General features: G+C 64.8%; 49 protein-coding genes, 1 tRNA gene and 1 rRNA gene (1 of these 51 only partly in view). 16 read left to right on the top strand and 35 right to left on the bottom strand.

Annotated elements, in window-relative coordinates:
- The 4 genes from AB4Y43_RS29485 to AB4Y43_RS29470 form a co-directional block, all read right to left on the bottom strand.
- A protein-coding gene (locus AB4Y43_RS29485) for a ribonucleoside-diphosphate reductase subunit alpha (protein ID WP_368729401.1) crosses the window boundary here: on the bottom strand, positions 1–2,898 show its 5' portion. It extends 93 nt beyond the left edge of the window; 2,898 of the gene's 2,991 nt are visible here — the first part of the coding sequence; it begins with the start codon at positions 2,896–2,898; its stop codon lies beyond the left edge, outside the window.
- A gap of 559 nt (positions 2,899–3,457) precedes the next feature.
- Positions 3,458–4,096: a 1,6-anhydro-N-acetylmuramyl-L-alanine amidase AmpD gene (gene ampD / locus AB4Y43_RS29480; RefSeq protein ID WP_342948390.1), complete on the bottom strand. Its 639-nt coding sequence runs from the start codon at positions 4,094–4,096 to the stop codon at positions 3,458–3,460.
- Positions 4,093–4,419, bottom strand: coding sequence for a PP0621 family protein (locus tag AB4Y43_RS29475; RefSeq protein WP_368729400.1), 327 nt, complete (start codon positions 4,417–4,419; stop codon positions 4,093–4,095). Before AB4Y43_RS29475 ends, ampD begins: the two co-directional genes overlap by 4 nt.
- Before the next feature lie 22 nt (positions 4,420–4,441).
- A complete protein-coding gene (locus AB4Y43_RS29470) occupies positions 4,442–5,371 on the bottom strand; it encodes an inner membrane protein YpjD (RefSeq protein WP_368605976.1) in 930 nt (309 codons plus the stop codon).
- Between the two features lie 116 nt (positions 5,372–5,487).
- On the opposite strand from AB4Y43_RS29470, the gene ffh reads away from it, so the two are divergent.
- Both ffh and AB4Y43_RS29460 read left to right on the top strand, forming a co-directional pair.
- Positions 5,488–6,855 carry a signal recognition particle protein gene (ffh, locus tag AB4Y43_RS29465; RefSeq protein ID WP_368729399.1) on the top strand — a complete coding sequence of 456 codons (1,368 nt, stop codon included), beginning with the start codon at positions 5,488–5,490 and terminating at the stop codon, positions 6,853–6,855.
- Positions 6,856–7,002: 147 nt separating this feature from the next.
- Positions 7,003–7,554 carry a hypoxanthine-guanine phosphoribosyltransferase gene (locus AB4Y43_RS29460; protein ID WP_028207817.1) on the top strand — a complete coding sequence of 184 codons (552 nt, stop codon included), beginning with the start codon at positions 7,003–7,005 and terminating at the stop codon, positions 7,552–7,554.
- Between the two features lie 86 nt (positions 7,555–7,640).
- Here the strand turns inward: AB4Y43_RS29460 and AB4Y43_RS29455 are convergent, their stop codons facing one another.
- Both AB4Y43_RS29455 and AB4Y43_RS29450 read right to left on the bottom strand, forming a co-directional pair.
- The gene (locus AB4Y43_RS29455) at positions 7,641–8,240 is read right to left on the bottom strand and encodes a MarC family protein (RefSeq protein ID WP_368729398.1); all 600 of its coding nucleotides are present in this window, start codon (positions 8,238–8,240) and stop codon (positions 7,641–7,643) included.
- Positions 8,241–8,275: 35 nt separating this feature from the next.
- Positions 8,276–10,012: a proline--tRNA ligase gene (locus tag AB4Y43_RS29450; RefSeq protein WP_342948387.1), complete on the bottom strand. Its 1,737-nt coding sequence runs from the start codon at positions 10,010–10,012 to the stop codon at positions 8,276–8,278.
- A 265-nt stretch (positions 10,013–10,277) separates the two neighbouring features.
- Here AB4Y43_RS29450 and AB4Y43_RS29445 point away from each other — a divergent pair, with 265 nt between their 5' ends.
- Together AB4Y43_RS29445 and AB4Y43_RS29440 are read left to right on the top strand one after the other, a co-directional pair.
- Complete coding sequence (locus AB4Y43_RS29445) at positions 10,278–10,967, top strand: RNA pyrophosphohydrolase (RefSeq protein ID WP_069268507.1); 690 nt, start codon at positions 10,278–10,280, stop codon at positions 10,965–10,967.
- 119 nt (positions 10,968–11,086) lie between these two features.
- The gene (locus AB4Y43_RS29440; RefSeq protein WP_368605975.1) at positions 11,087–11,656 is read left to right on the top strand and encodes a CNP1-like family protein; all 570 of its coding nucleotides are present in this window, start codon (positions 11,087–11,089) and stop codon (positions 11,654–11,656) included.
- Positions 11,657–11,759: 103 nt separating this feature from the next.
- Here AB4Y43_RS29440 and proB read toward each other — a convergent pair whose 3' ends face one another.
- From proB to rplU, 4 genes are all read right to left on the bottom strand, one after another.
- A complete protein-coding gene (gene proB / locus AB4Y43_RS29435; RefSeq protein WP_069268505.1) occupies positions 11,760–12,878 on the bottom strand; it encodes a glutamate 5-kinase in 1,119 nt (372 codons plus the stop codon).
- 85 nt (positions 12,879–12,963) lie between these two features.
- Positions 12,964–14,067: an Obg family GTPase CgtA gene (gene cgtA / locus AB4Y43_RS29430; RefSeq protein WP_368729397.1), complete on the bottom strand. Its 1,104-nt coding sequence runs from the start codon at positions 14,065–14,067 to the stop codon at positions 12,964–12,966.
- 192 nt (positions 14,068–14,259) lie between these two features.
- A complete protein-coding gene (gene rpmA / locus AB4Y43_RS29425) occupies positions 14,260–14,523 on the bottom strand; it encodes a 50S ribosomal protein L27 (protein ID WP_042270345.1) in 264 nt (87 codons plus the stop codon).
- A gap of 26 nt (positions 14,524–14,549) precedes the next feature.
- Positions 14,550–14,861: a 50S ribosomal protein L21 gene (rplU, locus tag AB4Y43_RS29420; protein WP_007180329.1), complete on the bottom strand. Its 312-nt coding sequence runs from the start codon at positions 14,859–14,861 to the stop codon at positions 14,550–14,552.
- 292 nt (positions 14,862–15,153) lie between these two features.
- Between rplU and AB4Y43_RS29415 the strand changes: the two genes are divergently transcribed.
- The 9 genes from AB4Y43_RS29415 (at position 15,154) to AB4Y43_RS29375 (ending at position 23,052) form a co-directional block, all read left to right on the top strand.
- Positions 15,154–16,146, top strand: a complete 993-nt coding sequence (locus AB4Y43_RS29415) for a polyprenyl synthetase family protein (protein ID WP_069268503.1) — start codon at positions 15,154–15,156, stop codon at positions 16,144–16,146.
- A 37-nt stretch (positions 16,147–16,183) separates the two neighbouring features.
- A tRNA-Pro gene (locus tag AB4Y43_RS29410) sits at positions 16,184–16,260 on the top strand.
- A 185-nt stretch (positions 16,261–16,445) separates the two neighbouring features.
- Positions 16,446–17,765, top strand: coding sequence for an HlyC/CorC family transporter (locus tag AB4Y43_RS29405; RefSeq protein WP_083245610.1), 1,320 nt, complete (start codon positions 16,446–16,448; stop codon positions 17,763–17,765).
- Positions 17,766–17,849: 84 nt separating this feature from the next.
- Positions 17,850–19,136: a GspE/PulE family protein gene (locus AB4Y43_RS29400; protein WP_368729396.1), complete on the top strand. Its 1,287-nt coding sequence runs from the start codon at positions 17,850–17,852 to the stop codon at positions 19,134–19,136.
- The gene (locus AB4Y43_RS29395; protein ID WP_368605974.1) at positions 19,133–20,353 is read left to right on the top strand and encodes a type II secretion system F family protein; all 1,221 of its coding nucleotides are present in this window, start codon (positions 19,133–19,135) and stop codon (positions 20,351–20,353) included. The genes AB4Y43_RS29400 and AB4Y43_RS29395 overlap by 4 nt, the downstream gene beginning before the upstream one ends.
- Before the next feature lie 28 nt (positions 20,354–20,381).
- Positions 20,382–21,299 (top strand): A24 family peptidase, encoded by a 918-nt coding sequence (locus AB4Y43_RS29390; protein ID WP_368605973.1) that lies wholly within the window; start codon positions 20,382–20,384, stop codon positions 21,297–21,299.
- A 4-nt stretch (positions 21,300–21,303) separates the two neighbouring features.
- Positions 21,304–21,924: a dephospho-CoA kinase gene (coaE, locus tag AB4Y43_RS29385; protein WP_368729395.1), complete on the top strand. Its 621-nt coding sequence runs from the start codon at positions 21,304–21,306 to the stop codon at positions 21,922–21,924.
- Between the two features lie 128 nt (positions 21,925–22,052).
- Positions 22,053–22,808: a cell division protein ZapD gene (gene zapD / locus AB4Y43_RS29380; protein ID WP_028207804.1), complete on the top strand. Its 756-nt coding sequence runs from the start codon at positions 22,053–22,055 to the stop codon at positions 22,806–22,808.
- 49 nt (positions 22,809–22,857) lie between these two features.
- Positions 22,858–23,052 (top strand): DNA gyrase inhibitor YacG, encoded by a 195-nt coding sequence (locus AB4Y43_RS29375; RefSeq protein ID WP_069268498.1) that lies wholly within the window; start codon positions 22,858–22,860, stop codon positions 23,050–23,052.
- A gap of 96 nt (positions 23,053–23,148) precedes the next feature.
- On the opposite strand, the gene AB4Y43_RS29370 is transcribed toward AB4Y43_RS29375, so the two are convergent.
- The 4 genes from AB4Y43_RS29370 to secA form a co-directional block, all read right to left on the bottom strand.
- Positions 23,149–23,580, bottom strand: coding sequence for an NUDIX domain-containing protein (locus tag AB4Y43_RS29370; protein ID WP_368729394.1), 432 nt, complete (start codon positions 23,578–23,580; stop codon positions 23,149–23,151).
- Positions 23,577–24,449, bottom strand: a complete 873-nt coding sequence (locus AB4Y43_RS29365; protein WP_069268496.1) for an ATP-binding protein — start codon at positions 24,447–24,449, stop codon at positions 23,577–23,579. The genes AB4Y43_RS29370 and AB4Y43_RS29365 overlap by 4 nt, the downstream gene beginning before the upstream one ends.
- A 19-nt stretch (positions 24,450–24,468) precedes the next feature.
- Positions 24,469–25,710, bottom strand: coding sequence for a bifunctional glutamate N-acetyltransferase/amino-acid acetyltransferase ArgJ (argJ, locus tag AB4Y43_RS29360; protein WP_368729393.1), 1,242 nt, complete (start codon positions 25,708–25,710; stop codon positions 24,469–24,471).
- 120 nt (positions 25,711–25,830) lie between these two features.
- Positions 25,831–28,635 (bottom strand): preprotein translocase subunit SecA, encoded by a 2,805-nt coding sequence (gene secA / locus AB4Y43_RS29355; RefSeq protein WP_069268494.1) that lies wholly within the window; start codon positions 28,633–28,635, stop codon positions 25,831–25,833.
- 342 nt (positions 28,636–28,977) lie between these two features.
- Between secA and AB4Y43_RS29350 the strand changes: the two genes are divergently transcribed.
- Positions 28,978–29,451 carry a DUF721 domain-containing protein gene (locus AB4Y43_RS29350; RefSeq protein ID WP_069268493.1) on the top strand — a complete coding sequence of 158 codons (474 nt, stop codon included), beginning with the start codon at positions 28,978–28,980 and terminating at the stop codon, positions 29,449–29,451.
- A gap of 98 nt (positions 29,452–29,549) precedes the next feature.
- Here the strand turns inward: AB4Y43_RS29350 and lpxC are convergent, their stop codons facing one another.
- The 18 genes from lpxC to coq7 all read right to left on the bottom strand — a co-directional run bounded on the left by lpxC (position 29,550) and on the right by coq7 (position 50,027).
- Positions 29,550–30,467 carry a UDP-3-O-acyl-N-acetylglucosamine deacetylase gene (lpxC, locus tag AB4Y43_RS29345; protein WP_028207797.1) on the bottom strand — a complete coding sequence of 306 codons (918 nt, stop codon included), beginning with the start codon at positions 30,465–30,467 and terminating at the stop codon, positions 29,550–29,552.
- Positions 30,468–30,726: 259 nt separating this feature from the next.
- Positions 30,727–31,236 carry a peroxiredoxin gene (locus AB4Y43_RS29340; protein WP_028207796.1) on the bottom strand — a complete coding sequence of 170 codons (510 nt, stop codon included), beginning with the start codon at positions 31,234–31,236 and terminating at the stop codon, positions 30,727–30,729.
- A gap of 263 nt (positions 31,237–31,499) precedes the next feature.
- A complete protein-coding gene (gene ftsZ, locus AB4Y43_RS29335) occupies positions 31,500–32,702 on the bottom strand; it encodes a cell division protein FtsZ (RefSeq protein WP_028207795.1) in 1,203 nt (400 codons plus the stop codon).
- Positions 32,703–32,843: 141 nt separating this feature from the next.
- On the bottom strand, positions 32,844–34,076 hold the full coding sequence (ftsA, locus tag AB4Y43_RS29330) for a cell division protein FtsA (protein WP_042270315.1): 1,233 nt from the start codon (positions 34,074–34,076) through the stop codon (positions 32,844–32,846).
- A gap of 27 nt (positions 34,077–34,103) precedes the next feature.
- The gene (locus tag AB4Y43_RS29325) at positions 34,104–34,859 is read right to left on the bottom strand and encodes a cell division protein FtsQ/DivIB (protein ID WP_069268491.1); all 756 of its coding nucleotides are present in this window, start codon (positions 34,857–34,859) and stop codon (positions 34,104–34,106) included.
- Positions 34,860–34,919: 60 nt separating this feature from the next.
- Positions 34,920–35,861, bottom strand: coding sequence for a D-alanine--D-alanine ligase (locus AB4Y43_RS29320; protein WP_069268490.1), 942 nt, complete (start codon positions 35,859–35,861; stop codon positions 34,920–34,922).
- Between the two features lie 5 nt (positions 35,862–35,866).
- Complete coding sequence (gene murC, locus AB4Y43_RS29315) at positions 35,867–37,261, bottom strand: UDP-N-acetylmuramate--L-alanine ligase (RefSeq protein WP_069268489.1); 1,395 nt, start codon at positions 37,259–37,261, stop codon at positions 35,867–35,869.
- Positions 37,258–38,361 carry an undecaprenyldiphospho-muramoylpentapeptide beta-N-acetylglucosaminyltransferase gene (murG, locus tag AB4Y43_RS29310; RefSeq protein ID WP_342948380.1) on the bottom strand — a complete coding sequence of 368 codons (1,104 nt, stop codon included), beginning with the start codon at positions 38,359–38,361 and terminating at the stop codon, positions 37,258–37,260. Before murG ends, murC begins: the two co-directional genes overlap by 4 nt.
- Positions 38,358–39,623: a putative lipid II flippase FtsW gene (gene ftsW, locus AB4Y43_RS29305; RefSeq protein WP_069268487.1), complete on the bottom strand. Its 1,266-nt coding sequence runs from the start codon at positions 39,621–39,623 to the stop codon at positions 38,358–38,360. Before ftsW ends, murG begins: the two co-directional genes overlap by 4 nt.
- Positions 39,620–41,137 (bottom strand): UDP-N-acetylmuramoyl-L-alanine--D-glutamate ligase, encoded by a 1,518-nt coding sequence (gene murD / locus AB4Y43_RS29300; protein WP_342948379.1) that lies wholly within the window; start codon positions 41,135–41,137, stop codon positions 39,620–39,622. The genes ftsW and murD overlap by 4 nt, the downstream gene beginning before the upstream one ends.
- Before the next feature lie 28 nt (positions 41,138–41,165).
- Positions 41,166–42,335, bottom strand: coding sequence for a phospho-N-acetylmuramoyl-pentapeptide-transferase (gene mraY / locus AB4Y43_RS29295; protein WP_069268485.1), 1,170 nt, complete (start codon positions 42,333–42,335; stop codon positions 41,166–41,168).
- A 20-nt stretch (positions 42,336–42,355) separates the two neighbouring features.
- A complete protein-coding gene (gene murF, locus AB4Y43_RS29290; protein ID WP_342948378.1) occupies positions 42,356–43,780 on the bottom strand; it encodes a UDP-N-acetylmuramoyl-tripeptide--D-alanyl-D-alanine ligase in 1,425 nt (474 codons plus the stop codon).
- Positions 43,777–45,327: a UDP-N-acetylmuramoyl-L-alanyl-D-glutamate--2,6-diaminopimelate ligase gene (locus tag AB4Y43_RS29285; RefSeq protein WP_368729392.1), complete on the bottom strand. Its 1,551-nt coding sequence runs from the start codon at positions 45,325–45,327 to the stop codon at positions 43,777–43,779. Before AB4Y43_RS29285 ends, murF begins: the two co-directional genes overlap by 4 nt.
- The gene (locus tag AB4Y43_RS29280) at positions 45,324–47,216 is read right to left on the bottom strand and encodes a penicillin-binding protein 2 (protein ID WP_069268482.1); all 1,893 of its coding nucleotides are present in this window, start codon (positions 47,214–47,216) and stop codon (positions 45,324–45,326) included. Before AB4Y43_RS29280 ends, AB4Y43_RS29285 begins: the two co-directional genes overlap by 4 nt.
- Complete coding sequence (gene ftsL / locus AB4Y43_RS29275) at positions 47,213–47,569, bottom strand: cell division protein FtsL (protein WP_028207784.1); 357 nt, start codon at positions 47,567–47,569, stop codon at positions 47,213–47,215. The genes AB4Y43_RS29280 and ftsL overlap by 4 nt, the downstream gene beginning before the upstream one ends.
- Complete coding sequence (gene rsmH, locus AB4Y43_RS29270; RefSeq protein ID WP_069268481.1) at positions 47,566–48,519, bottom strand: 16S rRNA (cytosine(1402)-N(4))-methyltransferase RsmH; 954 nt, start codon at positions 48,517–48,519, stop codon at positions 47,566–47,568. Before rsmH ends, ftsL begins: the two co-directional genes overlap by 4 nt.
- Before the next feature lie 17 nt (positions 48,520–48,536).
- A complete protein-coding gene (mraZ, locus tag AB4Y43_RS29265; protein WP_028207782.1) occupies positions 48,537–48,965 on the bottom strand; it encodes a division/cell wall cluster transcriptional repressor MraZ in 429 nt (142 codons plus the stop codon).
- Between the two features lie 399 nt (positions 48,966–49,364).
- On the bottom strand, positions 49,365–50,027 hold the full coding sequence (gene coq7, locus AB4Y43_RS29260) for a 2-polyprenyl-3-methyl-6-methoxy-1,4-benzoquinone monooxygenase (protein ID WP_069268480.1): 663 nt from the start codon (positions 50,025–50,027) through the stop codon (positions 49,365–49,367).
- A 308-nt stretch (positions 50,028–50,335) separates the two neighbouring features.
- Here coq7 and AB4Y43_RS29255 point away from each other — a divergent pair, with 308 nt between their 5' ends.
- The gene (locus AB4Y43_RS29255; protein ID WP_069268479.1) at positions 50,336–51,520 is read left to right on the top strand and encodes a porin; all 1,185 of its coding nucleotides are present in this window, start codon (positions 50,336–50,338) and stop codon (positions 51,518–51,520) included.
- Between the two features lie 163 nt (positions 51,521–51,683).
- On the opposite strand, the gene AB4Y43_RS29250 is transcribed toward AB4Y43_RS29255, so the two are convergent.
- Complete coding sequence (locus AB4Y43_RS29250) at positions 51,684–53,357, bottom strand: long-chain fatty acid--CoA ligase (RefSeq protein ID WP_069268478.1); 1,674 nt, start codon at positions 53,355–53,357, stop codon at positions 51,684–51,686.
- Positions 53,358–53,505: 148 nt separating this feature from the next.
- Entirely contained in the window at positions 53,506–55,584 is a 2,079-nt protein-coding gene (locus AB4Y43_RS29245; protein ID WP_368729391.1) for a molybdopterin-dependent oxidoreductase, read from the bottom strand.
- A 179-nt stretch (positions 55,585–55,763) separates the two neighbouring features.
- Between AB4Y43_RS29245 and AB4Y43_RS29240 the strand changes: the two genes are divergently transcribed.
- Positions 55,764–56,957, top strand: a complete 1,194-nt coding sequence (locus AB4Y43_RS29240; RefSeq protein ID WP_069268476.1) for a M20 aminoacylase family protein — start codon at positions 55,764–55,766, stop codon at positions 56,955–56,957.
- A gap of 129 nt (positions 56,958–57,086) precedes the next feature.
- On the opposite strand, the gene rrf is transcribed toward AB4Y43_RS29240, so the two are convergent.
- Positions 57,087–57,200 (bottom strand): 5S ribosomal RNA (gene rrf, locus AB4Y43_RS29235).
- Positions 57,201–57,204 lie beyond the last annotated feature (4 nt).

Genomic DNA, 57,204 nt, shown 5'->3' with positions numbered 1-57,204 from the left:
TTGCGGTGCGGCCTGCATCGTGGTCGAGCCTGCTGCACCGCCGAATGCGCCGCCCGTTGCACCGCCGAACGCGCCGCCTGCATTGCCGCCGCCTTCGCCGCCCGTCGGCACGGCGTTGAGCGCGCCGTGCGCAACCGTCGACTTCTCGACGTGCGTCGCCCCCATCGTGCGCAGGTAGTACGTGGTCTTCAGACCGCGCACCCATGCGAGCTTGTAGATCTCGTCGAGCTTCTTGCCCGATGCGCCCGCCATGAAGATGTTCAGCGACTGCGCCTGATCGATCCACTTCTGACGACGCGATGCGGCTTCGACGAGCCACGTCGGGTCGACTTCGAACGCCGTTGCATACACAGCGCGTAGATCGGCCGGCACGCGGTCGATGCGCGAGAGCATGCCGTCGAAGTACTTCAGGTCGGCGACCATGACTTCGTCCCACAGGCCGCGCGCCTTCAGGTCGCGCACCAGGTAGTCGTTCACCACCGTGAATTCGCCCGAGAGGTTCGACTTCACATAGAGGTTCTGGAACGTCGGCTCGATGCAAGGCGACACGCCGATGATGTTCGAGATGGTCGCGGTCGGGGCGATCGCGATGCAGTTCGAATTGCGCATGCCGTGCGTCGCGATGCGCTCGCGCAGCGACGTCCAGTCCATCGATTCGCTCGAGTCGACTTCGACGTAGCCGCCGCGTGCTTCGGCGAGCAGCTTGAGCGTGTCCTGCGGGAGGATGCCGCGATCCCACAGCGAGCCGCGGTAGGTCGAGTAGCGGCCGCGCTCGGCTGCCAGCTCCGTCGACGCCCAGTACGCGTAGTAGCAGACGGCTTCCATCGAGCGGTCGGCGAACTCCACGGCTTCCTGCGAAGCAAACGGCGTGCGCAGAACGTGCAGGCAGTCCTGGAAGCCCATGATGCCCATGCCCACCGGACGGTGCTTCAGGTTCGAGTTGCGCGCCTTCGACACCGCGTAGTAGTTGATGTCGATGACGTTATCGAGCATGCGCATCGCCACTCTGATGGTGCGCTTGAGCTTGTCGTGGTCGAGCGCGAACGTGCCGTCGGCCTGTTCCACCATGTGCGCGACGAGGTTCACCGAGCCCAGGTTACACACGGCGATTTCGCTGTCGCTGGTGTTCAGCGTGATTTCCGTACACAGGTTCGACGAGTGGACGACGCCCACGTGCTGCTGCGGCGAACGGATGTTGCACGGATCCTTGAACGTGATCCACGGGTGACCCGTTTCGAACAGCATGCCGAGCATCTTGCGCCACAGTTGCGCGGCCGGCAGCTTCTTGAACAGCTTGATCTCGCCGCGCGCGACCTTTTCTTCGTAAGCCGTGTAAGCCTGTTCGAACTCGGCGCCGAACTTGTCGTGCAGATCCGGGCAGGTCGAGGGCGAGAAGAGCGTCCAGTCGCCGCCTTCCATCACGCGCTTCATGAACAGGTCGGGAATCCAGTTCGCCGTGTTCATGTCGTGGGTGCGGCGGCGGTCGTCACCCGTGTTCTTGCGCAGCTCGAGGAATTCTTCGATGTCGAGGTGCCACGATTCCAGGTAGGCGCACACCGCGCCCTTGCGCTTGCCGCCCTGGTTCACGGCGACAGCCGTGTCGTTCACGACCTTCAGGAACGGCACGACGCCTTGCGACTTGCCGTTGGTGCCCTTGATGTGCGAGCCGAGCGCGCGCACGCGCGTCCAGTCGTTGCCCAGACCGCCGGCGAACTTCGAGAGCAGCGCGTTGTCCTTGAGCGCTTCGTAGATGCCGTCGAGGTCGTCGGCAACCGTCGTGAGGTAGCACGACGAGAGCTGCGAGCGATGCGTGCCCGAGTTGAACAGCGTGGGCGTGGACGACATGAAGTCGAACGACGAGAGCACGTTGTAGAACTCGATCGCGCGCGCTTCGCGGTCGATCTCGTTGAGCGAGAGGCCCATCGCGACGCGCATGAAGAATGCCTGGGGCATTTCGATGCGCGTGCCGCCGACGTGCAGGAAGTAGCGGTCGTACAGCGTCTGCAGACCGAGGTAGCCGAACTGCAGGTCGCGGCTCGCGTCGAGCGCGTTGCCGAGACGCTTGAGGTCGAACTGCTGGAGCTTGTCGTCGAGCAGGCCCGCTTCCACGCCGCGCTTGATGAACTGCGGGAAGTAGTCGGCGTAACGCACGGCCATTTCGGCTTGCGTCACTTCCTCTTCGAGAATTTCGCGACGGATCGTGTGCAGCAGGATGCGCGAGGTCACCTGGCTATACGCCGGGTCCTTTTCGATCATCGTGCGCGCAGCGAGGATGGCCGAGTCGTAGACCTGGCTCATCGGCACGCCGTCGTACAGATTCTTGACCGTCTCCGCGACGATCGGGTCGGCGTTGACCGCGTCGCCGAGACCGTCGCACGACGAGTCGATCAGCGCGCGCAGCGCCTGCATGTCGAGCGGGCGCGTCACGCCGTTGTCCGTGACGTTGATGCCGGGCGCTGCGCTCGCTGCCGTTTCCGGCGCGTTGGCGCGCTCCTGGTTGCGCTTCTCGCGATACAGCACGTAGGCGCGCGCGACGTTGTGCTCGCCGCCGCGCATCAGCGCGAGTTCGACCTGATCCTGGATGTCTTCGATGTGGAACGTGCCGCCGTTCGGACGGCTGCGCACGAGTGCGCGCACGACGTTCTGCGTGAGCTGTTCGACGAGCTCGCGAATGCGCGCAGACGCCGCGCCCTGGCCGCCGTTCACGGCGAGGAAGGCCTTCGTCATCGCGATCGCGACTTTCGAAGGTTCGAACGACACCACGCTACCGTTGCGGCGAATCACCTTGTGGTCGGCGAACTGCTGCGCGCTCGTCTGGCCGTCTTGCGGTTGGCCACCCAGCGTGTGCGCGGCGGGCGCGCCTTCATACCGGGTCGAGACGTTATCGGTCGTTTGCATGTGCAAAGCTCCTGGGTCCTGGAAAGGTGCGAAGAGAGTTCGCGGATTAAGACGGACGCCGACGTCGTGCCCCCGTGTGCACGCTCGATCGGGCAGAGAAAAAAGTCCAGCCTGGCGAGGCTGCCGGATGCGACAAGGCAGATGAATCACGGACTGCTTCGGTCTTCATCGTGGATGTCGCGATCATTGGCTGTACCTTCTCTCTCGATTACAGCCGGTGCGCCGGTTCTCTCGGCCGGCGGCACCGTACAAAGTTTCTGTTTTTTCTATGCCGGTAACGCGCGCGGCGCCTTGCGAGTGAAGCGGGGCGCCGCGGTACAACACAACATATGGTGTGAAGCCTTGTTTCGGGTACCAAGTATAGTGGAAGAAACAGTACGATCAAATGGCTTTTTTTGCTGGTCCTATCTTGACAAGACCACAAGCCAAGCGGCGCGGGGCCTGGCGGCGAACGCCCCTTCGAGTGGTCTGCGAGGCGCGCGCGAAGACCCTGCGTTTGCGCGCAAAAGGTGCTTATTTCTTGTGCAGCTTGAGAGGGTTCAGCAGGCGATCGAACGTGTCACGACGCCGCGTCCTGCGCGCCGTGCCCCTGGATATAGGGGAAGCTGGCATCGGCGAGCTGCGTATCGTGTTTGAGGCGCGCCCAGTCGAAGTGCGGGCCGGGATCGGTCTTGCGCCCGGGCGCGATGTCCGAATGGCCCGCCAGCGCCTCGATCGGATAGTGCGCGACGAGCGCCTTCACGAGCGCCGCGAGCGTCGCGTATTGCGGCGCCTCGAAGGCCGTCGTGTCGCTGCCTTCCAGTTCGATGCCGATGGCGAAATCGTTACAGCGCTCGCGCCCGAAGAAGCTCGACGCGCCCGCGTGCCACGCGCGCTCGTCACACGAGACGAACTGCTCGAGCGTGCCATCGCGATGAATGACGAAGTGCGCCGAGACGCGCACGCCGCGCAGGTTGGCGTCGAAGTACGGATGCGCGTCGCAGTCGAGGCGGTTGAGGAAGAGATCGGCGATCTCGGGGCCGCCGAAGACGTTGGGCGGCAGGCTGATGTTGTGGACGACGATGAGCGTCGGCACGGCGCCTGGCGGGCGGGCCTCGAAGTTGGGCGAAGGCAGTTGGCGCGCGCCGGGCACCCAGCCCTGCGCATCGACTGCGTACGCGCGCGATCCTGGCAGTCCTGGCGATCCAGCAGCGCTCATCGTGCGGGGCGATCCTGGGCCGTGGTGCGCGCGTCCCAGGCACGCGCGTGCTCGGAACTGCAGAACGAGCGCGCGCCGGCATTCACCGATTCACTGCGCGGCGCATGCACGCCACACTCGGCGCAGCGCACCATCGGCTCGGGCAGCGCAGCCTTGCCGCTCGTGCTCGCGCCGCCAGTGGCGCTTTGCGCGGCGCCCTGCCCCGGCTGCGCGCCCTGTCCCGGTTGCGCACCGGCGCGCGTTTGCGTCTGCGCACGGCGCAGCGCCTTGACGAACCACTGTCCGACCACGAACAGCAGGACGAGGAGAAGAATCTGTCTCATCGGAACACGCGACTCACACGACTCAAACCACAGGGCGGTGCAGCAGCACCTCGAAGACGAAACGGCTGCCCACATAAGCGAGCAGCAAGGCGATGAACGATGCGATCACCCAGCGCAGCGCAGCGCGGCCGCGCCAGCCGGAAATCTTGCGCGCGGTGAGCAGCGCGCCGAACATCAGCCACGAAAGAATCGCGAAGACGGTCTTGTGATCGAGCGAAAGCGGCCGGTCGATCAACTGCTCGCTGAACACGATGCCCGAGACGAGCGTGGCCGTGAGCAGCACGAAGCCCGCGCCGATCAGGCGGAACAGCAGCTTTTCCATCGTGAGTAGCGGCGGCAGCGTCTCGATCCAGTTCGAGAGCCAGCCGCCGCCGCGATTGCCCGCGTTGCGCTGGAAGCCGGCGCCCTTGAGCGCATGCAGCCGGCGCTCGACGGCGAGCATCAGCACCGCATGCAGCGCGGCGATCGCGAAGAGCCCGTAGGCGATGTTCGCGATGACGAAGTGCAGCTTGAACATCGGCGCGGCCGCGTAGGGCAGCACGCGCACGCCGCCGAACACGAGCGGCAGGATCGACGCGACGGCCGCCAACGGCAGCAGCAACAGACGCAGGCCGTCGAGCGAAAAGAAAAAGCTCTCGATCCAGTAGATGCCCGCGCCGAGCCAGAACATGGCCGACAACGCGAAGGCGAAGCCGAACACCATTTCGTTGGCGGGGAAGATCGTCATGTGCAGGAGCACGCCGTGCGCGGCGAGCGCGGCGAACAGCAGCGCGCGCGAAAGCGGGCCGAAGGTCCGCGCGCGCAGGGCGTCGCCGCCCGCGCCGAGCGTCACCGGAACGGGAGGCACGCTGCCGAGCAGCGGCGCGGTGCCCGCGCGGCGCAGCGCGCGCCAGTCGGCGGCGCACAATCCGCCGTACAGGAGCACGGTGAGGGCATACAGTACAATATCCATGTTCGAAGTTTACTATAGGCCCCCTGGCCGCGCGCTCACCTAACGAATCGGCGACGAAACGCGGCGCATTCCCGTTTTGCGCGCGCGGGCCGGGCCGCACTGCTCACCGCCTCCCCATGCTCGACAATCTCACTCAACGGATGGCGCGCGTCGTCAAGACGCTGCGCGGCGAAGCCCGGCTGACCGAAGCCAATACGCAGGAAATGCTGCGCGAGGTGCGTCTCGCCCTGCTCGAAGCGGACGTGGCGCTGCCCGTCGTGCGCGAATTCATCGCCAAGGTGAAGGAGAAGGCGCTCGGCGAAGAAGTGATCTCCAGCCTCTCGCCGGGCCAGGCGCTCGTCGGCGTGGTGCAGCGCGAGCTGACCGCCGTGATCGGCGGCGACTACGAAGGCCGTGCCGCCGAACTCGATCTCGCCGTCACGCCGCCTGCCGTCATCCTCATGGCGGGTCTGCAGGGCGCCGGTAAGACCACCACCACCGGCAAGCTCGCCAAGCTCCTGCGCGAGAAGTACAAGAAGAAGGTCCTCACCGTTTCGTGCGACGTCTACCGCCCTGCCGCTATCGCGCAGTTGAAGACGGTGACGGAACAGGTCGGCGCCGACTTCTTCCCCTCGCAGCCGGACCAGAAGCCCGTCGAGATCGCCGCCGCCGCGGTCGACTGGGCCAAGCGCCACTATCACGACGTGCTGCTCGTCGACACGGCCGGCCGCCTCGGTATCGACGAGGCGATGATGAACGAGATCACCGCGCTGCACGCCTCGCTCAAGCCCGCCGAAACACTCTTCGTGGTCGATGCCATGCTCGGTCAGGACGCGGTCAACACCGCGAAGGCGTTCAACGACGCCCTGCCGCTCACCGGCGTCGTGCTCACCAAGCTCGACGGCGACTCGCGCGGCGGCGCAGCGCTCTCCGTGCGCCACATCACGGGCAAGCCGATCAAGTTCGTCGGCGTCGCGGAAAAGCTCGATGGCCTCGAGGTGTTCCACCCGGACCGCATGGCGAACCGTATTCTCGGCATGGGCGACATTCTCGCGCTCGTCGAGGAAGCGCAGCGCGGCGTGGACGTCCAGGCCGCGCAAAAGCTCGCCGACAAGGTCAAGAAAGGCGGCGACTTCGACCTCAACGACTTCCGCGCGCAGCTCTCGCAGATGAAGAGCATGGGCGGCCTGTCTTCGCTCATGGACAAGCTGCCCGCGCAGTTCCAGCAGGCCGCCTCGGGCACCGACATGGGCCAGGCCGAGAAGCAGATGCGCCGCATGGAAGGCATCATCAACTCGATGACGCCCGCCGAACGCGCCAAGCCCGAGCTCATCAAGGCCACGCGCAAGCGCCGCATTGCGGCGGGCGCGGGCGTGCAGGTTCAGGAAGTGAACCGCATGCTCAACCAGTACGAGCAGATGCGCACCATGATGAAGAAGCTCAAGGGCGGCAATCTGCAAAAGATGATGCGCGGCATGAAGGGCATGATGCCCGGCATGCGCTGATCCTGCGGGCCGCGCGGCGCACATCGCGCGCACGGCGGCCCCATTCGACGCGGCGCGCGACGGACCGAATGCGCGGGTTTATGCTGTAGCGCGCGCCGCCGTTATTTTCCACACTTCAATAGCTACAGCTACCTTCCCGCCAGAGTCATGAATCGCGAAGAAGCCCTGCACATTTTCCGCCACTCCGAAGAGATCGTTTCGGAGGGCGACGTCAATGCGTCGATCGGCCGGATGGCCGAAGCCATCCGCGCCGAAATCAGCGAGGACTTCCCGCTCGTGCTGTCGGTGATGGGCGGCGCCGCCGTGTTCACCGGCATGCTGCTGCCGCACCTCGACTTCCCGCTCGAGTTCGACTACATCCACCTCACGCGCTACCGCAACGCGATCAAGGGCAGCGCCGAGATGCAGTGGCGCGTGGCGCCGCGCGAGTCGGTGAAGGACCGTGTGGTGCTCGTGCTCGACGACATCCTCGACGAAGGCGAGACCATGGCCGCGATTCGCGACCGCATCATGGACATGGGCGCGAAACGTTTCCTTTCGGCCGTGCTGTGCGAGAAGACGCTCACGAAGGCCAAGCCGCTGCATCCCGACTACTGCGGCTTTTCGGTGCCGGACCGCTACGTGTTCGGCTGCGGCATGGACGCCAAGGGTTACTGGCGCAATCTGCCGACTATCCGTGCGCTGACCGAAGGCGCGTGAAGCGCGCATCGACTGTCTGACGCACCATGAAAAAAGCAGCCCGCGGGCTGCTTTTTTGTTGCCTGCGACGCGCGCTGCACGCGGCGTCAGAGGTGATGCACGAAGGTCGCGATGCCCGCGAGGATCATCTCCACCGATATCGCCACGAGCACGAGGCCCATCAGCCGCTCGAAGGCCGTCACTACGCGCTCGCCGAGCCACTGCTGGATGCGCTCCGCCATCACCAGCACGACCGCGCAGATCACCATCGTCACGACGAGCGCGGTCATCCATTCGTAGAGTTTGCCCGGCGCCTGAGAGGTGAGCAGCATGACCGTGGCAAGCGCCGAAGGCCCGGCCAGCGCAGGAATGGCGAGCGGCACGATGAGCGGCTCGCCGCCCTTGTCGCCGCCACCGAACGGGCCGCCCGGATGCGGAAAGATCATCCGCAGCGCGATGAGGAACAGCACGATACCGCCGCCGATGCGCAGCGAGGTATCGGTGAGCCCCATCATGCGCAGGAAGCTGTTGCCGGCGACCATGAAGATCAGCAGGATCACGAACGCAATCGCGACCTCGCGCAGGATCACGATGGCGCGGCGCTGCTTGGCAACGCCGCGCAAGCAACTGATGAAGAGCGGAATATTCCCGAGCGGGTCGGTGATGAGGAGCAGCAGGACCGTAGCGGACAAAAAACTGTACTCCACGCTCGCAGCGCTCCTTTAACCGGGATGGATCGTCGTTAAACCGCGAGTGCCGCGCGGATCTTCTGCGCCACCGTCTGCGCGGCCTCATCGGCCGCGAGCAGCGTCGCTTCGGTATCGCGGCGCCCCTGGTACTCGATCTTGCCGTCCTTCAGGCCCCGCTCGCCGATCACGAGACGATGCGGCACGCCGATCAGCTCCCAGTCGGCGAACATCACGCCCGGGCGCTCGCCGCGGTCGTCGAGAATCACGTCGACGCCCGCTTCGAGCAATTCGTTGTAGACGCGCTCGGCGTGCTCGCGCACGAGCTCGCTGCGGTCCATGCCCATCGGGCACACGACGACCTGGAACGGCGCGATCGACTCAGGCCAGATGATGCCCTTCTCGTCGAAGTTCTGCTCGATGGCTGCACCGAGGATACGCGTGACGCCAATGCCGTAGCAGCCCATCTGCATCGGCGCGGGCTTGCCGTTCTCGGCGAGGAACGTGGCGTTCATCGCTTCCGAGTACTTCGTGCCGAGCTGGAACACGTGGCCCACTTCGATGCCGCGGCAGATGTCGATCACACCCTTGCCGTCCGGCGAGGGGTCGCCCTTCTTCACGTTGCGGATGTCGGCAACGACCGGCTCCGGCAGATCGCGGCCCCAGTTCACGCCCGTGGTGTGGAAATCGACTTCGTTCGTGCCCACGACGAAATCGCTCATGTTCGCGACCGTGCGATCGGCGATCACCTTGACCGGCTTCTTCGTGCCCAGCGGACCGAGGTAGCCAGGCGGCGTGCCGAACCACTCGACGATTTCCGCTTCGGTCGCGAAGCGGAAGCCGCTCAGACCTTCGAGCTTGCCGACCTTGATCTCGTTCAGATCGTGGTCGCCGCGCAGCATCAGCAGCCAGATCGTGGGCTCGGCGCCTTCGTTGTCCGTCGCGAGGATGATCGACTTGATCGTGCTTTCGAGCGGGATGCCGAGAAGTTCAGCCACAGCCTCGCATTTCGCCGCGCCCGGCGTGGGCGTCTTCGTGAGCGCTTGCGTGGGGGCGCCGCGCTGCGCGATGAGCGGCAACGCTTCGGCGGCTTCGACGTTGGCCGCGAAGTCCGAGGTCGGGCAGTAGGCGATGTCGTCCTCGCCCGTTTCCGCGATCACGTGGAATTCGTGCGAGCCGCTGCCGCCGATCGAGCCGTTGTCGGCCGCGACTGCGCGGAACTGCAGGCCGAGACGCGTGAAGATGCGCACGTAGGCGTCGTACATTTTCTGGTACGAGAGCTTGAGACCTTCGACGTCCTTATCGAACGAATACGCGTCCTTCATGATGAATTCGCGCCCGCGCATCACGCCGAAACGGGGACGGATTTCGTCGCGGAACTTCGTCTGCACCTGGTAGAAGTTCACCGGCAGTTGGCGATAGCTCTTGATCTGGCCGCGCGCGATGTCGGTGACGACCTCTTCGTGCGTCGGGCCCATCACGAAGTCGCTCTGCTTGCGGTCCTTGAAGCGCAGCAGTTCCGGCCCGTATTGTTCCCAGCGACCCGACTCCTGCCACAGCTCGGCCGGCTGCACGGCCGGCATGAGCAGCTCGATGGCGCCGGCGCGGTTCATTTCTTCGCGCACGATCTGCTCGACCTTGCGAATCGAACGCAGGCCGATCGGCAGATAGTTGTAAATGCCGCCAGCGATGCGACGGATCATGCCCGCGCGAACCATCAGCTTGTGGCTGACGATTTCCGCGTCAGCGGGCGCTTCCTTCAGGGTGCCGATAAAGAAACGGGAGGCTTTCATTCAAATTATCCAAAAGCGGCGGCCCGGTGCAGACCGCCCGAAGAAGTGACCAACGGAGGAGTTCACGAACCCACCATTATGACAACGTGCCGCATGCCGCGCCGATGACGCGGGCCAGATGCCAGACCGATCGCGCCCCGAGACCGTTTTGCGCGGCCGCGGCCATTCGCTCAACTTTCCGGACGGCGGGTCACGGACGGCGGGTGCGTGAGGGCCGTTATCTGTTTATAATCAAAGCAATTTTAAAGGATTCGAAGGTGGTTGTATGCTGGATCGTGAGGGGTTTCGCCCGAACGTCGGCATCATCCTCTTGAACGCGCGAAACGAGGTGTTTTGGGGCAAGCGGGTTCGCGAACATTCCTGGCAGTTTCCGCAAGGGGGCATCAAGTATGGTGAAACCCCCATGCAGGCAATGTTTCGGGAGTTGCACGAAGAAACCGGTTTGCATCCGGAGCACGTCAAGATCGTCGGTCGCACACGCGACTGGTTGCGTTATGAGGTGCCGGACAAGTTCATCAAGCGCGAAGTGCGCGGCCATTATCGCGGCCAGAAACAGATCTGGTTTCTGCTGCGGATGGTCGGGCGCGACTGCGATATCTGCCTGCGGGCAACGGAGCATCCTGAGTTCGACGCGTGGCGCTGGAATGAATACTGGGTGCCGCTCGAAGCGGTCATCGAGTTCAAGCGTGACGTCTATCAACTCGCGCTGACCGAACTCTCGCGCTTCCTGCGCCGGCCCGCGCCGCGTCAGGAGCGTCTGGGCGTGCAGGCTCACGAGGTGCGCTACCCGCGCATCGTGACGTCGGCGCACGCAGACGCGGTGCACGCCGAGCCGTATGAGGCCATGCCGGAAGGCGTAGCCGCACGGACAGCGCGTACGCCGATCGAAAGCGATTGCGAGTCGGCGCAGAGTATCATCGAGCCTGCGCAGGACGAGCAGGATCAAGGGGCTTGAGCCAACGCAAAGAACGCCCGAACCGGCGGGGTCCGGCGCATCACGCGCCGGGCCCCGCCGGTTCGCATTCGCGGCGCAGTTCGTTCGTAACTGACGCCCGTGCTTCGAGGAAAACCAATTTGAAACGATTTGCTCTTGCTGCGGCATGCGCCGCAGGCGGTGTGCTGCTTCTGTCGGGACTGGCCGCGTGCTCCAGTTCCGGTCCCACGAACAAGGACGACAGCGCGTTCGTCTACCTTCTGGACCGCAAGGGCGAATGGCAGGAGAACAAGCTCGAAGGCCTGCCGCCGCTGCCGCAGGCCGGCGCGACGCTGCTGCCGTTCGATGTCTCGAACAACTCGCCGCTCAAGTTCGCCATCGACCCCGCATCGCTCACGGTCGGCACGGATGGCGTCGTGCGCTACACCATCGTCATCTCGAGCCCGAGCGGCGCGCGTAACGTGAACTACGAAGGGATTCGTTGCGACACCTACGAGTGGCGCCTCTACGCGAGCCTCGACGCCGATCACAACGGCTGGGACCAGACCGTCGCGAACAACTGGTCGCGCATCGAGAACGGCACGCTCAATGCGTACCAGTCGAGGCTCTATCAGGACTACTTCTGCGCCAACAAGATGCCGATCGCGAAGGCGTCGACCCTGATCGAGAACCTGCGCTACGGCCGCACGCAGTCGACGCTGGTGCGTTAAGCCGCGCCCCGACATGCTGTGATGGGCATGAAAAAGCCGCTGCGGCCTTTGGCCACAGCGGCTTTTTGACTTTTGGCGCTGCGCGGCTGCGCGGGAACGCCCGTCAAACCAGCACGAGATTGTCGCGGTGAATCAGTTCCGGCTCGAGCATATAGCCCAGGATCCCCTCGATCTCGCCGCTCGGATGACGCTGGATCAGCTTGGTTTCCGCGCTGCTGTAGTTGGTGAGTCCGCGCGCCACTTCCACGCCCGCGCCGTTCAGGCAAGCGATCACCTCACCTCGCGCGAACGCACCCTGCACGCCCGTCACGCCGATGGGCAGCAGGCTCTTGCCGTCCGCCGTGAGCTTCTGCACCGCGCCGTCGTCGATCACGACGTGGCCGCGCACCTGCAGATGGTCGGCCATCCACTGCTTGCGCGCCGCCATGCGCGCCGTACGCGCGATGAGCTGCGTGCCGATCGCCTCGCCCGCAGCCAGACGCACGAGCACTTGCGCTTCGCGCCCGCTTGCGATTACCGTATTCGCGCCGCTATGCGCGGCGCGCTTGGCCGCGAGGATCTTGGTGAGCATGCCGCCGCGGCCGATGCTCGACCCCGCGCCGCCCGCCATTGCCTCGAGTTCCGGCTTGCCTGCATCGGCTTCCTGCACGAGCGTCGCACCCGGGTCCTTGCGCGGATCGGCCGTATAGAGGCCGCTCTGGTCGGTGAGGATGATGAGCGCGTCGCCTTCGATCAGGTTCGCGACGAGCGCGCCGAGCGTGTCGTTGTCGCCGAACTTGATTTCGTCGGTGACCACGGTGTCGTTCTCGTTGATGATCGGCACGACGCCCAGGCGCAGCAGCGTGAGCAACGTCGAGCGCGCATTGAGATAGCGTTCGCGGTCAGCCAGGTCGGCATGCGTGAGCAGGATCTGCGCAGTGCGGATATCGTGCTCGGCAAAGCGGCTCTCGTAGACCTGCGCGAGCCCCATCTGCCCGACTGCCGCGGCAGCCTGAAGCTCGTCGATTTCGCGCGGCCGCTTCGTCCAGCCGAGCCGTTGCATGCCTTCCGCGATCGCGCCCGAACTCACGAGCACGACTTCCTTACCCTGCGCACGCAGCGCCGCAATCTGCTCGGCCCAGCGGCCGATTGCCGCATGATCGAGCCCGCGGCCGTCGTTGGTGACGAGGCTCGAACCGACTTTCACTACCAGACGCCGCGAATCGGCGATGACGGAACGCATGCTGCGCGGTCTCCCAAATGACTGATGACGCGTGAAGTTTCCTTGGCGCGACCGGCGCGGCTCGCGCACCGGCCGGTGCGGCGAATTACTCCTGCGGCTGCCGCGCGTTCCCGCCCTGCCCCTCGCGGAAGCGCACGTCCGAGGCGAGGTCTTCGGCTTCGGCCGCACGGCGCGCGTCCGAGTGCGAGGAGACATAGTCGTACACCGCGTAACACAGATTTTCGCAGCCCTGCCCCGTGAGCGCGGAAATCTCGAACACGGGACCGTCCCACTCGAAGCGCTTCACGAAGTCGGCAATACGCTCGGCGCGCTCCTCCTCCGGCACCATGTCGAGCTTGTTCAGCACGAGCCAGCGCGGCTTGTCGTAGAGCGTCTCATCGTACTTGCGCAGCTCGCCGACGATCGCTTTTGCCTCCGCAACCGGATCGACGCTTTCATCGAACGGCGCGAGGTCGACCAGATGCAGCAGCAGGTTCGTGCGCTGCAGATGTCGCAGGAACTGGTGGCCGAGGCCCGCGCCTTCGGCGGCGCCTTCGATCAGGCCCGGAATATCGGCGATCACGAAGCTCTTGCTCGGCCCCACGCGCACCACGCCCAGATTCGGCGCAAGCGTCGTGAACGGGTAGTCGGCGATCTTGGGCTTCGCATTCGACACCGAGGCGATGAACGTGGACTTGCCCGCGTTCGGCATGCCGAGCAGGCCGACGTCGGCCAGCACCTTCAGTTCCAGCTTGAGCATGCGGCGCTCGCCGGGCTTGCCGTCGGTCTTCTGACGCGGCGCGCGGTTCGTGGACGACTTGAAATGCAGGTTGCCGAGGCCGCCCGCGCCGCCCTTCGCGACCATCACCTGCTGCTCGTGCTCGGTCAGGTCGGCGATCAGCTCGCCCGTGTCCTGGTCGGTGATGACCGTGCCCACCGGCATACGCAGCGTGATGTCGTCGCCGCCCTTGCCGTAGCAGTCGGAGCCGCGGCCGTTCTCGCCGTTGCGCGCCTGGTGCTTCTTCGTGTAGCGGTAGTCGATGAGAGTGTTGATGTTGCGGTCGCCGACAGCGTAGACGCTGCCGCCGCGCCCGCCGTCACCGCCGTCCGGCCCGCCGAACGGGACGAACTTCTCGCGTCGCATCGACGCGCTGCCATCGCCCCCATCGCCGGCGATGACTTCGATCTTCGCTTCGTCAATGAACTTCATGAGTTACTCCGTCCCGTGGATATCGATATTTTGCCCGCCATGGCCAAAAGTGGCCAACAACGCACCGCAAGTCAAACGCAAGCCCGTTACGACCCCGAAAGACTGCGGATAAATAAAAAGGCCCCGCAAACTTCGCGGGGCCTTCCTTGCGTCGCGTGCAGCCCGCTCGCGAGCGGTCTAAAGCTTGAAAGCTCAGGCCGCTGCCGGGACGACGTTGACCGTGTGCTTGTTGGCTGCGCCCTTGGTCGTGAACGAGACATGGCCGTCGACCAGCGCGTAGAGCGTGTGGTCCTTGCCGATGCCGACGTTGTTGCCCGGGTGCATGCGCGTACCGCGCTGGCGAACGATGATGCCGCCGGCGAGGATGGCCTGGCCGCCGTACACCTTCACACCAAGTCGTTTCGACTCTGAGTCGCGGCCGTTACGTGACGACCCGCCTGCCTTTTTGTGTGCCATTTGTTTGCTCCTTTACCTGCGTGCGCTTACGCGTTGATCGCGTCGATGCGCAGTTCGGTGTAGTTCTGGCGGTGGCCGCCATGCTTCTGGTAGTGCTTCCGGCGACGCATCTTGAAGATGGTCACTTTGGCATGCCGACCTTGCGACACAACGGTGGCCTTGACGGAAGCCCCACTCACCAGCGGCGTACCGAACTTAATCGATTCGCCTTCGCCCACTGCGAGAACCTGGTCGAGCGTGATTTCTGCGTCAATGTCAGCCGGTATCTGTTCTACTTTAAGTTTTTCGCCAACGGCAACCTTGTACTGCTTGCCGCCGGTTTTTATGACCGCGTACATTGAGAACCTCACTCTTCAATAATTTCGGGACACACTGCGCGCCCGAAACCTTAGATTATACATAGAGTTAGCTGCGTGGTCAAAAGGTGTGCAAGTCCATTGCGCGGGTGCGCGCGAGGGATCTGGCGCCCGTCGGACGGGCGCCAGGGCTATCCGTACGGCATAGCGCCAGCATCCATGCGGCCGTCGGGCCCGCGAGAAAATAGAGGGAGCCATCGGCAGGACGGTAGCGGAGCGTCCGGCATGCAGTCGATTCGCCTTATAATCCGCGGCACTACCCCTATTTGCCATCATGTCGTCCACCGCCACCCCATCCCCCAGCGCAGCCACCCTGCTTGCCCCCATCGCCAGTGACATGGAGCAGGTGAATCGTGTCATCCGGCAGAGCCTGGCGTCCGAGGTGATGCTGATCAACCAGATCTCCGAGTACATCATCGGCGCGGGCGGCAAGCGGCTGCGTCCGGCGCTCCTGCTGATGGTGGCCGGCGCGCTCGGCGACCACGGCACGGAGCGCCATGTGCTCGCAGCGGTCGTCGAGTTCATTCACACGGCCACGCTCCTGCACGACGACGTCGTCGACGAATCGGACCTGCGGCGCGGCCGCCAGACGGCCAACGCGCTGTTCGGCAACGCCGCCAGCGTGCTGGTGGGCGATTACCTGTATTCGCGCTCGTTCGAGATGATGGTGGGCGTCGGCAAGATGCGCGTGATGGAAATCCTGTCCGCCGCTACGACGATCATCTCCGAGGGTGAAGTCCTGCAGCTGCTGAACATGCACGACGCCGACGTGGACACCGACCGCTACATGCAGGTGATCCGCTACAAGACCGCCAAGCTTTTCGAAGCCGCCGCGCAGCTCGGCGCGGTGCTTTCGGGAGCGGATGCGCGCACCGAGGAAGCGGCCGCCGAATACGGGCGGCGCATCGGCACGGCATTCCAGATCATGGACGACTGGCTCGACTACACGGGCACGCCTGAATCGATGGGCAAGAACGCGGGCGACGACCTGCGCGAAGGCAAGCCCACTCTGCCGCTCATCTGGCTGATCGAGCACGGCACGGCCGCGGAAGCCGCGCTTGCTCGCGAAGCGATCGAGCAAGGCGGCACGACGCGCTTCGACGAAATCTTCGCGGCAATCACGCGCTCGGGCGCGCTCGAGCACACGCTGCAATGCGCGCGCACCGAGGCCCAGGCCGCCGCCGACGCGATTTCAGCGTTCCCCCCTTCCATTTACAAAGATAGCCTGCTAGAATTATGTTCTTACTCGACGACGCGCCAGTCTTGAAACAGACGAAGCGAGTTGTGGAGTCCAGCAGTTAATTCGGGGTGTAGCTTAGCCTGGTAGAGCGCTACGTTCGGGACGTAGAGGCCGGAGGTTCGAATCCTCTCACCCCGACCAGAATTCGAGAAAAACCGCGCATGCATTGCGCGGTTTTTTTTCGCCTGTATCTCCCGCACTTCCATCCTGTCCGGCAACTCGCGGCGCGTAACCGGCAACCGCCTTGTCCGTTCGGCCAACCGCCCTGGAACTGCGGTACCCCTCTGTTATAGTTTCCCCATCCGCCCCCCTCATTGTCTCGACGCGTGGACCACCTTCCCTTATGGGCGCAGATTTGCGCCGTCTTCGTCCTGCTCATCTGCTCCAGCTTCTTCTCCATCTCCGAAACGGCGATGATGGCGCTCAATCGCCATCGGCTCAAATACCTCGCCAATCACGGCACGCTCGGCGCGAAGACCACCCAGAAGCTGCTCGCGCGCACCGACCTGCTGCTTTCGGTGATCCTGATCGGCAACAATCTCTTCAACACCATCATCCCGGTCCTCACGACCTCGATCGCGCTCCATACGTTCGGCCGCAATAACCTCGTGCTCTCGATCGCGACGGGCATCGTCGCGTTCCTCATCATCGTGTTCGCGGAAATCACGCCGAAGATTGTGGGTGCAACGTTTCCGGAAAAAATCGCGCTGCCCGCGAGCCTCCTGATCGCGCCGCTCATGCGTGTGACGAAGCCACTCATCTGGTTCGTCAACATGTTTGCGAACACCATCCTGCGCATCCTGCACATCAATACGCACAAGGCGCATGACCAGCGGCTTTCCACCGAGGAGTTGCGCACCATCGTGCTCGAGTCGGGCAGCTTCATGCCGACCAAGCACCGCAGCATCCTGCTCAACCTGTTCGACCTGGAGAACATCACCGTCGACGACGTGATGATTCCGCGCCGGCGCATCGAGGCGCTCGACTACGACGCCCCGCTCGAAGACATCCTGCATCAGCTCGAGACCTGCTATCACAACAAGCTGATTGTCTATCAAGGCGACATCGACCGGGTGCTCGGCGTGCTGCATGTGCGCAAGACGTTGGCCGCGCTGCACAACCAGGAATTCGAGCGCGAGACGCTGCGCGAACTGCTCGCCGAGCCGTACTTCGTGCCCACGGGCACGCCCGGATTCCAGCAACTTCAGTACTTCCAGGAAAGCCGCCATCGCATCGCGCTCGTCGTGAACGAGTACGGTGAGATGGAAGGACTCGTGACACCCGAAGACATCATCGAGGAGCTGATCGGCGAATTCACCACCTCGATGCCGCGCAGCGGCACCGGACGCGGCGGCTGGAACGACGAAGGCGAATGTATCGTGCCGGGCAGCATGCCTTTGCGCGAACTCAATCGCTGGCTTCATATCAAGCTGCCCACGGATGGGCCCAAGACGCTCAACGGCCTGATCCTCGAAGTGCTCGAAGAGATTCCCGAAGGCGACGTGTGCCTGCAGATCGGCGACGTGAAGCTCGAAGTGCTACGCAGCGACGACCAGGCCGTACGCACGGTCAAGCTCTTCAAACCCGGCGCCAAGCCGCGCCAGGGCACGCTGCAAAAGGCGAAGAAGCTGCTGCCGGGACGTTAGCCGTTCGGCCGGGTGGCGGCGCAGTGCGCCTCGCGCCATGATGAAGGCGTCATCTGTTCGAGGCGGCTTCGCGCCGGCATGTCGATGCTTTCTACTCCTTATCGTGCGCGCCCTTTCGCCGCCGCGGTTGCCGAAGGCGGTACGGGTGGTGGCTCGACGGCGCGCACATCTGCGCCTGTCTCTGTACCGCAGCTAGACGACGCACCCGCCGTTCGGCTGCTCTCCGAAACGCTGCGCGAAGCCGCGCGGCGCAACGCCTCCGATCTGCACATCGAGCCGATGGAACACGGCTGGCGCGTGCGTCTGCGCATCGACGGCGTACTGCACGAAATGGCGCGGCCGCCCGCGCATCTGCGCGATGCGTTCGTCACGCGCATCAAGGTGCTCGCCCGCATGGACATCGCCGAACGGCGCATTCCGCAGGACGGCAGGCTGCGGCTCGCACTCTCGGGGGCGTCGCAAGCCGCCGAGGACTATCGCGTGAATTCGCTGCCCACACTTCATGGCGAAAAGCTCGTCTTGCGCAGGCTCGAAGCGCTTCCCGCCGAACTGTCGCTAGCCGAACTCGGGCTCGATGAAGCGCAACAGCACGCCGTAGCCGACGCGATCGGCGCGCCGCATGGTCTTGTCCTCGTCACGGGCCCTACCGGCAGCGGCAAGACGCTCTCGCTCTACTGTTTCCTGCAAAGGCTCAACGGCACGGCACACAATCTCTGCTCGGTGGAAGATCCCGCCGAAATCCAGCTTGCGGGCATCAATCAGGTCAACGTGCGCGAGAAGGCCGGGCTCACCTTTGCGGTGGCACTGCGTGCGCTGCTGCGCCAGGATCCCGACGTCATCATGATCGGCGAGATTCGCGACGAAGAAACCGCCAGCGTGGCCGTCAAGGCCGCGCAGACCGGCCACCTCGTCCTCTCGACCGTGCACACGAACGACGCCAGCGCGGCTTGCGCACGGCTCGTCGACATCGGCGTAGAGCCGTACAACCTGGCAGGCTCGCTGCGGCTCGTCACGGCGCAACGCCTCGTGCGGCGGCTATGTCAGCAATGCCGCGTGCGCGGCGAGCCTTCGCCGGCGGCGCTCGTCGCGGCAGGCCTGACCACGCACGGCGGTAACATGATGCAGCCTTATGTCGCGCGCGGCTGCGAGGCTTGCCACGGCATCGGCTATCGCGGCCGCGTGGGAATCCACGAGGTCTTGCCGATCTCGGAAACCATACGCGACCTGATCGTCACAAGGCGCGGCGCGCACGAAATCGCTCGGGAAGCACGCAGAAGCGGTGTCGCAACCTTGCGCGACGCGGCGCTCGCGCGCGTGCGCGACGGCACCACGAGCCTCGCCGAAGCGCTTGTCGCAACGGATGCGCCATGAGCGCTGCGCACGCCCCTCAAGGCCCATCCGAGTGGCGCTTCGCGTGGCGCGGTCTCGATGCATCGGGCGCGACGAGGCGTGGCACACTGATCGCGCTCGACGCCGCGGCGGTGCGCGACGCACTCAAGCGCGAGCGCATCACTGTGCTCGCCATCGAGCGCAGGTCGAGCGCGGGCGCGCCTAAAGCACGCCACGCGGACGTCACGTGCTTTACACGCCAGCTAGCGAGCCTCCTGCGCGCCGGCCTGCCACTTGCGAACGCGCTCGAACTGCTCGCGCTCTCGCCCGGGCCGAACGGCATGCCGCGCATTGCCGCGGCGCTCGCGCGCGACATCGCCGGCGGACTGCGCTTCGCCGACTCACTCGCGCAACATCCGGCGCGTTTCAACGCGCTGTATTGCCAGCTCGTTGCCGTCGGCGAAGCCTCGGGAGCGCTCGCCGCCGTACTTGCCCGCCTCGCCGACGACCGCGAGCGTGCCGCTGCCCAGCGCGCCAAAGTGCGCGCCGCGCTCACCTACCCCGTCGCGGTGCTGCTGCTTGCGCTTGTCATTACCGCGGCGTTGCTGGTCTGGGTCGTACCCACGTTCAAGCAGATCTTCGACGGCTTCGGCGCCGCACTGCCCGCGCCCACGCAAATCGTGCTGATGCTGTCGGCGGGCGCCGCGCGCTGGAGCGTGCCGGCCGCCGTAGCTGCAGCCACCGGCGCGCTCGCCATGCAAGCGGCCTTGCGCCGCTCGGAAACCGCGCGCATCGCTTTCGGACGCACGCTGCTGAAGCTCCCGCTTTGCGGCACGCTGCTCACAACGCTGTGCGCCGCCCGCTGGAGCCGCGCGCTCGGCACGCTCCTCGCCGCCGGCACGCCACTCGCCGACGCCTTCGATTCGCTCGCGCACGCAAGCGGCAACGCATTCTTCGATCGCGCGAGCGCAGGTATCAGCGAGCGCCTGCGGCACGGCGAGCGGCTCGCCGCAGCCATGCGCGCGGCGGGATGCTTTCCGGCCGATGTGGTTCAGCCCGTTGCGGTTGCGGAAGAATCGGGCGCGCTCGACGCGATGTTGCTCGATGTGGCCTCGCTCGCCGACCGTCAGGTCGACGAAAAGATCGCGCTCGTATCGAGCCTGTGCGAGCCGCTCGTGATCGTCGTGCTTGGTGCGCTGGTCGGCGGCCTCGTCGTCGCGATGTATCTTCCCATCATTCAACTGGGCAACGTGGTGTAGCATCGCTGCCAGATTCCGGTTCCGTCTCATGCCCGCCCAACTCCTGTCCGCGCCCGATACCGCAACGCCGCTCGCAGCCGCTCTCGCCGGTCTGCCATTCGGCGTGCTCATGGTCTTCGCCATTGCGTTCGGGCTCGTCATCGGCAGCTTTCTCAACGTCGTCGTGCACCGGCTGCCGATCATGCTGGAGCGCGCGTGGCGCGCCGATGTGGCCGAAGCGACCGGCACGCCCGGTCCGCTCTTCGAAGAAGACGGGTTGCCCGCGCGCTACAACCTCTGGCTCCCACGCAGCGCGTGCCCGCACTGCGGCCACGTCTTGCGCGCCTGGGAGAACATCCCTGTGCTCAGTTGGCTCGCGCTGCGCGGGCGCTGCTCGCACTGTCATGCGCGCGTGAGCGTGCGCTACCCGCTCATCGAAATCGCGAGCGGGGCCTGCGCGGTCGGCGCATTGCTCGCCTTCGGGCCCACCGGCAAGGCGCTCGCCGCCTTCGCGCTGTGCGCCACGCTCATCGCCGCAAGCGCTATCGACCTCGAACACCAGATGCTGCACGACGAGATCACGCAGCCGCTGCTGTGGGCCGGGTTGCTGGTCAATTTTGCCGGCACCTTCGTCACGCTGCGCGAAGCGGTGATCGGAGCGGTTGCGGGTTATCTGGCGCTCTGGTGCGTCTATTGGGTCTTCAGGCTGTTGCGTGGCGTGGAAGGCATGGGCCACGGCGACTTCAAACTGCTCGCCGCGCTCGGCGCATGGCTCGGCTGGAGCGCGCTGCCGCAGATCGTCGTGATCGCCGCAGTGGCCGGCGCGCTCGTCGGCATCATCGCTACGTTGACGGGACGCATGCGTTTCGAAGAACCGTTGCCGTTCGGCCCGTATCTGGCCGCTGGCGCGCTCGTCACATTGTTTGCAGGCACACCGCTGTATGGCGTATTTGCGTGGGGGAACTGATCAAATGTTCGCGGTCGGATTGACGGGTGGCATCGGTAGCGGCAAGTCCACGGTTGCTGATGGCTTTGCCGCGCGCGGCGTAACGATCGTCGACACCGATCTCATCGCGCATCGCATTACCGCGCCGCACGGCGTCGCGATGGCGCAGATCGCTGCGGAATTCGGCCCTGAATTCGTCGCGCCCGACGGCTCGATGGACCGCGCGCGCATGCGCGCGCTCGTGTTCGGCGACGAGTCCGCGCGCAAGCGGCTCGAGGCCATCACGCACCCGCTGATCCGCTCCGAGACCGAACGCGAAACGCGAGAGGCCAGCGGGCCTTACGTCATCGTGGTCGTGCCCCTGCTCGTAGAGTCGGGCACCTGGAAGACGCGTGTCGATCGCGTGCTCGCCGTCGATTGCAGCGTGGAAACGCAGATCGAGCGCGTCATGCGCCGTAACGGCTTCGCACGTGAGCAAGTGCTCGCGATCATCGCGCGGCAGGCCACGCGCGAGGCACGCCTCGCGGCCGCCGACAACGTGGTGGTAAACGACAACGGCGCGACGCTCGAATCGCTCGATCAAGACGTCGACGCATTGCATCAGACGTATCTCAGGCTCGCGGCCGAAAAGGCCGGCAAGACGTAAAACGCGCCATCGGCGCGCGATTAGCGGGTCACATCGGCATAGCGCCGGGCCGGCGCGATTGCGACCGTGGTCCCACGGCATTAGAATGTCCTGCAATCCGTCACCTACCACGCCCGAGGCGAGCGCGCTTGATTCTTTACGAGTATCCCTTCAACGAGCGAATCCGAACGCTGCTGCGCCTCGAAGACCTGTTCGAGCGCTTCACGTTTTTCCTGACCCAGGAGGATCCGAGGGAACATCACGTCGCGCTCACGACGCTCTTCGAAATCGCCGAAGTCGCAGGCCGCGCCGATCTGAAGTCGGATCTCATGAAGGAACTCGAGCGGCAGCGCCAAACGCTCGCGCCGTTTCGCGGCAATCCCGGCATCGAGCAGAATGCGCTCGAAACCGTGCTGGGCGAAATCGAGCAAACGCTCGCCGGCCTCACGCAGATGCAAGGCAAGACGGGCCAGCATCTGATGGACAACGAGTGGCTCACGAGCATCCGCAGCCGCGCGATCATTCCCGGTGGCACCTGCAAGTTCGATTTGCCGTCGTATTACGCCTGGCAACAGTTGCATCCCGATCAACGCCGTCAGGACATCGCGAAGTGGGTCACGCCGCTGCTGCCGTTGCGCGACGCCGCCGCCATCGTGCTGCGTCTCGCGCGCGAGTCGGGCCAGGCGTCGAAGGTGATGGCGATGCAGGGCAGCTATCAGCAGATGCTGTCGGGCCGTGCGTATCAGCTCATGCAGGTACGCGTGGCACCGGAATTGCGCATGATTCCCGAAGCGAGCGCCAACAAGTACATGCTGTGGGTGCGCTTCACCGTGCAGGACGGCGATCTGCGTCCGCGAGCCGTCGATCAGGACGTGCCGTTCCAGCTCACGCTGTGCAGCCTGTGAAAGCAAACGCGTCGCCAGGCCAGACTCAACGCAAACCAAGTTCTATCGCATGACCACTGTCGTCAAATGTCCGAGCTGCGGCAAGGAAGTCCGCTGGGTGCCGGAGAACCGCTTCCGGCCGTTCTGCTCCGAGCGTTGCAAGCAAATGGATCTCGGTGCATGGGCAGCCGAAAAGTACCGTATTGGCGGCGCCGACGATGAAACGCCGCCGGAAGACGCGCCGCCCACGGATACGCGCCAATAACGATTAAAGCGCCGCGACGCGCTTGCGCCAGGCGAAAAAAAGGCCGCTGTGCGTGATGCACAGCGGCCTTTTGCATCGTGGCGGCCTCGTAGGCCGTTATTCCGCCGCAAGCCACTCCAGCACAGGAATCGTCGCAGGCAAGAGCGGCTCGACGCTCGCCGGCAGCGACTGCCAGACGAACGCCTGACCTTCGCGACCGTGCGGCTCGCCGGTCCACTCGGTCACCTTGCAGAAGTAGAGCCGTACGTAGGCGTGCGGGTAGTCGTGTTCGAGCGTGTGCCACAGGTGGCACGCCTTCACGTCGACGCCCAGTTCCTCGTGCAACTCGCGCGCGAGCGCCGCTTCGACGCTCTCGCCCGCTTCCAGCTTGCCGCCCGGAAACTCCCAGTAGCCTGCATAAGGCTTGCCTTCGGGGCGCTGGGCGAGCAGGTAGCGGCCATCGGGCTGCACCAGCACGCCCACCGCGACTTCCGTCACGGGGCGCGTCGTTGCGGAAGCGTCGTTTGCGCTGTTGGCCTCGGCGCTCATGCCTCTTGCGCCTTCTTGCCCGACCAGTCGCGTGCGAATTGCCACGCCACGCGGCCCGAACGCGAGCCGCGCTCCAGCGCCCAGACGAGTGCGTCGCCGCGCGCCGATTCGACTTCGGCGTCGTCGCAGCCGAAATGGCGCAGCCAGTGGGCGACGATCGTCAGATAGTCGTCCTGCTTGAACGGATAGAAGCTCACCCAAAGCCCGAAGCGCTCGGACAGCGAGATCTTTTCTTCCACCACTTCGCCCGGATGAATCTCGCCGTCGGGCATGTGCTTGTACGTCTCGTTGTCGCTCATGTACTCGGGCAGCAGATGGCGCCGGTTCGAGGTCGCGTAGATCAGCACGTTGTCCGATTGCGCGGCCACCGAGCCGTCCAGCGCCACCTTCAGCGCCTTGTAGCCCGATTCGCCTTCCTCGAACGAGAGATCGTCGCAGAACACGATGAAGCGCTCGGGGCGCGTCGAGATGAGATCGACGATATCGCCGAGATCATGCAGATCGTCCTTGTCGACTTCGATCAGGCGCAGGCCCTGTTGCGCGTACGCGTTCAGGCAGGCCTTGATCAGCGACGACTTGCCGGTGCCGCGCGCGCCGGTGAGCAGCACGTTGTTCGCGGGCTTCTTCTGCACGAACTGGCGCGTGTTGCGGTCGATGAGATCTTTCTGCCGGTCGATGTTCTGCAGGTCGTCGAGCGAGATCAGCGAGATCGCGGGCACCGGCTGCAGGAAGCCGCGCCCCTGGCGCTTGCGCCAGCGAAACGCGACGGCCGCGTTCCAGTCGACATCGGGTGCCGACGGCGGCAACACGGCTTCGAGGCGGCCGAGCAGCGCTTCGGCGCGGGTCAGAAACTGTTCGAGCTTGTCCATGTGGTGAGCGCGCTTGAAATCAGGAGCGGTAATCCGCGTTGATGCTCACGTAGTCGTGCGAGAGGTCGCAGGTCCAGATCGTGGCCTGCGCGTCGCCGCGGCCGAGCAGCACGCGGATCAGGATCTCGCTCTTCTTCATGACGCGCTGACCGTCTTCTTCGCGGTAGTCCGGGTTGCGACCGCCCGCTTTCGCCACGAGCACGTCGTCGAGATACAGGTCGATCTTGTCGACGTCGAGGTCCGTCACGCCGGCATAGCCGATCGCAGCGAGGATACGGCCGAGGTTGGGGTCCGATGCGTAGAACGCCGTCTTCACGAGCGGCGAATGGCCGATCGCGTAAGCGATCTGGCGGCACTCGGCCACGTCCTTGCCGCCTTCCACCTGCACGGTCATGAACTTGGTTGCGCCTTCGCCGTCGCGCACGATGAGCTGCGAGAGTTCCTGGGCGACGGCCGTCACGGCGTCGCACAGCGCGGCGTAAGCGGGCGTGTCCGTCGACGTGATCGCGGGCAGGCTCGACTTGCCCGAGGCGATCATGATGAACGAGTCGTTGGTCGAGGTATCGCCGTCGATGGTGACGCAGTTGAACGAGCGGTCGGCCACGTACTTCACGAGTTCGTCGAGCACGGGCTGCGCAACGTTCGCGTCGAAAGCGAGGAAGCCGAGCATGGTCGCCATGTTCGGCTTGATCATGCCCGCGCCCTTGCTGATGCCCGTGAACGTGATGGTGTGGCCGTCGACCGTGACCTGGCGCGACACGGCCTTCGGCAGCGTGTCGGTCGTCATGATGGCCTGCGCGGCGTCGTACCAGTTCGCGGCCCGGCGATTCGCCAGCGCGGCGGGAAGGCCCGCCTTCAAACGGTCGATCGGCAGCGGCTCGAGGATCACGCCGGTCGAGAACGGCAGCACCTGCGAGGACTCGAGGCCGGCCAGGCGCGCGAGTTCATCGCAGGTCTCGCGGGCGTGCTTCATGCCCGGCTCGCCGGTGCCCGCGTTCGCGTTGCCGGTGTTCACCACCAGCGCACGAATGCCCTTGCCGCCCGCGCGCACCTTCGCGAGATGTTCGCGGCACACCGTCACCGGCGCGGCACAGAAGCGATTCAGCGTGAACACGCCGGCCACGCTCGCGCCTTCGTCGACGGAGATCACCAGGACGTCCTTGCGATTGGGCTTGCGGATGTTGGCTTCCGCCCAGCCGAGCGTCACGCCCGCGACCGGATGAAGTTGTGCGGGATCAATCGAGGGGAAATTGACAGCCATGGTGGCGACCTGTCGAAATGGCGATGCCGGCCAGGGCGCTGGAGCCTGGCCGGCATCGGGAATCAAAACGCAAGGCCCGCCATGGGAAGCGGGCCACCGAAATCTACGTTCAAGCCTGCGTCACGCGATCTTGCCGTGACACTGCTTGTACTTCTTGCCGCTGCCGCACGGGCACGGATCGTTGCGGCCCACCTTCGGCATTTCGCTGCCCACCGGCGGCGTATGGCTCATGGCCGCGCCCACCATTGCAGCGGCGGCGTCGGCAGCCACCGGTGCGGCAGCCGCCGGAGCCGGCGCCGCGTCGGCTTCGGCGAATTCGGCATGGCGGAACTCGACGTTCTCGACATGATGGCCCTGCTCTTCGATCTGCTCGGCCGCCTGTTCGAGCTGCTCCGGCGACTGGATCTGCACGTTCATCACGATACGCGTGACTTCGAGCTTCACGGCTTCGAGCATCGCGGCGAACAGTTCGAACGCCTCGCGCTTGTACTCCTGCTTCGGGTTCTTCTGCGCATAGCCGCGCAGATGGATGCCCTGACGCAGGTGGTCGAGCGCCGCGAGGTGTTCGCGCCAGCTGCGGTCGAGCGTTTGCAGCATGACCGAGCGCTCGAACGCGCTGAACGATTCGCGGCCCACGAGCGCCACCTTCTGCTCGTAAGCTTCGTCGCCCGCGGCGAGCACGGCCTCGAGAATTTCATCGGCATCGATCGACGACGACTCGTTGATCATCTCCTGGATCGCGAGGTCGAGCTGCCATTCGTTGCGCAGCACTTCTTCGAGCTCGGGCACGTCCCACTGCTCTTCGATACTGCCGTGCGGCACGAACTGGCGCACGATGTCGGTGATCACGCCATGACGCATCGCGCCGATCGTTTCGGTGATGTCATGCGCTTCGAGCAGTTCGTTGCGCTGCTGGTAGATCACCTTGCGCTGATCGTTCGAGACGTCGTCGTATTCGAGCAACTGCTTGCGGATGTCGAAGTTGCGCGCTTCGACCTTGCGCTGCGCCGACTCGATCGAACGCGTGACGATACCCGCCTCGATCGCCTCGCCTTCCGGCATTTTCAGGCGGTCCATGATCGCGCGCACGCGGTCGCCCGCGAAAATGCGCAGCAGCGGGTCTTCGAGCGAGAGATAGAAACGCGACGAGCCCGGGTCGCCCTGACGGCCCGCACGACCGCGCAGCTGGTTGTCGATCCGGCGCGACTCGTGACGCTCGGTGCCGATGATGTGCAGACCGCCCGCGGCCTTTACCCGATCGTGCAGCGTTTGCCACTCGTCGTGCAGTTGCTGGATGCGGCGCGCCTTTTCGTCGGCGGGAATCGCTTCGTCGGCTTCGATAAACGCTGCCTGCTTCTCCGCATTGCCGCCCAGCACGATGTCGGTACCGCGGCCTGCCATGTTGGTGGCGATGGTGACGCGCTGCGGACGGCCCGCTTCAGCGACGATCGCGGCTTCACGCGCGTGCTGCTTCGCGTTGAGCACTTCGTGCGGCAGACCGGCCTTCGTGAGCAGGTTCGAAAGCAGCTCCGAGTTTTCGATCGACGTCGTGCCGACCAACACCGGCTGACCACGCTCGTAGCATTCGCGGATATCGCGAATCACGGCGTCGTAGCGTTCATTCGCCGTCTTGTAGATCTGATCCTGCTTGTCGATCCGCTTGGGTGTCCGGTTCGTCGGGACCACCACCGTTTCGAGGCCGTAGATCTCGTTGAATTCGTACGCTTCGGTGTCGGCCGTACCCGTCATGCCCGAGAGCTTCGCGTACATGCGGAAGTAGTTCTGGAACGTGATCGAAGCGAGCGTCTGGTTCTCGCTCTGGATCTTCACGTGTTCCTTCGCTTCCACGGCCTGGTGCAGGCCGTCCGACCAGCGGCGGCCGGCCATCAGACGGCCGGTGAATTCGTCGACGATGATGACTTCGCCGTTCTGCACCACGTAGTGCTGGTCCTTGTGGAACAGCGTGTGGGCACGCAGCGCGGCGTACACATGGTGCATCAGCGTGATGTTCTGCGGCGCATAGAGGCTTTCGCCCTGGCCGATCAGGCCCCACTCGGAGAGCATGCGCTCGGCCTTCTCGTGGCCCGATTCCGTGAGGAACACCTGGCGCGCCTTTTCGTCGAGCGTGTAGTCGCCCGGCTTTTCCACGCCCGTGCCGTCGGCCTTCTCTTCGCCGATCTGCTGCTCGAGCAGCGGCGGCAGCGCGTTCATGCGCACGTAGAGTTCGGTGTGGTCTTCGGCCTGGCCCGAGATGATGAGCGGCGTACGCGCTTCGTCGATCAGGATCGAGTCCACCTCGTCGACCACCGCGAAGTTCAGCGTACGCTGCACGCGCGCCTCGGTCTCGTAGACCATGTTGTCGCGCAGGTAGTCGAAGCCGAACTCGTTGTTCGTGCCGTAGGTGATGTCCGCGGCGTACGCTTCCTGCTTCGTCGCGTGGTCCATCTGCGACAGGTTGATGCCGACGGACAAACCGAGGAAGTTGTAGAGGCGTGCCATCCATTCGGCGTCGCGCTGCGCGAGGTAGTCGTTCACCGTCACGACGTGCACACCGCGGCCCGACAGCGCATTCAGGTAGACGGGCAGCGTGGCGACGAGCGTCTTCCCTTCGCCGGTGCGCATTTCAGCGATCTTGCCGTAATGCAGCACCATGCCGCCGATCAGCTGCACGTCGAAGTGGCGCATTTTCAGCACGCGCTTGCTCGCCTCGCGGCAAACGGCGAACGCCTCGGGCAGCAGTTCGTCGAGCGATGTACCTTTGGCCACGCGCTCGCGGAACTCGGCCGTTTTCGCGCGCAGCTGCTCGTCGGTGTACTGCTCGATCTTCGGTTCGAGCGCGTTGATCGCCGCGACCGTCTTCTGATATTGCTTGATCAGGCGCTGATTGCGGCTGCCAAAGATTTTCTGTAAGAAACCGGTGGTCATCGGATCGGTGTCTGCGTCGCGGCTTCGGCCGGGATTCCTGAGGGTGGGTTCAGCGGGTTGTGCAGGGTGTGCACTACGCATCCGGACCGGCGGGACCTCGGCGGCTTTAGCCCAAAATGGTGGATTCGAATCGGGCATTTTAGCACGCGCCCTCACCCGCCTGTGTCAGCGCGAAGACGGCTCTGGCGCGCGCGGTGCCCGCACGGACGGCCTTCCCGCCGGGCGGCGAAGGGCCGCGATGCGGCCCTGGCCGAATGGCCTGAAGGCGCTTGAATGAGCGGTGCGCAGGCTACAATGACGAGATCGCAGTGCCGCCTGCGCGCTCGCCCATCCTTACGCCACATGAGCCGTTTCTCGCCGTTTTCAAGGTCCAGGGGACCACGCGCCCCCCAGCCGCTCGCCGAAGTGCTGAGCCGCACGGACGCGTTCGCGCCGCTGCGCGCCGGCGTGGAGCAGATCGCGGCGATCCAGCGCGACCTGAATGCGCTGCTGCCCGACTATCTCGCGGCGAGCGTCGAGCCCGGCTTCATCAAGGACGGCACGCTGGCCCTCTTCACTGCGCACAACGCGCTCGCCGCGCGGTTGCGGCATCTGGAGCCGCGGCTCGTGGCCGATCTGCAGGCGCGCGGCTGGGCGTTGAACAGCGTGCGCATCCGCGTACGTCCTCAGGCCGTGAAAGATCCGGCACCGCCCAAGCAGGCGCGCATGACGCCGGTTGGCGCGGCAGCGCTTCAGGCGCTGAGCGAAACGCTCGAGGCCTCGCCGCTGCAGGCAGCCCTCGCGAAGATGGCGGCGCGCCACATGAAAAAGCGCTGATCCGGTGCGCCCAGGGCTCGCGACCGCGCTCACGAAGCCGCGCAAAAAGAAAAAGGGCAGCATATCGCTGCCCTTTTTACTGCCTATACGCTCGAAACTCAGGCGAATGCGGTCTGTGCCTCGTAGCCGAAGCCGCGCGGCGCCTTCTGCGGATCGTCGAACGTGACGATCTCGTAGGCGTCCTCATTCGCGAGCAGCTCGCGCAGCAGCGCGTTATTGAGGCCGTGGCCCGACTTGTATGCGTCGTACGCTGCCAGCAGCGGATGGCCGACCACGTACAGATCGCCGATCGCGTCGAGCATCTTGTGCTTCACGAACTCGTCGTCGTAGCGCAGGCCGTCGTTGTTCAGAATGCGGTACTCGTCCAGCACGATGGCGTTGTCCATGCTGCCGCCGCGCGCGAGGCCGAGCTCGCGCATCATCTCGACTTCGTGCGCGAAGCCGAACGTGCGGGCGCGCGCGATTTCACGCACGTACGAGGTATTCGCGAAGTCCACTTCGAGCGCCTGGCCCGTCTTGTCGACAGCCGGATGGCGGAAGTCGATCGTGAACTTGAGCTTGAAGCCGAAGTAAGGCTCGAGACGTGCGAACTTGTCGCCGTCGCGGATCTCCACGGGCTTCTTGACCTTGATGAACTTCTTCGGAGCGTTCTGCTCCTCGATACCCGCCGACTGAATCAGGAACACGAACGAAGCCGCGCTGCCGTCCATGATCGGAATTTCCTCGGCGGTCACATCCACGTAGAGGTTGTCGATGCCAAGGCCTGCGCAGGCGGACATGAGGTGCTCGATCGTCGAGACACGTGCGCCGTCTTTCTGCAGCACCGAGGCGAGGCGGGTATCGCCAATCGCCATCGCCGATGCGGGGATGTCCACCGGCGTCGGCAAATCCACGCGCGAAAACACGATGCCCGTGTTCGGCGCCGCCGGACGGAGCGTCAGGTCGACCTTGCGCCCCGAATGCAGGCCGATGCCGACTGTCTTCACGATTGATTTGATGGTTCGCTGCTTCAACATGGTCTTCTTGCTCATTGAAAATCCCAATCGGGACTTTTTAATTCATAGCACGAATTATACTCCAGTTGCGCCGAGTCCGTCGTTTTCACCGGCGTGACAAACTGTTTCCCCGTGTTACCCAATGGGGATGGAGCGCGGGCCGATGCCCGGAACGGAGGCGTTCCCGGGGTAATCGGCCCGCTGGGCTCACGTAATGGCCCGTCACATTTACGCCGCAGGTGCACGTTGCTTCGGGGCAACGCCGCGCCCGCGAACGCGCTCATGCGCGGGTCAACGTGGCGAGTATGCTCGCAGCATCGCTCACTTCGAACTTGCCGGGTGCTTCGACGTGCAACGTCTTGACCACGCCGTCGTCGACCACCATCGCATAGCGCTGGGAGCGGATTCCCATGCCACGCGCCGACAAATCCTGCTCCAGTCCGAGTGCACGAGTCAACGCTGCGCTGCCGTCGGCCATCATGCGTACCTTGCCCGAGGTACGCTGATCGCGTCCCCACGCGCCCATGACGAACGCGTCGTTGACGGACACGCACCAGACCTCGTCGACGCCCGCCGCGCGCAGCGCGTCGAAGTGTTCGACGTAACCCGGCACGTGCTTCGCGGAGCACGTTGGCGTGAATGCGCCCGGCAATCCGAAGATCACCACGCGCTTGCCCGCCGCTTCCTTTTGCACGTCGAAGCTGTTCGGCCCCAGCGTGCAACCCTCGCGCGCGTCTTCGACGAACTCGAAGAGGGTCGCTTCGGGCAGCGTTTCACCCTGTTTGATCATGACTCGTCCTTCGCAACGATGCGCAAGCGTGTCGCGCTGGCGTCGTGCAATGTTGGGCAACGATGTACTCCAAGGTTACACAGGAACGCCTGGCGACACCGCGCCTTTCCCCCACGCTCAACGCGTGGCGGGCAACCGTCCCTGCCGCGCATCCTCGCGGATGCGGCCTTGCTGGTCCTGCTCGCCTTCATTGCTACGCAGCGCGCTGTCTGTCTGCGGGCGAGGGCAACACGTGCCCTGCCGCAGTCAGATCGGCTCGCGTGTCAGTCCGCCTGCTTGCGCAGGAACGCCGGGATATCGTACGTGTCGACGCCCTTTTCCTGCAGCGCCTGCACGTGCGAAGCCGCGGTGTCGCGCGACGTGCGCCACACTGCCGGCGTGTCGAGCGCGCCGTAGTCGGCCGTGTTGCCGTGGCCGCTGTGCTGCGGTGCGTACGAACCCGCCGGAGCCGGGATCGGCTGGTTGTCCGTGCCCGTGCGCAGCAGTTGCATCGGCGCGGCTTGCTGCTTCTTCGCAGCGCGGCCGAGGCCCGTTGCCACCACCGTCACGCGCAGAGCGTCGCCCATCGCGTCGTCGTACACCGCACCGAAGATCACCGTCGCGTCTTCTGCAGCATAGCTCTTGATGGTGTTCATCACTTCGCGCGTTTCCGACAGACGCAGCGAACGGCTCGACGTGATGTTGACCAGCACGCCGCGCGCGCCCGACAGATCGACGCCTTCGAGCAGCGGGCTCGCCACGGCCTGTTCCGCCGCGAGGCGTGCGCGATCGACGCCGGCGACCGTCGCCGTGCCCATCATCGCCTTGCCCTGCTCGCCCATCACCGTCTTCACGTCTTCGAAGTCGACGTTCACGAGACCGTCGACGTTGATGATTTCGGCGATGCCTGCGACTGCGTTGTTCAGAACGTCGTCCGCGCACTGGAAGCACTTGTCCATCTCGGCGTCATCGCCCATCACGTCGAACAGCTTGTCGTTCAGGACGACGATCAGCGAGTCGACGTGATCCTCCAGTTGCTGCGAGCCGGCTTCCGCCACGCGCATACGCTTGCCGCCTTCGAACTCGAACGGCTTGCTCACCACGCCAACGGTGAGAATGCCCATCTCCTTGGCGATCTGCGCAACGACCGGGGCTGCGCCCGTGCCGGTGCCGCCGCCCATGCCGGCGGTGATGAACACCATGTGCGCGCCGCGCAGTGCGTCGGCGATGCGCTCACGGGCTTCTTCTGCTGCCGCGCGGCCCATCTCCGGCTTCGCACCGGCGCCGAGGCCCGTGTTGCCGAGTTGAATCACGGCCGATGCACGCGAGCGCGAGAGCGCCTGTGCGTCCGTGTTCATCACGATGAAATCGACGCCTTGCACGCCGCGGTTGATCATGTGCTGCACGGCATTGCCGCCCGCACCACCAACGCCTACCACCTTGATGATGGTGCCGTTGGTTTCGGTTTCCAGCATCTGGAATTCCATGTTGCCTCCGTCAAGAAAAAGATTCCGCTCCTCGGCCGTTATCCAGTGGAAGATCGGGCAACCTTCCACTGCGCGCTAGCCGCCGTCACCAGCGCGATTTTCGAAGCTTGTACTTCGCCTTCTGTCCTGCGACTTCTGTCGTCAGAAGTTGCCGAGGAACCAGTCCTTCATGCGTGAAAAGACCTGGCCCATCGACCCCGACTGCACTGCAACCTTGCGCCCGCGCATACGCTGCGAGCGGCCTTCGACGAGCAGGCCCATCGCCGTCGAGTAGCGCGGATTGCGCACCACGTCGGCCAGACCGCCTGCGTATTCCGGCACGCCGATGCGCACCGGCTTCAGGAAAATGTCCTCGCCCAGCTCCACCATGCCCGGCATCATCGCGGCGCCGCCCGTCAGCACGACGCCCGAGCTCAACAGTTCCTCGTAGCCCGACTCGCGCACCACCTGCTGCACGAGCGAAAAAAGCTCTTCCACGCGCGGCTCGATCACGGCGGCAAGCGCCTGGCGCGACAGCGTGCGCGGACCGCGCTCGCCCAGCCCCGGCACTTCGATCATCTCGTCCGGATCGGCGAGCGCCTGCTTCGCGATGCCGTAGCTCACCTTGATATCTTCCGCGTCGGGCGTGGGCGTGCGCAGCGCCATGGCGATGTCGCTCGTCACCTGGTCGCCCGCGATCGGAATCACCGCGGTATGGCGAATCGCGCCTTCGCTGAAGATCGCGATGTCGGTCGTGCCGCCGCCGACGTCGACGAGCACCACGCCCAGTTCCTTCTCGTCCTCGGTCAGCACCGCCAGCGACGAAGCGAGCGGCTGCAGGATGAGGTCGTTCACTTCGAGACCGCAGCGGCGCACGCACTTCACGATGTTCTGCGCCGCGCTCACCGCGCCCGTCACGATATGCACCTTCACTTCCAGACGGATGCCGCTCATGCCGATCGGCTCGCGCACATCTTCCTGGCCGTCGATGATGAATTCCTGCGTGAGGATATGCAGCACCTGCTGGTCGGTCGGGATGTTGATCGCCTTCGCCGTTTCGATCACGCGCGCGACGTCCGCCTGCGTGACTTCCTTCTCCTTGATGGCAACCATGCCGCTCGAGTTGAAGCTGCGAATATGGCTGCCCGCAATGCCGGTGAATACGTTAGTGATCTTGCAGTCGGCCATGAGTTCCGCTTCTTCGAGCGCTCGCTGGATAGACTGCACAGTGGCCTCGATGTTCACCACCACGCCCTTCTTGAGACCTTTCGATTCGCTCTGGCCGAGACCGATCACTTCGTAGTGGCCTTCGCCCTTCAATTCGGCGACGACGGCCACCACCTTCGACGTCCCGATGTCGAGGCTGACCAGCAGATCCTTATAGTCTTTACTCATATCGTGCTCGTTGCGTGTGATGTCCTGTTACTTCTTGCCCGGAGCGGGCGTGTCACTGATGAAGCGCATACCGGCCGCCCTTATCGCAAACCCGTTCGGATAACGCAAGTCCGCGTATTCGATTGCTTTGCCCCAACGTTGCGTCACCGCCGACCATGCCGCGATGAGGCGGTGCGAACGCTCGCTCAGTGTGTCGGCGTTGCGCTCGCGGCCCAGCTCCACCTGCATGCCGTTCGAGAGCTTCACCGTCCATGCGTAACGCGGCGAGAGCGTCACTTCGTCGGGCGTGAGCCCGAGCGGCGCGAACCACTTCTCCAGGTCGCGGTAGCGCGCAACCACCTCGGGCGCGGTGCCGTCGGGGCCGTCGAACGCGGGCAACTCTTCGTCGAGTTCGCCCTGGTTCGCCGTGAACAGCTCGCCGTCCGTGCTCACGAGCTGATCGCTGCCCCACGTGCCCAGCGGTTTGTACTCTTCGAGCGTGACAGCCAATGCGTTGGGCCACACGCGGCGCACGCTCGCATGACGCACCCACGGCATCTGCTCGAACGCGGCGCGCGCCGTATCGAGATCGACCGTGAAGAAGTTGCCCTTCAGCCGGCCGACCACGCTCGCACGCACGGTGGGCGAATTGATGTGCTCGGTATCGCCCTCGATGCGGATCTCTCGCAGCGCGAAGTTCGGACGCTGCACGAGCCAGTAACAGCCCGCCGCCAGCAGCGCGAGCGCGAGCAGCGCGTGCAACGCGTTGGCGGCAAGGTTGAGCTGGCGTACGTTATTCCACATTTCGAGATTGTCGGTTCACTACCGGTTCGGCAATTCGTCGGTCAGAGATTAATCAGGGGTTCAATCTTTTAGCGTCTGTGCCAGCACGCGCACCACCAGATCGCGATACTCGATGCCTACCGAGCGCGCGGCCTTCGGCGGCAGCGAGTGATCGGTCATGCCCGGCGCCGTGTTCACTTCGAGAAAGTACGCGTTGCCTGCGCCGTCCATCATGAAATCGGCGCGGCCCCAGTCGGTGCAGCCGAGCACGTCGAATGCGCGGCGCGCGAGCTTCTTCAGTTCCGCCTCTTTCTCCGGCGCGACGCCGCAGGGAATCAGATACTGCGTCGTGTCGAGGATGTACTTCGCGTCGTAGTCGTAGAACTCACCCGCCGGCACGATCTTGATGATCGGCAGATCGAGGTCGCCCGCGATGCACGCGGTGTACTCGCCGCCGCCTTCGATGCTCTTTTCCACCAGCACGATCTTGTCGAACTTCGCGGCTTCTTCGAGCGCCGGCACGAGTTGGCTTTCCGCCTTCACCTTGATCACGGCCACGCTCGAGCCTTCGCTCGCGGGCTTCACGAAGAGCGGCAGGCCGAGCTTCGCGACGATCTGCGGCGCGCGCGCCGCGTAGTCGTCGCCGCGCAACACCACTTCGAACGGCGGCGTGGGAATGCCGAGCTGCTGCCACACGAGCTTGCTGCGGAACTTGTCGAGCCCCAGCGCGGAGCCGAGCACGCCCGTGCCCGTATAGCGAATGCCGTAAAAGTCGAGCGCGCCCTGGATCTGGCCGTTCTCGCCGTAGCCGCCGTGCAGTGCGTTGAACGCGCGCACGAAACCTTCGTCCTTGAGCGCGGAAAGCGGGCGCTCGGACGGGTCGAACGGATGCGCGTCGATGCCGGCGCTCTGCAGCGCCTGCAGCACCAGCGTGCCCGACTTGAGCGATACCTCGCGCTCAGCGGACACGCCGCCGTACAGCACCGCGACCTTGCCAAATTGTTTCGGATCGATACTGCTCATGTCACTCACGCCTTCTGTTCCTGTTGGGCGATTCGACCCGGCACGCCGCCGATCGAACCCGCGCCCATCGTAATCACCACATCGCCGTCGCGCACGACAGCTGCTAGCGCCTCCGGCACTTCATCCACGGTCTCGACGAACACCGGCTCGACCTTGCCCGCCACGCGAATCGCGCGTGCGAGCGCGCGGCCATCGGCTGCGACGATCGGCGCTTCGCCGGCCGCATAGACATCGGTCAGCACGAGCGCATCGACGGTCGACAGCACGCGCACGAAGTCTTCGAAACAGTCGCGCGTACGCGTATAGCGGTGCGGCTGGAACGCCAGCACGAGACGGCGCTCGGGAAACGCGCCGCGCGCCGCTGCGATCGTCGCGGCCATTTCCACCGGGTGATGGCCATAGTCGTCGATCAACGTCCAGGCGCCGCCGCCGTTGACGGGAATTTCGCCATAGCGCTGAAAACGACGGCCTACGCCGTTGAATTCCGCGAGCGCGCGTTGAATATCGGCGTCCTTCACTTCGAGTTCGGTCGCGATCGCAATCGCGGCGAGCGCGTTCTGCACGTTGTGCGTGCCCGGCAGATTCAGCACGATGTCGAGCGACGGCGCGTCTTCGCGCATCACCGTGAAGTACATCTTGCCTTCTCGGGCAATCACGTTGACCGCGCGCACCTGCGCGTCGGACGCGAAGCCGTAACGGATGATCGGCTTCGAGACGAACGGCAGAATCTCCTTCACGTTCGGGTCGTCCACGCACAGCACCGCAATGCCATAGAACGGCAGGCGATGCGTGAACTCGATGAACGCCTGCTTCAGGCGCGCGAAGTCGTGCCCGTAGGTGTCCATGTGATCGGCGTCGATGTTCGTAATGACTTCGATCACCGGGAACAGATTCAGGAACGATGCGTCCGATTCGTCGGCTTCCGCCACGATGAAGTCGCCCGTGCCGAGGCGCGCGTTCGCGCCCGCACTGATCAGGCGCCCGCCGATCACGAAGGTCGGGTCGAGCCCGCCCGCGGCCAGCACGCTCGCCACGAGCGAGGTCGTGGTGGTCTTGCCGTGCGTGCCTGCAATTGCGATGCCCTGCTTCAGACGCATCAGTTCCGCGAGCATCACGGCGCGCGGCACGATGGGAATGCGGCGATGGCGTGCCGCGAGCACTTCGGGGTTGTCGCTGCGCACCGCGGTCGAAACGACCACGGCATTCGCGCCTTCGATGTTTTCTTCGGCATGGCCGATCGCGATGCGCGCGCCGAGCGCGGCGAGTCGATCGGTGACCCCGTTCTTCGCGAGGTCCGAGCCGCTTACCTGATAGCCGAGGTTGACGAGCACTTCGGCGATGCCGCTCATGCCCGCGCCGCCGATGCCAACGAAATGGATATGTTTGACGATGTGTTTCATTGCTTTCCTCCCGCACTTACGCCCGCCACAGCCGCGCAGATGCGCGCGACCTGATCGGCGGCGTCGGGTTTCGCGAGCGCGCGAGCGCGCCCGGCCATTTCCGCCAGCGATGTTCTGGTCTGATGCCGCAACCAGTCGGCGAGTCCTTCCGCCGTCAGGTCGCGTTGTTGCACCACGAGCGCTGCGTCCTTGTCGGCAAGGAACGCGGCGTTGGTGGTCTGGTGGTCGTCCACGGCGTAGGGAAACGGCACAAAGCATGCCGCCACGCCCACGGCCGCGATTTCGGCCACCGTCATTGCGCCCGAACGGCAGACCACGAGATCCGCGTTGCGGTAGGCGCTCGCCATGTCGTCGATGAACGGCACGAGCTGTACCGTGTCATTCAGTTCGAGTCCGGCGTCGAGATAGTTTTGACGCAAGGCGTCGATGTGCTTCGCGCCCGCCTGATGCACGATATGCGGACGCTCTTGCGGCGCGAGCAGCGACAGCGCGCGCGGCACCACTTCGTTGAGCGCCGTCGCGCCGAGACTGCCGCCCACTACGAGCACGCGCAGCGGACCGCTGCGCGCGGCGTAGCGCGCCGCCGGCGCGTCGACGTGTTCGAGCGCCTCGCGGATCGGGTTGCCGGTCCACTCGGCATTCGGCAAGGCGCCCGGAAACGCCACGAGCACGCGCCTGGCCAGTTTCGCGAGCACCTTGTTCGCGAGACCCGCAATCGAATTCTGTTCATGCAGCACGAGCGGACGGCCCGAAAGCGCGCTCATCACGCCCGCCGGGAACGTGATGTAGCCGCCCATGCCGAGCACGACGTCGGGCTTCACGCGGCGCAGCGCCGCGAGGCTCTGCGTGCAGGCGCGCAGCAGGTTCAGCGGCAGCATCAGCTTGGTCTTGATACCCTTGCCGCGCACGCCGCCAAAGCGCACGTATTCCATCGTGATGCCGTGCTTCGGAACAAGCGTCGCTTCCATGCCTGCGGGATTGCCGAGCCACACCACGCGCCAGCCCCACTGCTCCATGCGATGTGCGACGGCAAGGCCCGGGAACACGTGTCCCCCGGTGCCGCCGGCCATCACCATGAGCGTGCGCGTTGCTGCGGTCATACCTTGCCTCCGCGCATCAAGACCCGGTTCTCGTAATCCACGCGCAACAGCAGCGCGACCGCGATGCAGTTCAGCAAGATGCCCGAGCCGCCATAGCTCACGAGCGGCAGCGTGAGACCCTTGGTCGGCAACAGCCCCAGGTTCACGCCCATGTTGATGAAGGCCTGCGCGCCGAACCACACGCCAAGCCCCTTGGCGACGAGACCGGCGAACGTGCGGTCGAGCGCGAGCGCCTGGCGGCCGATCTCGAACGAGCGGCGCACGATCCAGTAGAACAGCAGGATCACGACGAGGACGCCGACGAAACCGAGTTCCTCGCCGATGACGGCGAGAATGAAGTCGGTGTGCGCTTCCGGCAGATAGTTGAGCTTCTCGACGCTGCCGCCAAGACCCACGCCGAACCATTCGCCGCGACCGAACGCGATGAGCGAGTGCGTGAGCTGGTACGCCTTGCCCTGCGCGTAGCGGTCGTCCCACGGATCGAGGTACGCGAAGATCCGCTCGCGGCGCCACGGCGACGCCCACACGAGCAGCGTGAAGGTGCCCACTGCCGTGGCCACGAGGCCGCCGAACAGCTTGCCGTTCACGCCGCCGAGGAACAGCACGCCCATGGCGATCGCGGCGATCACCATGAATGCGCCCATGTCAGGCTCGAGCAGCAGCAGCGCGCCGACCACGCCCACGGCGAATGCCATCGGCAGGAAGCCTTTCGCGAAGCTATGCATGTATTCCTGCTTGCGCACCGTGTAGTTCGCAGCGTAGATCGTCACGGCGAGCTTCATGATTTCCGACGGCTGCATGTTCGTGACGCCGAGCGGAATCCAGCGACGCGCGCCGTTCACGCCCTTGCCGATGTGCGGAATCAGCACGACCACGAGCATGGCGAGCGAGATGAGAAAGAGCTTGGGCGCGTAACGCTCCCACGTCGAAACGGGAATACGGAACGCAACGAGCGCCGCAACGGTAGCGATCACGAGCGAAACGAGGTGGCGCACGAGGAACGCCCAGTCGCGGTACGAGGCGTACTTGGGCGAATCGGGCATGGCGATCGAGGCGGAGTACACCATCACCACGCCGAGGCCCAGAAGCGCGATGACGGCCCACAGCAGCGAGTGGTCGTAGTCGAGCATGCGCGAGCGTCCGGGACGCACGCCGTTGACGACGCTCGCAAGACCGCCCGAGCGCGCGCCGCCGCTCGACGAGCCGCCGGCCTGGCCGTTTTCGCGCGAGAGGCGCGCACCGAATCGCTCGGACCAGCTCATATCATCGTCCCCCGTTCTGCAGCGATTGCTTCTACGGTGTCGTGGAACACGGCTGCGCGATGGGCGTAGTTGCGGAACATGTCGAGGCTCGCGCAAGCGGGCGAAAGCAGCACGACGTCACCGGGTTGCGCGAGCGCCGTGGCCGCGCGCGTGGCTTCTTCGAGCGTGGCGTGGTCGCTCATCGCGATGCCGGTTTCTTCGAGCGCCGCGCGGATCTTCGACGCGTCGCGGCCGATCAGCATCACGGCGCGGCACCAGCGCGCAACCGGCGCGACGAGCGGATCGAAGTCCTGGCCCTTGCCGTCGCCGCCGGCGATCAGCACCGTGCGCTGCGCGAGGCCGTCGAGCGCCGCCACCGTCGCGCCGACGTTCGTGCCCTTGCTGTCGTCCACGTAGTCGATGCCGTCGATCGATGCGATCAGCTCCACGCGATGCGGCTCGCCGCGATACTCGCGCAGGCCGTGCAGAAGCGGCGCGGGCGCGAGATCGATCGCGCGCGTGAGCGCGAACGCCGCGAGCGCGTTGGCCGCGTTATGCAGACCGCGAATGCGCAGGGCGTCGGCGGGCATGAGGCGCTTCATGCCGAGGTTCACGGGCGCCGCTTCCTGCTGCTTGCGACGACGCGGGGAGACAGGCACGTCGGCCGCGTCGAGGTCGTGGGCCTGCACGAGCCACTGCATGCCGTTCTCTCGCAACAGACCCAGGTCGCCGTCGTTCTCGGGTTCATTCAGGCCGAAGGTCACGACCTTCGCGTCGCCGCTCGCCTTCACGCTCGCGAGCGACATGACGCGGGCGTCGTCGCGGTTGAGCACGCGTGTCGTGCGCGGCCCGAAGATGCGGCCCTTCGCGGCCGCGTAAGCGTCGAGCCCGCCGTGCCAGTCGAGATGGTCCTGCGTGATGTTGAGGACCGCGGCGGCGTCCGGCTCGAACGTGTGCGCCGTCTCCAGCTGGAAGCTCGACAGTTCGAGCACCCAGACGTCGGGCAGCGCGGTGTTGTCGATGGCTTCGGCGAGCTTGTCGAGCATGGCCGGGCTGATGTTGCCCGCCACCGCCACGCGCTTGCCCGCGCGCTCGCAGAGCATGCCTGTCAAGCTCGTCGTGGTGGTCTTGCCGTTCGTGCCGGTGATGGCGAGCACCTTCGGTGCGTAGCCGCTCTCGCCCAGATGGCGCAGCGCCTGCGCGAAGAGTTCGAGTTCCCCCCACACTTCGATGCCGCGCTCGCGCGCCGCCGCGATCAGCGGCACGAGATCTTCGGCGAGCGGCGAGAGGCCCGGGCTGATTGCGACGAGCTCCACGCCGTCGAGCAGCGCCGTCGTGAACGGACCGCCGACGAAATCGGCGTCGATGCCGCGCGCGGCGAGTTCGGGAAGATTGGGCGGCGCTTCGCGCGTGTCGGCAATGCGCAGGCGGCAACCATGCCGCGCGCACCAACGCGCCATCGCGAGACCCGATTCCCCGAGTCCCAGCACGAGCACCATCGGCTTTTGCCGATCCCGAAACTTCTCGCCGAACATCGCTTGCTTCCCTTGCTTACTTAGAGGCTCAACGCAGCTTGAGCGTGGACAGACCGATCAGACACAGCATCAGCGTGATGACCCAGAAACGCACGACAACCTGCGTTTCCTTCCAGCCAGACAGCTCGAAATGGTGATGCAGCGGCGCCATCTTGAAGATGCGGCGCCCTTCGCCGTAACGCTTCTTCGTGTACTTGAACCAGGTGACCTGCAGCATCACCGAGAGCGTCTCCGCAACGAAAATGCCGCCCATGATGAAGAGCACGATTTCCTGACGCACGATCACCGCAATGGTTCCCAGCGCGCCGCCGAGCGCGAGCGCGCCCACGTCGCCCATAAACACCTGGGCTGGATACGTGTTGAACCAGAGGAACGCGAGCCCTGCCCCGCCCATCGCCGAACAGAAGATGAGCAGTTCGCCAGCGCCGGCAATGTGCGGAAAGAGCAGATACTTCGAGTAGACCGAGCTGCCCATCACGTAGGCGAACACGCCGAGCGACGCGCCAACGAGCACGACCGGCATGATCACGAGACCGTCGAGGCCGTCGGTGAGGTTCACGGCGTTGCTCGCGCCGACGATCACGAAGTACGTGAGCGCGATGAAGCCCCACACGCCGAGCGGATAGCTGATCGACTTGAGGAACGGCAGCAGCAAGTCGGCGCGCGCGGGCAGGCCCATCGACAGGCCGCTACGCACCCACGCCGTGAAGAGATCGAACACGCGTACGTTGCTCGCTTCGGACACACTGAACGCGAGATACACCGCCGCGAAGAGACCGATCACCGATTGCCAGAAGTACTTCTCGCGCGAAGACATGCCGCGCGGGTCCTTGTAGACGACCTTGCGATAGTCGTCGACCCAGCCGATCGCGCCGAAGCCGAACGTGACGAGCATCACGATCCAGATGAAGCGGTTCGTAAGATCGCCCCACAGCAAGGTGGAAACCGCGATGCCCAGCAGAATGAGCACGCCGCCCATGGTGGGCGTGCCGGACTTCACGAGGTGAGTTTGCGGGCCGTCCGTGCGCACGGCCTGGCCGACCTTCATTGCGGTGAGCTTGCGGATCACCCACGGGCCGAGGAAAAGCCCGATCGCCATCGCGGTGATGGTGGCCATCACCGCACGGAACGTCAGATAACTGAACACGCGCAAGAAGCTTGCGTCATTCTGCAGCCATTGCGCCAGCGCCAGTAGCATGCCTTGTATTCCTTCGTATTTCAGTGCGCACCGGACTTCGCGTCCGGCGCAGGGTTTTGCGGATTCGTGAGTGCCGCTACTACGCGCTCCATCTGCATGAAGCGCGAGCCTTTCACGAGAATCGTTGCGCCCGCGCCGTAACCGGCACCAGCCAGTGCGCGCACGAGTTCGCTCACGTCGGCGGCATGCAGCGCCTGCGCGCCGAACGCCGTCGCGCTGTCACGCGCTGCGTCGCCGAGCGTGTAGAGCGCGTCGATGCCGCGTTCCTTCGCGTAAGCGCCCACCTCGCGGTGAAAGGCGGGACCGTCGTCGCCGACTTCGCCCATGTCTCCGAGCACGAGCACACGCGGCGACGTGCGCGAAGCCAGCACGTCGATCGCCGCGCGCACCGAGTCGGGATTCGCGTTGTAGGTGTCGTCGATCACCGTCGCGCCCGTCAGCTCGCCAAGCGCCGCGCGCTTCACCTGCAAGCGGCCCTTCACCGGCTCGAACGCCTCGAGCCCGCGGCCGATCGCTTCGAGCGAGACGCCCGACGCAATCGCCGCCGCCGTGGCCGCGAGCGCGTTGTGCGCGTTGTGTGCGCCCAGCACCTTCAACTCCACTTCGAGATGGCCTTCCGGCGTCGCGATCGCGAGACGGCTGCCCGCGAGCTTGTCGACGAGCTTGCCGGTGACTGCCGCTTCAACCGCACGCGTATCCGTATGCAGCGCGAAGTCGAGGATGCGCGAACCCGTCGCCGCCACGCGCCAGATGCTCGCGTAGGCATCGTCGGCGGGAAACACCGCGACGCCCGTGGGCTTGAGCGTGTGAATCACGCTCGCATGCTCGAGCGCGACGGCTTCCACCGTCGCCATGAATTCCTGATGTTCGCGCTGCGCGTTGTTCACCACCGCGACCGTCGGCTCGGCGAATTTCGCCAGCAACTCGGTCTCGCCCGGGTGATTCATGCCGAGTTCGACCACCGCCAGCCGATGAGCGCCGCTCAAACGCAGCAACGTTAACGGCACGCCGATGTCGTTATTGAGGTTTCCGGTGGTCGCGAGACGCAAATTTTCTCCAACGGCCGCCGCGAAGATCGACGCGATCATTTCCTTGACCGTCGTTTTGCCGTTACTGCCCGTCACGGCGACGAGCGGCATCGAAAAGCGGCGGCGCCAGCCGAGCGCGAGCGCGCCGAGCGCCTTGCGCGTGTCGTCCACGCGCAGCGCGGGGATGCGCCAGTCGCCGGGGCTGCGCGAAACGAGCGCCGCGCTCACCTGGCGGTTCGCGACCTCGCCGAGAAAGTCGTGCGCGTCGAAGCGGTCGCCCTTGAGCGCGACGAAGAGATCGCCGGGGCCCGTGGTGCGGCTGTCGGTCGAAATGCGCTCGAACGTGGCGTTCTCGTCGCCGAGTACGCTCGCGCCGGGAATCAGCGCCGCGGCTTCCCGCAGGGAAAGCATCGTCATTCACCACCTCCGCGCCCGTGCGTGGCACGGGCGGCGAGTGCAAGCCGCGCGTGGTCCTGATCGGAGAACGCGCGCTTCTTGCCCATGATTTCCTGGGTCGCCTCGTGGCCTTTGCCGGCCAGCACGACGACGTCTTCGCGCGCCGCGCCGCGCACCGCCTGCAGGATCGCACTCGCGCGATCCTCGATGCGGCGCGCCTTCGCGGCGTCGCGCATGCCTTGCGCGATCTGCTCGATGATCGCGGCCGGCGACTCGCTGCGCGGGTTGTCGCTCGTCACGACGACCTGGTCGGCGAGGCGTTCCGCGATCGCGCCCATGAGCGGGCGCTTGGTCGCGTCGCGATCGCCGCCGCAGCCGAACATGCAGACGAGCTGGCCGCCGCGTGCGGCCGCCATCGGGCGCAGCGCTTCGAGCGTTTTTTCGAGCGCGTCCGGCGTATGCGCGTAATCGATCACGATGAGCGGCTCGTCGTGATCGGCGCGGCCGCCAAGACGCTCCATGCGGCCGTTCACCGGCTGCAGCTTCGAGATCTCGTTGAGCGCCGCGACGAGCGGCACGTTCGCCGCAAGCAGCGCGCCGAGCACGCCGAGCAGATTGCTTACGTTGAAGAGGCCGAGAACATGCGCCTCGACTTGCGCCTCGCCCCAATCCGACGTTTCCAGATGAAACGCCGTGCCGGTGGCGGTCGCGCGCACGTCGTTCGCGCGCAGCCACGCGTCGGCGACGGGTGCGTCGGCGGCGGGCGTCGCCACGCCATACGCAATCGTGCGAGCTTTGCCGCGCGTCGCGGCGATCAGGCGGCGGCCCGCTGCGTCGTCGGTGTTGATGATCGCGGCGCGCAGGCCCGGCCATGCAAACAGACGCGCCTTCGCGGCCTCGTAGGCCTCGAACGTGTGGTGATAGTCGAGATGGTCTTGCGTGAGATTCGTGAAGACGCCGATGTCGAACGACGTGCCGTTCACGCGGCCCTGATGCAGCGCGTGCGAGGAGACTTCCATCGCGATCGCCTGTGCGCCAGCACCGCGCAATTGCGCGAGGCTGCGCTGCAGCTGCGGCGCGTCGGGCGTGGTGAAGCCCGTATGCACGAGCTGGCCCGGAAAGCCCGTGCCCAGCGTGCCGACGATCGCGCACTTCTGGCCGATGGCCGTCAACGCCGAGGCGATCCACTGGCTGCACGACGTCTTGCCGTTTGTTCCCGTCACGCCGACCACGAGCATGGCATCGCTCGGGTCGCCATACCAGCCGCTGCCGATTTCGCCCGCGAGCACGTCGAGCTGCGGTACAGCCAGCGCAATCGACGCGTCGAGCTTCTCGCCCGCATACCCTTCCGGCTGATACAGCACGGCTGCAGCGCCCCGCTCGATCGCGTTGGCGATGTGCGGGCGGCTGTCCGCGCCCTCGACGGCGTAGGCGAGAAACACATCGCCCGGCTTGAGCGAGCGCGTGTCGGCGTGCAGGCCCGCTTCTGGCGCGACGTGCGCGCGCAGCCATGCGAGCGCGTCCGCGATCTGCCGGTGCGCGGGATGCTGGTTGCGCGTGGCGCTCATCGGACGACTCCGGGTCGATTTTTCGCGTTGTCCGCGACGGTCATGTGATGCGCGGCTGCGGCGCTTTTCGCGGTAGGCGTGTTCGCCGCGTGCTTCACGGGCGCAGCGGGCGCGTTCGCGACGGCCGGGGCCGAGGCGGCGGCGCTGTTGTCCTCGACGACGAGCTGCTTCACCGGCATATCCGGCGGAACGTTGAGCGAGCGCAGCGTATCGCCGACGATGCCCGAGAACACCGGACCCGACACGGCACCGCCGAAGTGGCTGCCGGCCGTCGGTTCGTCGACCGTGACGGCCACGACGATGCGCGGATTCGGCATCGGCGCCATGCCGACGAACGACGCGCGGTATTTCGAATGATCGTAGCCGTGCGGGCCGTGCTTGTACGCCGTACCGGACTTGCCGCCCACGCGGTAGCCGGGCACGGCGGCGTCGGGCGAAGTGCCGTCCTTCGACACCACACTCTCCAGCATCGTGCGCACTTCACGCGCCGTGGTCGGCGCGAAGACCTGGGTGCCCTGCACCGGCTGCGTGTCGCCGGGGTGGCGGAAGATCGTGACCGGCAGAATCTGGCCGTCGTGCGCGATCGCCGTGTACGCGCGCGCGAGCTGGAACAGCGAAACGGAGAGGCCGTAGCCGTAGGACATCGTCGCCTGCTCGATGCGGCGCCAGCTTTTCCACGGACGCAAACGGCCCGCCGCCGCGCCGGGGAACCCGACCTTCGGCGCCTGACCGAGACCGATGCTGGTGTACATGTCCCACATTTCTTCGGGCTTGAGCGTCATCGCGATCTTGGTCGCGCCGATGTTGCTCGACTTCTGGATCACGCCGCCCACCGTCAGCACGCCAAAACCGGCGTCGTCGGTGATGGTCGCACCGTCGAGGGTGAAGTGGCCCGCGCCCGTATCCACCAGTGTACTCGGCGAGACGCGGTGCAGATCCAGCGCAAGCGACACCGTGAAGGGCTTCATGATCGAACCCGGCTCGAACACGTCGGTGAGGATGCGGTTGCGAAGCTGCTCGCCCGTGAGATGCGAGCGGTCGTTCGGGTTGTAGGTCGGATAGTTCACGAGCGCGAGCACTTCGCCCGTGCGCACGTCCACCACCACCGCAGCGCCGGCCTTGGCCCTGAACTTCTCGACGGCAGCCTTCAGGTTCGAATAGGCGATGTACTGAATCTTGCTGTCGATCGACAGTTCGACGTCCTTGCCATCGTGGGGCACGACCGTCTCGTCGACGTCCTCGACGATGTGGCCCATGCGGTCCTTGATGACGTGGCGAATGCCCGGCACGCCCGCGAGCACCTTCTGGTCCGACAGCTCGACGCCTTCCTGGCCCTCGTCCTCGACGTTGGTGAAGCCGATCAAGTGCGCGGTGACGTCGCCTTCCGGATAGAAGCGCTTGTATTCGTTGCGCTGGTAAATACCCGGAATGTCGAGCGCCGTCACTTTCTGCGCGACGTCGAGCGGCACCTGGCGCTTCACATAGACGAAGGTCTTGTCTTCGTGGAGCTTCGCACGCAACTCTTTCGTGTTCATGCCGAGCAGAGCGCCGAGCTGGTTGAGCTTGTCGGCGCCGAGATCGTCGGGCACGGCTTCGGGAATCGCCCAGATCGCGCGCACGGGCAGGCTCGTGGCGAGCACGAGGCCGTTACGGTCGAGAATCTTGCCGCGCGTGGCCGGTAACTCGATCGTGCGCTGGTAGCGGCTTTCGCCCTGCTTCTGATAGAACGCGTTGCCTGGCCCCTGAATCCAGAATGCGCGCGCGGCAAGCGCGACGAACGCCATGAAGAGCAGGAATACGACGAGCTTCGAGCGCCACATCGGCAGGCGCACGGAGAGAATGGGGTTGGCGCTGAAGGCAACGCTCTTGCGGCGATTGTCCTTTTTCATCGCGTGCCTCCGCGGCGGGCAGGCGTAGGCGCGGCGCCCTGCGGGGGCGCCGAGGTCGGCACGGGTGCGTCGACGGCGGTTGCGCTGCCGGGCGCGAGCGTCAGATATTGCGTGCGTCCGGTCGTGACGGGCTGCATCTTGAGCGAGTCGGTGGCGATCTGTTCGATGCGCGACGTTCTTGACAGCGCGCTCTGCTGATATTGAAGCTGTGCGTAGTCCTGCTGAAGCTGATGCTCCTGCGACTGCGCACGTTGCAACTGGATGAAGATCTGGCGCTGCTGATTGGTGGCGTTCACGACGGAAAGCGCGCACCCCATGACGACGATCAGCAGGAAGATGTTCAGACGATTCATGGCGTGACGCGCTCCGCGGTGCGCATCACGGCCGAGCGGGCGCGCGGATTCGCGGCGACTTCTTCGTCGCTCGCGAATACGCGGCCGAGCAGCTTGAGCGGCGGGCTCGGCAGGTCGACGGCGCGGATCGGCAAGCGGCGATCCACCGCCGGCGCGCTTGCGTGCGCCTGCATGAACCGCTTGACGATCCGGTCTTCGAGCGAATGAAAGCTGATGACCACCAGCCGCCCCCCCTGTTCCAGCAACGACAGTGCTGCTTCTAGAACGACCTGCAGCTCCGCAAGCTCTTGATTGACGTGAATCCGTATAGCTTGAAAGGTGCGGGTTGCCGGGTCCTTACCCTTCTCACGGGTTTTGACGACGTTAGCCACGATTTGGGCAAGCTCGCCCGTGCTGTCGAGAGGCCCGAGACGGTCGGACTCTGCCCGGCGAGCAACAAGCGCCTTTGCAATCTGAAAAGCAAACCGTTCTTCCCCATAATCCCGAATTACCTCCGTCAGTTCCTGCAACGTGGCCCGAGCGAGCCAGTCAGCGGCGGACTCGCCGCGCGTCGGGTCCATCCGCATGTCGAGCGGGCCATCCGCGCGGAAACTGAAACCGCGCTGCGGATCGTCGAACTGCGGCGACGACACGCCAAGGTCCAGCAATATTCCCGACACACGCCCTACCCCGCGCGACGCGAGCTCGTCGCGCAGCGAAGCAAAACTCTCATGCACGATCGAGAACCGCGCGTCGTTCACGGTTTGCGCCGTCGCGATCGCCAGCGGGTCCTTGTCGAACGCGATCAGGCGCCCGGCCTCGCCGAGACGCCCGAGGATCGCGCGACTGTGCCCGCCGCGACCGAACGTGCCGTCCACATAGACGCCGTCCGCGCGCGTGACCAGCGCGTTCACCGCTTCGTCTAGCAGCACCGTGCGATGCTGCAGTCCCTGTCCCATCGCAGATGCCATAGCGTTTAGAACCGCGATCAGAACGTGAAATTTTTCAAGGCGTCGGGCATGCCCTGCGCCATCGCCGCCTGTTCCTTGGCGGCGTAGGTCTGCGCATCCCACAACTCAAAATGACTACCCATGCCGAGCAGCATGACTTCCTTTTCCATTCCTGCCGCCAGACGCAATTCAGGTGAGACGAGCACGCGGCCAGCACTATCGACATCGACGTCGGACGCATTGCCCAGAAAAATACGGCGCCACCAGTGCGCGTCCATCGGCAACGCGGCGACCTTCGAGCGGAACACTTCCCATTCGGGGCGCGGAAATAGCAACAGGCAGCCGTCCGGGTGCTTGGTGATCGTCACCCGTCCTTCTGCCTGTTGTTGCAGCGCTTCCCGATAGCGAGACGGAATCGACATCCGTCCTTTCGCATCGAGTGTTAGCGCCGACGCCCCCTGGAACAATTTGCTCCCCCTTATGCGGCGCTTTTGGCCGCCCGCCTAAATCCCGGAAAATCTACCTGAATACGCGGCTGAAATCACACAAAAATACACTTTCTCACACTGTCTCCCACTTTAGAGGAACGCCCAACGAGGGTCAAGGGAGACCGGACGTTTTTTGACGAAATTTATCCGCTAGAACAAGGACTTAGCGGCACTTGTTGAAGTCGCGACAAAAGCCAAAAACCGTTATGAATGAATGAGCTAACGCAGGTTCTGAAGGTGATACGTGAAAAGCGCGGCGATAAACGGCCTACGGAGGGATCGAGCGGGGGGCTTGCGGGGATTAAAACCGGGGGCTGAAAGCTCTGAAAGATTAATCCGAGTATGGGCCGACAGCGATTGCCGGCCCATACGCATTAATCAGATGTAGTAGGCGGTTCGCGTCATCACTTTCGATGCTACACGCATTAGCGAACGCACCGGCAAAGGCAATTCGACTCCGCCCAGATCGGCGGCCGATTTTGCGTGCGAGATTTCGTCGGCGCGCATTTGCTCGACGACCGCGCGCGACTCGAGATCGGCGGGCGGCAAGCTGTCGAGGTGGCTGTCGAGATGATGCTCGACCTGGCGCTCGGTTTCGGCCATGAAGCCGAGGCTCACCTTGTCACCCAGGCGGCCGGCGGCGAAGCCGATCGCGAGCGCGCCTGCGTACCAGAGCGGATTAAGGAGGCTCGGACGCGAGTCGAGTGCCTGTAGCCGGCGCGAGGTCCACGCGAGGTGGTCCTCTTCCTCGCGCGCGGCTTGCTCGAAGGCCGCCCTGAGCGAGGGCGAGCGCGCCGAGATTTTCTGCGCCTGATACAGCGCCTGCGCGCACACTTCGCCGACGTGATTGACGCGCATGAGGCCGGCGGCGTGCGTGCGCTCGGCAGGCGTGAGTTCGCTGCCGGCTGGTACGGCATCGCCCTCGGGCGTCACTTCGATGGTCACGGGGGAAGGCTGCGGCATCGGACGCGTCATGCGCGACACGCCGGTGAGAGAGCGCAGGCCCCGGTCGAATTCGGTAATCAAGTCATCTAGCGTCATCCAGCCTCCCTTTCGTTTCGTTGGCGAGCCGGATTGGTCGCTCGCCCGGACTGCCCTTTCACCACTACACAAACTCACGGACATCCGTCAATCCGGGGCAGCGCCGATAGATAGCTGCATATTCTAGACCATGTTGTGTAAACGAAACAGGTACTTAGCGAGGCCCAGGCTTTTCCTTTGTGACTGTTAACCCTTTTGTTACATTACGTGCAACTTCTCGCGAAGTTAGAAGGACAGGACCCTACGCAAGATAAAAAACTGGTCCCGTTAAAAGACGCAAAAGATTCGCAAACACTGGAGATCATTCAATGAAGAAGTCGCTTCTCGCGCTGGCTGCGCTGGGCGCGTTCGCGGGCGTTGCTCACGCTCAGAGCAGCGTCACGCTGTACGGTATCATCGACGAAGGTTTCAACATCAACACGAATTCGGGTGGCAAGCACCTGTACAACCTGTCGAGCGGCGTGATGCAAGGCAGCCGTTTCGGCCTGCGCGGCGCTGAAGACCTCGGCGGCGGCCTGAAGGCAGTCTTCGTGTTGGAAAATGGTTTTGACGTGAACACCGGCAAGCTCGGTCAAGGCGGCCTGATGTTCGGTCGTCAGGCTTATGTCGGCCTCTCGAGCGCACAGTTCGGCACGGTCACGCTGGGTCGCCAGTACGACTCCGTCGTCGACTACGTCGGCCCGCTCGAAGCAGGCGACCAGTGGGGCGGCTACATCGCTGCTCACCCGCAGGATCTGGACAACTTCAACAACGCCTACCGTACGAACAACACGGTCAAGTTCACCAGCGCCAACTACGCTGGCCTGACGTTCGGCGGCACGTACAGCTTCGGTGGCCAGGCAGGCAACTTCTCGGCGAACCAGATCTGGTCGTTGGGCGCTGGCTACAACAACGGTCCCCTCGTCCTCGGCGTGGGCTACCTGAACGCACGTACGCCGAACGCTACCGGCGGCCTGTTCAACAACGGCGGCTCGGCTGGTGCTTCGGCAGCGCTGACGGCTGCTGGCAATCCGGTGTACGGCGGCTTCGCATCGGCCAACACGTACCAGGTCATCGGCGCAGGCGGCGCATACACGTTCGGCGCAGCAACGCTCGGCCTGACGTACTCGAACGTCAGCTTCCGCAACCTCGGCCAGACGTCGACCTCGCTGTTCCAACGCGGCACGAATGCCAACTTCAACAACGTCGAAGCGAACATCAAGTACCAGTTCACGCCGGCCCTGCTGGCAGGCTTCGCGTTCGACTTCACGGACGGCAGCAGCGTCACGCGTGCGAACGGCACGAGCGAAAGCGGCGCGAAGTACTTCCAGTACGCACTGGGCACGGACTACTTCCTGTCGAAGCGCACGGACGTCTACCTGATCGGCGTGTACCAGCACGCTACGGGCTCCGACTCGACGGGCAACACCGCTGTCGCGTCGATCAACGGCCTGACGCCGTCGAGCACGAACAACGTGTTCACAGCTCGCGTCGGTATCCGTCACAAGTTCTAAGAAGAACAGTCGCTGTAATCTCGAAGGCGCCTCCGGGCGCCTTTTTTCTTTGGTGCTTCGTGTCGTTTCGCGACAGTGCGCACGACAAAAAAGCGGCCCGCCCTCGACGGGCAGGCCGCTCTTCGCTTTTGACTCGCTGGCCTTTCGCTTCGCTCTTGCGTTTTCAGGCGCGACCGTCGCGCAGCTCGCGGCGCAGGATCTTGCCGACGTTGCTCTTGGGCAGATCGTTGCGGAACTCGATGATCTTCGGCCGCTTGTAGCCGGTGAGCTGCGTCTTGCAGTACTCGAACACGTCCTTGTCGGTGAGCGCCGGGTCCTTCTTGACGATATAGAGCTTCACCGCCTCGCCCGAATTCTGGTCCGGCACGCCCACCGCCGCCACTTCGAACACGCCCGGCAGCTTGGCCACGACATCCTCGACTTCGTTCGGATACACATTGAAGCCCGAGACCAGAATCATGTCCTTCTTGCGGTCGACGAGCTTGATGTAGCCGCGCGCGTTGATGAGACCGATGTCGCCCGACTTGAAGTATCCGTCCGGCGTCATGACCTTCGCCGTTTCTTCGGGCCGCTGCCAGTAGCCCGCCATCACCTGCGGCCCACGGATGCAGATCTCGCCCGCCTCGCCGATCGGCAGTTCGTTGCCGGCGTCGTCGCGAATCGAGATTTCAGTGGAAGGCAGCGGCAAGCCGATCGTGCCGGTGTATTCCGTCGCCGTGACCGGATTGCAGGTCACGCTGGGTGAGGTTTCCGAAAGGCCATAGCCTTCGACGATCGGCGTATGCGTGCGCTCGTACCAGCGCTTGGCCACCGCTTCCTGCACCGCCATGCCGCCGCCGTTCGCAACGAGCAGGTGCGTGAAGTCCAGATTGCCGAATTCCGGATGGTTGAGCATCGCGTTGTAGAGCGTATTCACCGCGGGGAAACACGTGATCGAGTACCCGCGCAGCTCTTTGATCATGCCCGCGATATCGCGCGGATTCGGAATCAGGATCGCGAGACCGCCGGTGCGCAGCGTCAGCAGCCCGCAAACGGTCAGGGCGAACACGTGATAAAGAGGCAGCGCCGCGACCGTCACCGGTTGTGTACCGGACGGCAATTTCGCCAGCGCGGGCTCGGTCCATGCCGCCGACTGCAGCACGTTGGCGATCAGGTTGCGATGCAGCAGCGTCGCACCCTTGGCCACGCCGGTCGTGCCGCCCGTGTACTGCAGGAAGGCGACGTCCTCGGGCGTCTGTTCGACGCGCTTGAAGCCAGTGCGCGCACCTTCGGCGAGCGCGTCGTTGAAGCGCACGTGTCCGGGCAGGTTCCAGGCGGGCACCATCTTCTTCACGCTTCGCACGACAAAGTTGACGATGAAGCCCTTCGCGCCAAGGAGGTCGCCCATCGCCGCGACCAGCACGTGCTTCACGCGCGTATTGGCGACGACCGCGCTTACGGTTCCGGCAAAATTCTCGAGGACGACGATCGCCTCGGCGCCACTGTCCTTCAACTGGTGTTCGAGTTCGCGCGGCGTGTAGAGCGGATTGACGTTCACGACGACATATCCCGCGCGCAGCACCGCGGCGAGCGCGACCGGATACTGGAGCACGTTGGGCATCATGAGCGCGATGCGCGCACCACGTGCGATGCCGCGCGACTGGAACCACGCGGCCAGACGCTGGGAGAGCTGGTCCAGCTCGCCGTAGGTGATCGTCTTGCCCATGCAGGCGAAAGCGGGCTTTGCACGGAATTCGCTGAAGCTCTCCTCGAGCAGCGCAGTGATGGACGCGTAACGGCTTGCGTCGATTTCAGCGGGAACGCCGGGCGGGTACGATTTCAGCCAGACTTTTTCCATGCAGCGTCTCCTCCTTGATTTTTCGAATGGTCGTGCTAAAAAGTTGGATCGTAGCATGGCGACCCAGCTTTTATGTCAGCAAATCAGCGAGTTAGAAAGGCCCCTCGAACGCACGTTGCGGGGCGGCTAGCGGTAGCTTGAGGCGCTTTCAGGCGCGCTCGACCTCGACGAGGCAGTCATAGAAAGTCGCTGAGCCGCCAAGATCGGTGAGCGCCTGGCTCGTCACTTCGTTGGCGTTGCGGCCATCCGGCGCAAGCTTCTTCCACCAGATCGACAGGCCGACCACGAGACCACTGCGCGCCCGATCGGTCACACGCGCCCGCGCGCGCATCGAGCCGCGGTCGTTGAACACACGAACCTCGTCGCCGTCGGCAATCTCGCGGCGGGCGGCGTCGGCCGGATGGAGGTCCACGTGCGGCTCCCCTTCGGTCGCGCGCAAGCTTTCCACGTTCACGAAGGTACTGTTCAGGAAGTTGCGCGCAGGCGGTGAGATCATCGCGAGCGGATAACGCGCGGCGAGTTCGGGCGCGCCGTCCGTCGACTCGTGCGGCGGCAGGTAATCGGGCAGCGGATCGAGCCCGGCCTTCGCAAGCGCCTCGCTATGGAACTCGCACTTGCCCGTCGGCGTGCGAAAACCGCCGTTCGCAAACGGCGCTTCGGGGATGTTCAGCTTCAGCCAGCCTTCGCGCTTGAGCGCCGCCCAGTCGGCGCCGCCCAGTGCGGGATCGTTCCAGTCGAATGCATGGGCCGCCACGTCTTCATCGCTTTCGAACAGCGCCGGCTCGGTCAGACCCATCGCGCGTGCGATGCAGCGGAAGATTTCGGTATTCGGCCGCGCCTCGCCAACGGGCGCGATGGCCGGCAAGTTCGCCATGACGTGCGTGTGGCCGTACGACTTGTGGACGTCGAGATGTTCGAGCTGGGTCGTGGCCGGCAGAAGTAGATCGGCGTAATCGGCGGTGTCGGTCTGGAACTGCTCGAGCACGATCGTAAAGAGGTCCTCGCGCGCGAAGCCAGCCGCGACCTTCGCCGACTCGGGCGCAACCGCAACGGGATTCGAGTTGTAGACGACGATCGCCTCGACCTTCGGCCCGAATGCGGCGTCGCCTTCGTGCGTGAGCGCGTTGCCAATCTGGTTCATGTTGACGATGCGCGTCTGATGCTGCGGCCAGCCCGGAATCAGATCCGGACGCTGGAGCGCGTTCGCATCGACGGGCGCCCAACCAGACGACGAAAGCAGCACGCCGCCCGCGCGCTCGCGCCATGCACCGGTCAACGCGGGCAGGCAGGCGATGGCACGCACGGCGTTGCCGCCGCCGCGCACGCGCTGCAGGCCATAGTTCATGCGAATTGCCGCCTTGCGCGTCGATGCGTAGAGGCGCGCGAGATCGACGACTGCCTGCTCCTCGATGCCGCAGATCGCGGCGACACGTGCGGGCGTGTAGGTCAGCGCACGCGCCTTCAGCGCGTCGAATCCGTGCGTGTGGGCCGCAATGTAATCGTGATCGAGACGGTCCTCGGTGATCAGCACGTGCATCATGCCGAGCGCGAGCGCGCCGTCCGTGCCGGGCTTGAGCGCAATGTGCTGATGGCACTTTTCGGCCGTCAGCGAGCGATAGGGGTCGATCGCGATCAGCTTCGCGCCGTTGCGTTTTGCTTCCTGCGCGCGGGTCCAGAAGTGCAGGTTCGACGCAATAGGGTTGGCGCCCCAGATCAGGATCACTTCGCTTTCCGCGAAATACTCGGTGAGCATGCCAAGGCTCGAGCCGAACGTATAACGCAGGCCGGCGGCGCCTGCCGCCGCGCAGATCGCGCGATCGAGACGCGACGCGCCGAGCTTGTGGAAGAAGCGCTGGGCGATGCTCTCGCCCTGAACGAGTCCCATCGTGCCGGCATAGCTGTACGGCAGAATCGCTTCGGGCGCGCGCTGCGCGATTTCGCCGAGGCGTTCGGCCGCGATGCGACAGGCTTCCTCCCAGCTGATCGGCTCGAAACGCCCTTCCCCCTTGCGCCCCACACGCTTCATCGGCTGCGTCAAACGTTTCGGATGATGGACGCGCTCCGCATAGCGGGTCACCTTCGTGCACAGCACGCCTTGCGTGGGCGGGTGGTCGGGGTCGCCGCTCACCTTGATCGCCCGGCCATTTTCGACGCTCACGCGCATCGCGCAGGTATCGGGACAATCGTGCGGGCAAACTGCACGGGCAAATTCGGCTGGGGCGTTCATCGGAAATCCGTGGGTGAGGCGTTTTGTCGTAAAAGCGATTTTATTATGTTCGGGGTGCGAGCCCTGTACGCACCCTGTGGGTTGGCGCGAAAAAAAAGGTTCGGCGTAGAATGGTCCGTCTAGACCCGGCCAATTTTGGAGACGAAGGCCGGGCGACCACTTTTCGAGCACCGTCCGCCATGAAACTGATCCCGGAAATCCAGGCCGCCCAAGGCGAAATTCAGGGCCTCCGACGAACGATCCACGCGCATCCCGAACTGCGCTACGAAGAAACCCAAACCTCCGACCTCGTTGCGGCAAAGCTCACGGAATGGGGCATTGAAGTGCATCGCGGCATGGGCCAAACCGGCGTTGTCGGCGTGCTCAAACGCGGCACCGGCAAACGGATGGTCGGATTACGCGCCGATATGGACGCGTTGCCGATCCAGGAACTCAATACGTTCGACCATCGCTCGCGCAACGAAGGCAAGATGCACGCGTGCGGCCACGACGGCCATACCGCGATGCTGCTTGGCGCGGCGCAATATCTCGCGCGGCACGGACAGTTCGACGGCACGATCGTCTTCATTTTCCAGCCCGCCGAAGAAGGCGGCGCCGGCGCGAAAGCCATGATCGAAGATGGCCTCTTCAAACAATTTCCCGTGGACGCCGTATTCGGCATTCATAACTGGCCGGGCATGCCGGCCGGCTACTTCGGCGTGACCGAAGGGCCGATTATGGCCTCGAGTAACGAGTTCCGCATTGAAATCAAGGGCGTAGGTTCGCACGCCGCGTTGCCGCACAACGGCCGCGATCCGGTCTTCACGGCGGTGCAGATCGCGAACGGGTTGCAGAGCATCATCACGCGCAACAAGAAGCCGCTCGATACGGCCGTGCTCTCGATCACGCAGATTCATGCGGGCGACGCGGTCAACGTGGTGCCGAATACGGCATGGATCGCGGGAACGGTGCGTACCTTCACGACGGAAACGCTGGATCTGATCGAATCGCGACTGCGCAAGATCGCCGAGAGCACAGCTGATGCGTACGACTGCTCGGTCGACATCACCTTCCATCGCAACTATCCGCCGACGGTGAACAGCAGCGCGGAGGCGCAATTCGCCGCGGAGGTCATGCGCGAGGTTGTCGGCGCCGATCACGTCGATGCGAACGTCGAACCGACCATGGGCGCCGAGGACTTCTCGTTCATGCTGCTGGAGAAACCGGGCTGCTACGCGTTTCTCGGCAACGGCGAAGGCGGTCACCGTGATGCAGGGCACGGCGCAGGGCCTTGCATGCTGCACAACGCGAGCTATGACTTCAACGATCAACTGCTGCCGGTCGGTTCGTCGTTTTGGGTGCATCTGGCGACGAAATTTCTGGCGCAGCAGTAATTCGAGGCACCAATGCAAAAAGCCGTCCATTGGACGGCTTTTTTGTTTTCCTGCATCTGAAGAAGCGCAAACGCCAGAACCCCGGTTCTCTTTCGGAGACACCGGGGTTCTGGACTTGCTGCATAAGGAGCCTGACGATTACCTACTTTCACACGGGCAATCCGCACTATCATCGGCGTGGAGCTGTTTCACGGTCCTGTTCGGGATGGGAAGGGGTGGGACCAGCTCGCTATGGTCATCAGGCTTG

It is taken from the genome of Paraburkholderia sp. BR10872 (genome assembly GCF_040965835.1).
Taxonomy (GTDB): domain Bacteria; phylum Pseudomonadota; class Gammaproteobacteria; order Burkholderiales; family Burkholderiaceae; genus Paraburkholderia; species Paraburkholderia nodosa_A.
This window is presented reverse-complemented; position numbering and strand designations above follow the sequence as displayed.

Bases quoted from the DNA above. Each gene is read 5' to 3' on its own strand.
- proB (WP_069268505.1), bottom strand. From the start codon at position 12,878: ATGCGTTCCGTCATCGCCGATTCGCGGCGTCTGGTAGTGAAAGTCGGT.
- coq7 (WP_069268480.1), bottom strand. From the start codon at position 50,027: ATGACGCTAGATGACTTGATTACCGAATTCGACCGGGGCCTGCGCTCT.
- AB4Y43_RS29375 (WP_069268498.1), top strand. From the start codon at position 22,858: ATGACCACTGTCGTCAAATGTCCGAGCTGCGGCAAGGAAGTCCGCTGG.
- ftsL (WP_028207784.1), bottom strand. From the start codon at position 47,569: ATGAATCGTCTGAACATCTTCCTGCTGATCGTCGTCATGGGGTGCGCG.
- rpmA (WP_042270345.1), bottom strand. From the start codon at position 14,523: ATGGCACACAAAAAGGCAGGCGGGTCGTCACGTAACGGCCGCGACTCA.
- murC (WP_069268489.1), bottom strand. From the start codon at position 37,261: ATGAAACACATCGTCAAACATATCCATTTCGTTGGCATCGGCGGCGCG.
- AB4Y43_RS29415 (WP_069268503.1), top strand. From the start codon at position 15,154: ATGTCGTCCACCGCCACCCCATCCCCCAGCGCAGCCACCCTGCTTGCC.
- ftsW (WP_069268487.1), bottom strand. From the start codon at position 39,623: ATGAGCTGGTCCGAGCGATTCGGTGCGCGCCTCTCGCGCGAAAACGGC.
- AB4Y43_RS29240 (WP_069268476.1), top strand. From the start codon at position 55,764: ATGAAACTGATCCCGGAAATCCAGGCCGCCCAAGGCGAAATTCAGGGC.
- rsmH (WP_069268481.1), bottom strand. From the start codon at position 48,519: ATGGCATCTGCGATGGGACAGGGACTGCAGCATCGCACGGTGCTGCTA.
- AB4Y43_RS29470 (WP_368605976.1), bottom strand. From the start codon at position 5,371: ATGGATATTGTACTGTATGCCCTCACCGTGCTCCTGTACGGCGGATTG.
- ampD (WP_342948390.1), bottom strand. From the start codon at position 4,096: ATGAGCGCTGCTGGATCGCCAGGACTGCCAGGATCGCGCGCGTACGCA.
- AB4Y43_RS29325 (WP_069268491.1), bottom strand. From the start codon at position 34,859: ATGTGGAATAACGTACGCCAGCTCAACCTTGCCGCCAACGCGTTGCAC.
- cgtA (WP_368729397.1), bottom strand. From the start codon at position 14,067: ATGAAGTTCATTGACGAAGCGAAGATCGAAGTCATCGCCGGCGATGGG.
- ftsZ (WP_028207795.1), bottom strand. From the start codon at position 32,702: ATGGAATTCCAGATGCTGGAAACCGAAACCAACGGCACCATCATCAAG.
- secA (WP_069268494.1), bottom strand. From the start codon at position 28,635: ATGACCACCGGTTTCTTACAGAAAATCTTTGGCAGCCGCAATCAGCGC.
- murD (WP_342948379.1), bottom strand. From the start codon at position 41,137: ATGTTCGGCGAGAAGTTTCGGGATCGGCAAAAGCCGATGGTGCTCGTG.
- ffh (WP_368729399.1), top strand. From the start codon at position 5,488: ATGCTCGACAATCTCACTCAACGGATGGCGCGCGTCGTCAAGACGCTG.
- AB4Y43_RS29285 (WP_368729392.1), bottom strand. From the start codon at position 45,327: ATGAGCGCCACGCGCAACCAGCATCCCGCGCACCGGCAGATCGCGGAC.
- AB4Y43_RS29390 (WP_368605973.1), top strand. From the start codon at position 20,382: ATGCCCGCCCAACTCCTGTCCGCGCCCGATACCGCAACGCCGCTCGCA.
- AB4Y43_RS29365 (WP_069268496.1), bottom strand. From the start codon at position 24,449: ATGGACAAGCTCGAACAGTTTCTGACCCGCGCCGAAGCGCTGCTCGGC.
- mraY (WP_069268485.1), bottom strand. From the start codon at position 42,335: ATGCTACTGGCGCTGGCGCAATGGCTGCAGAATGACGCAAGCTTCTTG.
- AB4Y43_RS29280 (WP_069268482.1), bottom strand. From the start codon at position 47,216: ATGAAAAAGGACAATCGCCGCAAGAGCGTTGCCTTCAGCGCCAACCCC.
- AB4Y43_RS29370 (WP_368729394.1), bottom strand. From the start codon at position 23,580: ATGAGCGCCGAGGCCAACAGCGCAAACGACGCTTCCGCAACGACGCGC.
- AB4Y43_RS29320 (WP_069268490.1), bottom strand. From the start codon at position 35,861: ATGAGCAGTATCGATCCGAAACAATTTGGCAAGGTCGCGGTGCTGTAC.
- coaE (WP_368729395.1), top strand. From the start codon at position 21,304: ATGTTCGCGGTCGGATTGACGGGTGGCATCGGTAGCGGCAAGTCCACG.
- AB4Y43_RS29445 (WP_069268507.1), top strand. From the start codon at position 10,278: ATGCTGGATCGTGAGGGGTTTCGCCCGAACGTCGGCATCATCCTCTTG.
- argJ (WP_368729393.1), bottom strand. From the start codon at position 25,710: ATGGCTGTCAATTTCCCCTCGATTGATCCCGCACAACTTCATCCGGTC.
- AB4Y43_RS29350 (WP_069268493.1), top strand. From the start codon at position 28,978: ATGAGCCGTTTCTCGCCGTTTTCAAGGTCCAGGGGACCACGCGCCCCC.
- AB4Y43_RS29255 (WP_069268479.1), top strand. From the start codon at position 50,336: ATGAAGAAGTCGCTTCTCGCGCTGGCTGCGCTGGGCGCGTTCGCGGGC.
- murG (WP_342948380.1), bottom strand. From the start codon at position 38,361: ATGACCGCAGCAACGCGCACGCTCATGGTGATGGCCGGCGGCACCGGG.
- murF (WP_342948378.1), bottom strand. From the start codon at position 43,780: ATGACGATGCTTTCCCTGCGGGAAGCCGCGGCGCTGATTCCCGGCGCG.
- AB4Y43_RS29400 (WP_368729396.1), top strand. From the start codon at position 17,850: ATGCTTTCTACTCCTTATCGTGCGCGCCCTTTCGCCGCCGCGGTTGCC.
- AB4Y43_RS29475 (WP_368729400.1), bottom strand. From the start codon at position 4,419: ATGAGACAGATTCTTCTCCTCGTCCTGCTGTTCGTGGTCGGACAGTGG.
- AB4Y43_RS29245 (WP_368729391.1), bottom strand. From the start codon at position 55,584: ATGAACGCCCCAGCCGAATTTGCCCGTGCAGTTTGCCCGCACGATTGT.
- lpxC (WP_028207797.1), bottom strand. From the start codon at position 30,467: ATGTTGAAGCAGCGAACCATCAAATCAATCGTGAAGACAGTCGGCATC.
- rplU (WP_007180329.1), bottom strand. From the start codon at position 14,861: ATGTACGCGGTCATAAAAACCGGCGGCAAGCAGTACAAGGTTGCCGTT.
- ftsA (WP_042270315.1), bottom strand. From the start codon at position 34,076: ATGAGTAAAGACTATAAGGATCTGCTGGTCAGCCTCGACATCGGGACG.
- AB4Y43_RS29460 (WP_028207817.1), top strand. From the start codon at position 7,003: ATGAATCGCGAAGAAGCCCTGCACATTTTCCGCCACTCCGAAGAGATC.
- AB4Y43_RS29450 (WP_342948387.1), bottom strand. From the start codon at position 10,012: ATGAAAGCCTCCCGTTTCTTTATCGGCACCCTGAAGGAAGCGCCCGCT.
- AB4Y43_RS29340 (WP_028207796.1), bottom strand. From the start codon at position 31,236: ATGATCAAACAGGGTGAAACGCTGCCCGAAGCGACCCTCTTCGAGTTC.
- AB4Y43_RS29395 (WP_368605974.1), top strand. From the start codon at position 19,133: ATGAGCGCTGCGCACGCCCCTCAAGGCCCATCCGAGTGGCGCTTCGCG.
- AB4Y43_RS29250 (WP_069268478.1), bottom strand. From the start codon at position 53,357: ATGGAAAAAGTCTGGCTGAAATCGTACCCGCCCGGCGTTCCCGCTGAA.